We start from the raw sequence: 55899 nt of genomic DNA on the forward strand, positions 1-55899 counted from the left end.
CGAAAAGCTGTGATTGTGGCCGTGCAGGACGAGATCGGCGCCCTTGCGCTTCAGCATCGCCTCGAAGGCGGCGGCATCGACCAGTTCGCGGCCACGCTTGGCGCCGCCGACATAGGGCGGGTGATGGATCAGCACGACGCGGATGAGGTCTTCGTCGCGGGCGCGGTCCAGAAGCGCTGCGGTGCGGGCGATCTGCTCGCTGCCGACGCGGCCGGTCGCCATCAGCGGCAGGGTCGGAACGCCGCTGTTGACGCCGATCAGGGCGATCGGGCCGCGGCGGCGATACCAGGGATAGCCGGCCTTGCCCTCGTCATCGGCGATCCAGGGCGCGAGCAGGCCGGCCAAGGGCTTCAACGATGAGCGGGCATAGGCGTCGTGATTACCGGGCACGAAGCTGACCGTCTCGCGCGGGCCGAGCGTGTCGAGGAAGGCGATGGCCGTCTTGAATTCGTCGGGCAGGCCGATATGGGCGACATCGCCGGTGCAGGCGATGTGATCGGGCACATGCGCGTGGATATCGGCGACGATCCGCGTCAGGATATCCATGTCATGGGCATGCCGGCGCTTGCGACGCCAGTTGACGTAGCCGGTCGCGCGCTTGCCGAAGAGCTGATGCAGCGAAAACCCGGCGAGCGGGCCGAGATGCGGGTCGGACAGATGCGCGAGCTTGAACACGCTCAAGCGCTTGCCCCCGCAGGAGGCCATCAGTCAAGCGCGCCGACGGCGCGCCTGGACTGCGGAAGGGCCCGAAAGCCTCAGTTGGCGGCGCCGGTCAGTTCCGACACGATGCGGGAATCGGTCAGCGTGATGGCGGGCTTCCAGACATAGGCCGGCTTGGCCTTGAGGCGGGCGATGATGAAAGAGAGAAGCATGATTTCGGTGTCCTGATGTTGCAGTGCGATATCTGCCTCATTTGGGGCGCGTTTGTGGCGGAACAACTGAGCTGGTTGACGGTCCGTCATGCAGTTTTTGCATAGACAATTAACTCAGCCTTGAGAATCGATCGGATGCAATCAGAGACGCCCCAGCCCGCCGCCGATCCGGACAGGCCGCGAACACTCGCGCAGCGCCTGCTGACCCGCCTGCTGCATGTCTATTTCCGCTTCGCGCGCGGCGTGACCTTCGGCGTGCGCGGCGTCGTGCTGAACGATCGTGGCGAGGTCTTCCTGATCCGCCACACCTATGTGCCCGGCTGGCATTTCCCGGGCGGCGGGGTCGAGGTCGGCGAGACGGCGGAATTGTCGCTGGAGCGCGAATTGTCGGAGGAGGCAGGCATCGCCCCGACCGAGCGGCCGGTCCTGCACGGGTTGTTCTTCAACCGCAGGATCTCGCGGCGCGACCATGTCGCCGTCTATGTGCTCCGCCGGTTCCGGGTCGAGCGCGTCAAGAAGCCTGATCGCGAGATCGCGGAAGCCGGCTTCTTCCCGCTGGACCGGCTGCCGAACGGTACGACGCCGGCAACGCGGCGGCGGCTGGCGGAGATCATCTCCGGGCAGCCGCCTGCGATCGAATGGTGAGCCTGGCTGCCCGACCGTTCAGTTCGCGCTTTTCGCCAGCGTGCCGAAATCGGCGTCGAGCTTGGCCAGGCCCGCTGCGATCTTCGCGCGCCGATCCTTGATCCAGGTATCCTGCCTGTCGATGCGTTGCTTCGCCTCGGCGAGCATCCGGTCCATCTCGGCCGGCTGCGGGCCGCCCGATGTGGCGCGGTTCCTGATGATCGCGACGGGGTCGAGCGTCGCGCGGAACTCGGCCTCGCTCATCGGCAATTCGGCTGCGGCGAGCCCCATCTCGGTCGCCGCCTTGCGGTAGATCGCCTGCGCCTGGGCATAGGGAAACTCGGTCGGTTTGATGTTGTTGAGTTTGGCGTAGTCCACGACCTCCGATGCGAAATGATGTCCGGCGCGGAAGGGCAGCTTGTATTTCCGCATCAGCACATCGGCGAGTTCCTGGGAGGCGGTCCAGTCGCTGTTGAGCTCTTCGAGCGCGCGTTCCGGGTCGATGGCGAGCGCCTTCAGGATGCGGTCGAGCCCCTGCAGGGCCTTGGTCGCGCTGTCGGTCATGGCGCTGTTGGCCTTGGCGCCCTTGGCGTCAGGCATGCCGGGCGGGATGTTATGTGCCTTGAAAACCGGCCCCACCGCCAATGACAGAGCGGTCGAAGCGTCCTCGCGGGTGCCGTTCAGCAGGCCCGGATTGCGCTTCTGCGGCATGGCACTGGAGACATAGGTGTTGCCGCCGCCGGTCGTGCCGCCGCCCTCGCGCAGCAGGATCCAGGGCCGTGCCTGGGCATATTGCGTCATTACGTCCTCGATGAACCCGCCGACATGCAGCGCAATGCCGGTGACGATGCCGCCGACCTCCACGGGCAGGTCGGCAGCCGCGATCTGCGAGGCGTCATAGGCGTTCTCGACGAGGCCGGCGAAGCCGAGATAGTCAGCCATGCGCTGGCGATCGAGCGGCCAGCTCGTGCCGTTGAGCACGGTCGTACCCATCGGCGAAAGGTCGACGCGCGCATAGGTTTCGCGGATGCGCTGTGCGTCGCGGTCGAGGCCGGCGGCGAGGCCCAGAAGATAATGGCCATAGCTGTTGGGCTGGGCGGCGACGCCGTTGGTGTAGTTGGGCACGACGGTGTCGCGATGCGTCGCCGCGAGATCGACCATCGTCCGTGTCGCCCGGTTGAGCTGGTCGGCCAGCAACAAGAGCCGGTCGCGCATGATCGCGGCGCGGTAGGTCGCATGCATGTCCTGACTGGAACGCCCGGCATGGATCAGCGTGACCTCGACCCCGGCTTCCTTGATCATCAAGGGCTCGAAGGTGATGACGGTCGAGGGGCGCTTGGCGCCGGGCTGGCCGCCGGCTTCGATCACTTTGGCGATGCCTTTCGCCAGCTTCGGCGCCAGCGACCGATCGAGCAGGCCCTGCTCCGAATTGATGACCGTGCTCGCCTTGTTGATCTCGCCGAGCCAGAAGAACTCGTCCCGGACGGGCTCCTTCGGTGGTGCCGTCTGCTGGGCGTGGGCGGGCAAGGAGATCGCCGTCAGAAGGAGGGCGGCGGCGAGCGGTTTCAATCCGGACATCGATTCCTCCGTTCCGAAAGGCGATAGCGCTCTCGGTGTCTGTGGCCCTGTTCCCCCACCTGAAACTGGAGTTGAGACCAAAGCGGCGGGGCCGGCAAGCCATCGCAGGACCGGCGCAAAGCGGGGGCCGTCTGGCCGCGCATCAGATTCTTCCGAAAAGTGGATTCCCCTTTTCGGCCCGATGCTGTAGAGGCGCTTTCATGATGATCCGGCTGAGCCTGCGAGACCTGCGACGACCGGCGCGCTGAATGCGCCCTCCCGGTCATGCGCCCGCACGCGCCTGCCTTCGCTCTGCCGATCCGCCTCTCGCGCTACACGTCGATCATCATGACATCCTTGCCTCTGACCATCCGCCACGAACTCCCCGTGGACGCCGCCGCGATCGAGCGCCTGCATGAGCGCGCCTTCGGCCCCGGCCGTTTCGCCCGCACCGCCTTCCGCCTGCGCGAGGGCGTGCCGCCCGAGCCGGCCCTGTCCTTCGCCAGCCATGTCGGCACCTTCCTCGTCGGTTCGGTCAAGGTGACGGCGGTCCTCGCCGGCGGCCACAAGGCGCTGATGCTCGGGCCGCTGACCGTCGATCCGGCCTTCGAGGGCCGGGGGATCGGTGCAGCCTTGATGAACCGCTCGATCGAGGCCGCGCGCGAGGCCGGTCACGACCTGATCCTGCTGATCGGGGACGCACCCTATTACGCCCGCTTCGGCTTCAAGGTCCTGCCGCCCGGCCAGTTCGTACTGCCGGGGCCGGCCGATCCGGCGCGCTTCCTGGCCCTGGAGCTGGTCGAGGGTGTGCTGAAGCAGCGCAGCGGGGCGGTGGCGTCGATGCGCTTCAGCTCTGACGCCTGAGGCGCCTGCCGCTCTCGCCAAGCCAGCCGGCGACGAGGGCGCCGAACAGCACCGCCAGTCCGAGCAGGCCGATGAACAGCGGCGAAATGCGCACACCGCGCACGATGCCGGAATCGCTGATCCTGAGGCCGATCCAGTCATTGCCGGCGAACTGGCTGCCGGAGCGCACCGGCACGATGCGCGGCAGGTTGACGGCCGCGCCGCTCTCGCGGCCGATGCGGCGCGAGGAGCCGCCGGTCGCCTGCGCCAATTGCTGGAGCGCGGCGGGGTCGCTGACCACTTCCATCAATTCGCGCGGGTTCTCGGGGCCGACGCTGGCGAAAGCGGTGAGATTGTCGGCTGTCAGCCGGTAGAGCCCGAGATCGCTGGTCGGGATGCGGGCGGTGAACAGGCCGGGGCGGCCGGGCTCCAGCGTCACCGTGCGCGACTGGCCGTCGGGGCCGGTGATGGTGACGGGCGAGGGGTTGTCGCGCAGCGTTTGGCGCTCGACCTCGACGGTGGCGCCGCGCACCGTGGCGCGCAAGGCCTCCTCCTCCAGCTCCGGCTCCTTCATCAGCCAGTGGCTGAGGCGGCGCAGCAGGTCGAGATAGGGGCCGCCATCGCGGAAGCCCCGCGCCCAGAGCCAGGCATGGTCGGAGAGGAAGAGCGCGACGCGGCCCTTCTGCTCGCGTGCCAGCATCAGCAGCGGCCGCTCGCCCGGGCCGGTCATGACGGGGGCGGTGCCGGCCCGTGCCTGGGCGCCGACCATGCGCAGCCATTCGCCCCAGCGCGGCGGCGAGACCTCGGAACCGGGCAGGTCGCGCGTGACAGGGTGGCGCTTGCCGGGTTCGCTGACCTCTGCGCGATAGGCCTCGTCGATGACGCTGCCATCGGGCAGAGCCGGCAGGATCTGGCCGAGCGGCGTGCGGGCCAGCGTCTGCGAGCCTGCATATTCGGGGCCTGCCGCGACGAGCAGCGCGCCACCGTCGCGGACATAGCGCACGATGTTCTCGAAATAGAGCAGCGGCAGGATCGACTGGTTGGCGTAGCGGTCGAAGATGATCAGGTCGAATTCCTTGATCTTGACCTGGAACAGCTCGCGTGTCGGGAAGGCGATCAGCGAGAGCTCGTTGATCGGCGTGCCGTCCTGCTTCTCCGGCGGGCGCAGGATGGTGAAATGGACGAGGTCGACATTGGCGTCGGCCTTGAGGAGGTTGCGCCAGGTGCGTTCGCCCGGATGCGGCTCGCCCGAGACCAAGAGCACGCGCAGCTTGTCGCGGACACCTTCAATGGTGATGACCGCGCGGTTGTTCGCCAGCGTCAGCTCGTTGTCAATGGCCTGCGCCTCGATCTCGACGACGTTCGGGCCGCCGCGATCGATGCGGACGGGGACCTGCACGGTCTGGCCGGTCGCGACCTCGCGGCGGGCGATGATCTCGCCGTCGCGGCGGATGGTGAGGCCGGCGCGGCCGGGGCCACCCTTGTCGACGACGCGCAGCCGGATGATCTGGTCCTTGCCGACAATGCCGAAGCGCGGCGAATCGACCAGCACGATGCGGCGGTCGATCTCGGCATTGCGGCCGGTGGTCAGGACATGCAGCGGCGCGCGCAGGCCGAGCACCTCGGCATTGGGCGGGGCATCGTGGGCGAGGCCGTCGGTGATCGCGATCGCGCCGGCGACGCGCTCCGAGGGCACATCGGCAAGGCTCGTCGACAAAGCCTCGAACAGGCGGGTGCCGTCATTCGTGCCTTGCGCGTCGCGCAGCTCGACGATCCGCGGCTCGACATTGGGAACGCCGCGCAATTGCCGCTCGATCTCGGCTACGGCGGCATCGGTCTGGGCCGCGCGGTCGGCAAGACGGTTGGAGGCGGAACGGTCGACCACGACGGCGACGACGTCCTTGACCGGCTCGCGATCCTCGAAGACCAGCGAGGGGTCGGCCAGCGCCGCCGTCAGCACGACAAGGGCGAGCGCCCGCAGGATGGCGCTGCGGCCGGCCAGCACGATGGCTGCGCCGGCGGCCAAAGCCGCGAGCACGGCGAGGCCGATCAAGAGCGGCAGGGGCACCATCGGGGCGAGGGAGACGCTCCACATGGCTATTGCCCCAGCCTTTCCAGCAGGGCCGGGACATGGACCTGGTCAGCCTTGTAGTTGCCGGTGAGCGCGTACATGACGAGGTTGATGCCGCCGCGCAGTGCCATCTCGCGCTGGCGCGGATCACCGCCGGAGAGCGGCACCAGCCCTTCACCGCGCCGGTCGATCGCCCAGGCGGCGGCGAGGTCGTTGGCGGTGATGACGATCGGCGAGACATTGTCGCCGGCGCGCGCCGGACGGCGCCCGTCGCTATCAGCGGGCGGCAGGGTCTCGACCCAGGTCGTGCCGGTGTCGTAGCGGCCGACGAGTTCGTCGAGGATGTAGAAGGTCTTGGTCAGGACGTGGTCGCGCGGCAGCGGCTCCAGCTCGGGGATGTCGAGCGTCTGCAGCATGCGCTTGAGCTGGTCGCCCTCGGGCGTGGTGCCGCCGCCGGGGCGGGCGCTCATGGCGTCGCGGGTGTCGAAGATCACGAGGCCGCCGCCTTTCATATAGGCTTCGAGCTTGCGCAAGGTCTCGGCCGTGGGGAGCGGGCGGCCAGCGACGATCGGCCAGTAGAGCACCGGGAAGAAGGCGAGTTCGTCGCGTTCGACGCTGACGCCGACGGGATCGCCCGGCTCCAGCGCCGTACGGGCGCCGAGCACGGTGTTGAGCCCGGTCAGGCCAGCCTTCGACATGTCGTCGACGGGTTTGTCGCCGGTGACGACATAGGCGAGCCGCGTCTGTGCGCCATTGGCAAGCAGGGCACGCGGGATCGGCGGGCGGGTATCGGCCTGCGCATTCGGTGCGGGTTGCTGGGCTCGTGCGGAATCGGGCGCAAGCGCGAAGGAGGCCGCGAGCGCGATCAGGATCGCGGCGGGCGCGGCGGCCCTGCGCAGGCGAGCGACGTTGAGACGGCCGCCGAGCCAGAGCGTCGCCAGCGTGTCGATGACGAGCAGCAGCAGCGCGAGGACCAGCATCGGCGGGCGGATGTCGCGAGCGACCGGCTCGTCGATCGGCAGCACGGATACACCCAGGCTGGCGAGGTCCAGCGCCGCGAGCGTGTCGGTCGGCGTCAGCGCATTGACTGCGAGCGAGCCGTCGGTCGGGCCGTAGAGGCCGGGCGGATGGGCGAGCGTGGCGCGGCCGGCATAGTTGCGCGCCACCGGCTGGGCGGTCGCCGGTGCCGCGCGGAACTGGCCGATGCCGTCGAGCACGCGGGTCGGGGACAGGGTCTCGACCTTGGTCTCGTCGCCTTGCGTTTCGACGGTGGGGCCGTTGCCGGCGAGGTTGACGATCTTGCGGAGCATGTCGACGAAGAGGCCCGAGAGCGGAAGGTTCGACCAGGTGGTGTCGGCGGTGACATGAACCATGGCGATCAGGCCGTCGCCACGCCGCTCGGCGGTGACGACCGGCGTGCCATCCTCCAGCGCGGCCCAGGTCTTGCGCGACAGGTTCGGTTCCGGCTCGGCCAGGATCTGGCGGCTGACGCGGATGTCGTCGCTGATCGTCAGGCCGAAGAACGGGCTTTCGCGGGTGAAGGGTGCGAGCTTGCGCGGGCTTTCCCAGGACAGGCCGCCGCCAAGCGTGCGTCCGCCGCGGCGCAGCCGCACCGGCGTCAATTCGTCGGAAGCGGCGGCGAGGCGCGCGCCGGCGAAGCGCAGCAGCACGCCGCCGCGCTCGACGAAGCTCGTCACCTTCTCGGCCGTCTCGCGATCGAGCGCGCCGATATCGGCGAGGACCAGCACCGAGAGATTCTGGGCCAGCATTTCGCCGATCGGATCGGTCGAGCCCTGCCGGGGTTCGCGGATCTCGGCGAAGGGCTGGAGCGCGCGGGAGAGATAATAGGTCGGAGACAGCAAGGGCTGCGCCGTGTCGGCGGTCGCGCCGGAGACGAGGCCGATGCGGCGGCGCTTGGCGCGGTCGTCCAGCAGTGCAACCGCGCCGGCACTGCGCTCGCCGATGATCTCCAGCCGCGAAACGGCGTTGCGCACCTCGATCGGCAAGGTGAGCCGGGCGGTCGTCTCCAGATTGCTGCCTTCGAAGATGAAGGGCGCGTTGCCGAGCGGCAGGCCCTTGAGATCGAGCGCGCGAACCTGGCCCGTCGCGGGGGCGCTGGCGACGGGGCGCAATACCTTGACGGTCAGGGCACCCGCGAGGTTCTCGGGGGCGGCGAGGGCAAGCTGCGCGGGCGGAGCGGCGTGGATCGCGAGGCGGCGTGCTTCGGCATCCTGCTTCAGCCGTGCGAGGAAGCTGCCGTCGTCGGAGACGCCGAGGCCGTCGGCAACCCAGACGATCTCGGCGGTGGGCGAGCTCTGCAAGAAGGCCTCGATGCGCGGGAGATATGCGGTGCGGTCCGGAGCGTGCGGCTGGAGCGGGAGGGCCCGCAAACGGTCGAGCGCGATGCGGGGCTCGGCCAGCGCGATGGCGGCAGGAGCTTCGGCGAGACCGACGACGGCGACCGGGCGGCCTTCGCGGGTCGCGGCGGCGATGCGCGATTCGGCGACGGATACGCGCTCGGACCAGTCGGTCGCGGCGCCGAAACCGTTATCGATCAGGAGCAGGACGGGGCCGCGCGAAGGCGCGGCATCGCGCACCGGATTCCAGACCGGGCCGGCGACGGCGAGAATGGCGAGCGCGGCGACCGCCATGCGCAGCGCCAGCAGCCACCAGGGCGTATGGGCCGGCGTCTCACGCTTGGCGATCAGGTCCGCCATGATCTTCAGCGGCGGGAAATCGATGCGGCGCGGTCGCGGCGGCGTGACGCGCAGGATCAGCCAGAGCGCCGGCAGCAAAGCGAGCGCCGCAAGAGCGAGCGGGGCGGAGAAGCTGAAGGGCAGGGCGCTGAGCATTGGCGATCCCCTCAGAAGCCCGAGGCGCTGCGCGAGGCGGCAATGAGGCTCGCGATGCGCAGCACGGCTTCGCTGGCCGGACGGTCGGTGCGATGCAGCGTCAGGGTCCAGCCGGCCTTGCGGCAGGCCTCGGTGATCGCCTCGCGATGGGCGGCGAGACGCTGGCGGTACTCGTCGCCCCAGGCCCCGGCGTCGCCGACGCGCAGGGTCAGCCCGTCCTCCAGATCGAAGAGTTCGGCCTGGCCGCTGAAGGGGAAGGTTTCCTCGATCGGATCGGCGATCAGCAGGACATGGCCGCGCGCGCCCGACGAAGCCAGCGTGGCGATGCGCTGGGCCAGCGCCGAGGCTGGCGAGAGCCCGTCGGTGATGATGATCGCGTCGGCCAATCGCGGCAGCGGCGCCTCAGGCGGCAGGTCCGAGGGGGTGTTGCGCTCGTCGGCAATGACGGCCTGGGCCAGCAGCTCGACGATACGACGGGAGGCCAGCGCCCGCGTCAATCCGATATGGCCGACGCGTTCGCCGCCCTCGACCATCGTTTCGGCCAGCGCGAAGCCTGCGACCAGTGCGCGGTCGAGCTTCGAGGCCATGGCGAGCGAGGAGGCGAAGCCCATCGAGGGGGAGCGGTCGATCCAGAGCCAGATCGAGTGCGAGGCTTCCCATTCGCGTTCGCGGACGAAGAGGTGGCCGTCGCGGGCGGAGCGGCGCCAGTCGATGCGCGAGGCCGATTCGCCGGCGACCAGCGGGCGGTACTGCCAGAAGGTCTCGCCCGGACCGGCGCGGCGCCTTCCATGGATGCCATGGATGCTGGCCGAGACGCGGCGCGCCTCCAGGATCAGGCGCGGCAGGCGCGCGGCGAGGTCGAGCGCATCCGTGAGGACCGGCCGTGTCGGCCGCCTTTCGCTCGGACCCAGGACGCGCGTGCGCAGCATCGGCTTATCCCAGCCGTTCTACGAGCTTGCCGATCAAGCCCTCGACGGTCTCGCCATCGGCGCGGGCGGCGAAGGTCAGCGCGACGCGGTGCTTCAGCACGGGGATGGCGAGCGCCGCGACATCGTCGACCGAGGGGGCAAGCCGGCCTTCAACGAGGGCGCGTGCGCGCACGGCGAGCGTCAGCGACTGGCTGGCGCGGGGGCCGGGGCCCCAGGAGAGCTTGTCGGTGACTGAAGCTTCGCCCTCGCCGGGGCGGGCGGAGCGGACGAGATCGAGGATCGCATCGACGATCGCCTCGCCGACGGGCAGGCGGCGGACGAGGCGCTGGATCGACATCAGCGTCTCCGCCGTCATCGCCGCGGCGGGCTTGTATTCGGCGGCGCCGGTCGTTTCCAGCAGGATCCGCCGCTCGGCTTCGCGGTCGGGATAGCCGACATCGATCTCGAGCAGGAAGCGGTCGAGCTGGGCTTCGGGCAGCGGATAGGTGCCCTCCTGCTCGATCGGGTTCTGCGTCGCCAACACATGGAAGGGGGCGGGGAGGTCGTAGCGCTCGCCGGCGACCGTGACATGGTGCTCCTGCATCGCCTGGAGCAGGGCGGACTGGGTGCGCGGCGAGGCGCGGTTGATCTCGTCCGCCATCAGGAGCTGGGCGAAGACCGGGCCCTTGATGAAGCGGAAATGGCGCTTGCCGTCGCTCGATTCGTCGAGCACCTCGGAGCCGAGGATGTCGGACGGCATCAGGTCCGGCGTGAACTGGACGCGCCGGGCTGCGAGGCCGAGCACGGTTCCCATCGCCTCGACGAGCTTGGTCTTGGCGAGGCCGGGAACGCCGACGAGCAGGCCGTGCCCGCCCGAAAGCAGCGTCACCAGCGAGAGATCGACGACCTTCTGCTGGCCGAAGATGACCTGGCCGATCTCCTTGCGCGCTGCGCCGATGGCGCCGAGTGCCGCTTCCGCCGCCTCGACGATGCCTGTGTCGAGGTCGATCGGCGAGGTGCTCTCGTTTGCCCGGGCTTGCGCCGCCATGTCGGTCTCCTTCACCTTCGTCGCGAGGGCGCAGGCGCCCGGCGTCATCATCCAGGGAGTGTGGACGGGCCATCCTGCCGGCTCAAGCGCCGAATGGAACGGTACACATCATCCGGCTTCACGATTATGTGGAGTTCAAGGCGGAAACGCGATGCAGCCACGATGCCGCAGCCGGGGAGCAGAGAGGTCGAGATGACGGGACCGGGCCAGGCGATGGAGCGGTTGATGGCCTCGCTCGGTGGCGGCAAGGCGCGCGGCCTGCCGCCGGTGGAGCGCTGGGACCCGCCTTTCTGCGGCGATCTCGACATGCGCATCGCAGCCGACGGCACCTGGTTCTACATGGGCACGCCGATCGGCCGGCCGGCGCTGGTGAAGCTGTTCTCCTCGGTGTTGAAGCGCGAGGGTGACGATTACTTTCTCGTGACCCCGGTCGAGAAGGTCGGGATCACGGTCGATGACGCGCCGTTCCAGGCTGTCGAGATGCAGGTCGATGGCGAGGGCGATGGCCGGACGATCGCGTTCCGCACGCAGGTCGACGATCTCGTCGGCGTGGGGCCGGACCACGCCTTGCGTTTCGCGCGGGCTGCGCAGGACGGGTTGAAGCCTTATGTCCATGTCCGGCGGGGCCTCTGGGCCCGGCTGACGCGGGCGCTGACCTATGACCTGCTGGCGCTCGGCGAGATCAGGGAGGTCGAGGGCACGGCGATGTTCGGGATCGCCGCCGCGGGTCAGTTTTATCCGGCACTGCCGGCGAGCGAGATCGAGGGTATCGGGTGCTGAAGACAATCGAGTCTGCCCTCAACCTCAGTGCCGAGGGCTTCGCGACCTTGGCGCGCGAACGGCTGAGGGCCGAGCCGCCAGCGTTGGGGGATGTGATCAGCCGGCCGCGCGGCGACCATGAGAATCAACCCTCGCCGGTGCCGACCCCCGACGAGAAGCGGGCCGTGCCGGCTGCCGTACTGATCGGCATCGTGCCGCGCCCCGAGGGGCCGACCGTGTTGCTGACGCAGCGTGCCGCGGCGCTCCGCAACCATTCGGCGCAGGTCGCCTTTCCCGGCGGGCGCGTCGATGCCGTCGATGGCTCGCCGATCGTCACGGCCCTGCGCGAGACCGAGGAGGAGATCGGCCTGTCGCGCTCGCATATCCGCACGCTCGGCTTCCTCGACGCCTATCTGACAGGCACCGGCTACCGGATCGTGCCGGTGGTCGCGCTGGTCGAGCCGCCCTTCTCGCTGACGATCAACCATAACGAGGTCGACGAGGCCTTCGAGACGCCACTCTCCTTCCTGCTCGACCCTGCTAACCACAAGCGCGAGGGCCGGGAATGGAAGGGGCATTTCCGCACCTACTATGCGATGCCGTTCCAGGATCGCTATATCTGGGGGGCGACCGCCGGCATGATCCGCAACCTCTATGAGCGGCTGGCCGGATAAGACTGGACTGCGCGGAGGACGCGCCGAGGAAACGACGAAGCCGATGCTGCGCGCGATCATCGAAGAGGTTCTGCTCTTCGTCCTGCCTTTCTGCATCTTCGCAGGCTATCTCGTCATCAACAGGCGCAATCCCTTCGATGTCGAGCACTGGAGCCCGCATGTCTTTCGCCTGGCGGTCGTGGGCTTCGTGCTGGCGATCGCCGTGCTGATCTACGGCGGCTTCATCGCGCCGCGCAGCGAGGGCGCCTACGAGCCGCCGCATATGGAGAACGGGGTTCTGGTGCCCGGCCGCTTCAAATGAGCGGGGATCGCGCCGGCGGGATCGCGCGCTTCCTGATGCAGCCGGCGCTGGCGCGGTTGCTGCTGGCGCTCGATGGAGACGGCGAGGAGACGCGCGTCGTTGGCGGTGCGGTGCGCAACCTCCTCATCGGCGAACCGGCAAGCGATATCGATCTCGCGACGACCGCCTTGCCGGAAGACACGATACGGCGTGGACGAGCGGCAGGCTTCAAGGCGGTGCCGACCGGCATCGAGCACGGCACGGTGACGCTCGTCGCGGATGGCGCGAGCTTCGAGGTGACGACGCTCAGACGCGACGTCGAGACGGATGGGCGCCGCGCCAAGGTCGTGTTCGGCCGTGATTTCGCAGCCGATGCCTTGCGACGCGATTTCACCATCAATGCGCTCGGGCTTGGCCGGGACGGCCGGTTGCATGATTATTGCGGCGGGCTCGACGATCTCGCCGGGCGTCGCGTGCGCTTCATCGGAGAGGCGGATGCCCGCATCCGCGAGGATTACCTGCGCATCCTGCGCTTCTTCCGCTTCCATGCCCGCTATGGAGCGGGAGAGCCCGATGCGGAGGGGCTGCGTGCCTGCATCGCCGGCCGCGAGGGGCTTGCGGGATTGTCGCGCGAGCGGGTTCGGGCTGAGCTGCTGAAGCTCCTCGTTGCGCCTGGCGTCGTCGCGACCATCCGGGCGATGGCCGGCGCCGGGCTGCTGATGCCGGTGATCGGTGGCGTGCCACATCTCTCGCGCTTCGCCGCAGTCGCGGAGGATGACGGCGCCGACGTCTATCCGGCGTTTCGGCTGGCGGCACTGTCGGTTGCAGTGGGCGAGGATGCGTTGCGCCTGCGCGATCGGTTGCGGCTTTCGAACGAGGAGTTCGACCGGATCGAGCGCCTTGCGCGCGCGCTGGAAGGCTTGGGTGGCCAATCAGGCCTGCCCGCCATTGCGACGCTGCGCCATGTCGCCCATGGCTCCGGGAGCGATGCTGCGGCTGCGGCGCTGGTCCTGCTCAACGCTTCGGCGAGAGGCGGCCAGGGCAGGGACGGGGTTCAACGCCTCATCGGCGAACTCGGCCGGACACCGCGCTTCGAACCGACGGGCAAGGATGTCGTCCAACTCGGCATCCCGCCCGGGCCTCGCGTGGGACAAACGCTCGAGGCCGCCCGGCAGGGTTGGATCGAGGCCGGCTGCCCGGCCGGGATAGCCAAGCAGATGGAGTTCGTCAGCGCCGTTCTGGCTGCCGCCCGCTAGTGCGGGCTGCGTCGGGAAGCTCTGGCCTCAGGGCCAGCGAACGGTCGGCGGCATCGAGGACAGGATGGAATCGACGTTGCCGCCGGTCTTCAGCCCGAAGATCGTGCCGCGGTCATAGAGCAGATTGAACTCGACATAGCGGCCGCGCCGGACCTGCTGCTCGTGGCGCTCGGCCTCGCTCCAGGGCTTGCCGATATTGCGGCGCAGGATGTTCGGGTAGCTGTCGAGGAAAGCCTCGCCGACGGCCCGTGTGAAGGCGAAATCGGCTTCCACGTCGCCGGTCCAGATGTAGTCGTAGAAGATGCCGCCGATGCCGCGCGGCTCGTTGCGGTGCTTCAGGAAGAAATACTCGTCGCACCAGCTCTTGAAGCGCGGATAGTCCGCCACGGCCGGAAACTCCTCGCAGGGTGCACGCATCGCGGCGTGGAAGGCCTGCGTATCCGGATCGTCCTGGTTGCGGCGCGCCTCCAGCACCGGCGTCAGGTCGGCGCCGCCGCCGAACCAGGGTTTCGTGGTGACGACGAGCCGCGTGTTCATGTGCACGGTCGGCGCATGCGGGTTCCAGGGATGGGCGATCAGCGAGATCCCCGTCGCATGGAAGCGCGGATCTTCCGCCGCGCCGGGGATCTGGCCGGCAAAATCCGGGTGGAAGGTGCCGTGGACCGTCGAGACGTGGACGCCGACCTTCTCGAAGACGCGGCCCTTCATGATCGACATGACGCCGCCGCCTCCGGGCGCGCCGTCATGGTTGGTGCGCTGCCACGGCGTGCGGACGAAGCGCCCGGGCGCATCCGCCTCGGGCGGGAAGGGGCCGGCGGCTTCGTCCTCGACCGCCTCGAAGGCGGCGCAGATGCGATCGCGCAGGGTCTCGAACCAGGCTGCGGCGCGCGGCTTGAGCGCTTCGACCACGGCGGGATCGACGGGGAGGGATTCAGCGGGCTTCGGGGTGGTCATCATCTGTTCCATCGCGGCCCGGGAAGCCGCCAGTCTGTCGCAAGGCCTCGCCCATTACCATTGCCGCCGCCAGTGCGACATTGAGCGAGCGCAATCCCGACCGCATCGGAATGTGCAGGCTGGCCTCGGCGGCGGCATGCACTTCGGCCGTCACGCCGGCCGATTCGCGCCCGACCAGGACGATGTCATCGGCGCGGAAGGCGAAATCGGGCAGGGCGGTCTCGCCGTCGGTCTCGGCCAGGACGAGGCGATGGCCTTGCGCCCGGCGCCAGTTCTCGAAGGCAGAGAAGGAATCATGGCGCCGGACGGCGGCGCGCTCGAGATAATCCATGCCGGAGCGGCGGAAATGCCGGTCCGAGACGTCGAAGGCTGTCGGCTCGACGATGTCGACGGCGATGCCGAGGCAGGCGGCCATGCGGATCATCGTGCCGGCGTTCTGCGGGATGTCCGGCTGGAAGAGTGCGAGGCGAAGCATGCGCCGGTGATGACGCGCGATGTCGCAAAGCGTCAAGCCTGGTCGACAAAAGCGCTTCGCCGGGCATGCCCGGCCGGGCTGAACCGGGAGAGGCTTTCGGCTTGAAGCCGACGGGCCTTCCCGGTTCTCGCGGCGCTGCGGGCTCAGTTGATGCCGACACCAACGCCGACGCCACCCGAGCCGCTGCCAACGCCGGCACCCACGCCGACGCCATCGCCGCCGATGCCGACGCCGGCTGCTGCGCCGAGCCCGCCGGCAGCATTGCCAAGTCCGGCGCCCAGGCCGGCACCCAGACCGTCGTTTCCGATGCCGGCTCCAGCTGCCGCGCCGACTCCGCCGGAGGAACTGCCGATTCCGGCGCCCAATCCGGCTCCGATGCCGCCATTGCCGGCGCCGACGCCTGCGGCAGCTCCCAGACCGCTATTGCCCGAGCCGGCATTCGCCCCTGCACCGATGCCCAAACCGCCATTGCCCACCGCCGCGCCTGCTCCGACATTGGCGCCGAGGCTGCCGGCATTGGCGCCGACGCCAACTCCGGCGCCGAGCCCCCCGCCGGCCCCCGTTCCGGGTGAGCCCGGGCTGCCTGGATTGTTCGGATTGCCCGGCGTTCCGGGGTTACCTGGAGTGCTGGGGTTGCCGGGATTTCCCGGATTGTTTCCGACGACGCCCGGTCGGGAACCCATCGAAAATCCGCGCGAGCTTACGACAGGGCTTTGCAGCGCAGCCAGCCTGATGCATTTGCTTTTTGCGGCACCGCGGAGGCCGTCGCATCCATCGAACGAGGTATATTCGGCAGTGCTGTTGCAAGCAGCGAGGAGTGTGCAAGCGCTGATGGCGCTGAGTATTCGCAATCGCATAGCTCTCTCCTTGGCGAGTTAATCTATGCGGTCGAGAACATATCTCATTGATTATAGGTTCCTTCGTCGTGATCTGAAGGGTATTGAAATATATACGTTTAAGTCGTCGATTTTATGTTTATTAGAGATTTATTTTCTGCTTTTCCTGCCAAGGCAGCGCGGTCGTCCTGCCCTAATGCCGCCACCCGGTGGGTCTAGCGGGGTTCCGGCGTCGCCTGTCCGCACCGCTCCTGACAAGGGGTGGCGCAGGAAGAACCGGTATCCCGAATTGTCGTTTGTTCCACCCCCTCATTCCCGGTAGCGAAGCAGACATGTTCGCTCCGCTCTTCCGCTGGCTCGAAAGCCGAATCGACGTCTTTGCCCGCTTTGACGAGCAGGAGACGCCGCCGCGCGGCGTCTGGCCCTTCATGTGGCACCACATCAAGGGCGTGAAGGGCTGGATGGCCCTGATCATGCTGACGGGCCTGGGCTTCAGCGGCATCGAGGCGGCGATGTATCTGATGGTCGGCTGGTTCGTCGACCTGCTCTCGACGCAGTCGCCGGAGACGATCTTCCGCGACCATGGCTGGCTCTTGGCCGGCGCGGCCTTCCTGCTCGTCGTCGTCAGGCCGCTGATCTATTTTGCCAACCACGCCATCGTCGACCAGGTCGTGGTGCCGCAGATCACCAACCAGATCCGCTGGCGCAACCATGTCTACACGCTCGGCCACGCGCTGGGCTACTTCCAGAACGATTTCGCCGGGCGCCTCTCCGCGCGTGTCATCCAGGCCGGGCAAGCGATCCGGGGTGCGACGATCGAGGTCATCGACGATCTCTGGTATGCGCTGGTCTTCGCCACGGTCGCGATCGGCTTCTTCGGCAAGACCAGCCCGTGGCTGGCGCTGCCGGTGATCCTGTGGCTTGCGGCCTATGTCGTGCTGCTGATCTATTTCGTGCCGCGCGCCAAGCGGCGCTCGGAGGCGAACTCGCTGGGGCGCTCGACCACGACGGGGCGCATCGTCGACTCCTATACGAACATCCTGACGGTGAAGCTGTTCGCCCGGGCCGATGCCGAGCGCTCGGCGGTGCGCGACTCGTTGTCGCGCTGGAACGCTTCCTTCCTCAATCTGTCGCGCCTGATCACCGGCGTCAGCGTCATCCTGCAGACGATGAACAGCCTCCTCGTGGTGGCCACGGCCTGGCTTGCGCTGCTGCTCTGGAGCCAGGGCGAGATGACGCCGGGCGCGGTCGCGGCCGCCATCGGGCTCGTGCTCCGGCTGGTGCAGATGTCGGGCTGGCTGATCCATCTGGTGCGCGGCATCTTCGAGAATATCGGCTCGGTGCAGGAGAGCATGGAGACGATCGCCAAGCCGCACGATCTGCCGGATGCGCCGGGCGCGGTGCCGCTGGTCGTCGACAAGGGCGCGATCAGCTTCGAGAAGATCCGCTTCAACTATGGCCGGGGGCAGGGGCTGTTCGACGGGCTCGATCTCCAGATCAGGCCGGGCGAGCGGATCGGGCTGGTCGGCCCGTCGGGTGCCGGCAAGTCGACCTTGGTGAACCTGCTGCTCCGGCTCTACCCGCTCGAAGGCGGGCGCATCCTGATCGACGGGCAGGACATCGCCCATGTCACGCAGGATAGCCTGCGAGCCCAGATCGGCATGGTGACGCAGGATAATTCGCTGCTGCACCGCTCGATCGGCGACAATATTGCCTATGGCCGCATCGGCGCGAGCGAGGCCGAAATCGCGCTCGCGGCGCAGCAGGCGGAGGCGCATGGCTTCATCCTGGGCCTGGGCGACCAGGACGGGCGCCAGGGCTTCGATTCGCGTGTCGGCGAGCGCGGCGTGAAGCTTTCGGGCGGACAGCGCCAGCGCATCGCGATCGCCCGCGTGCTGCTCAAGGATGGGCCGATCCTGATTCTCGACGAGGCGACCTCGGCGCTCGATTCCGAGGTCGAGGCGGCGATCCAGCAGCAGCTCGCTGCCCTGATGCAGGGCAAGACCGTGATCGCGATCGCGCACCGGCTGTCGACCATCGCCGCGCTCGACCGGCTGATCGTACTCGATGGTGGGCGGATCGCCGATATCGGCAGCCACAACGAGTTGATCGCGCGCGGCGGCCTCTATGCCCGGCTCTGGGCACGCCAATCGGGCGGCTTCCTGGCTGCGGCCGATCCGGAAAAGCTCGCCGTCTGAACGCCTTCGCCGGCGGACTGTGCGCCATGCATGGCCGAGGCGTTCGCGACAGTAGACTTCGTCCAATCTGCATGTCAAAGAGCCGAAGGTGACGCACCGCCGCATTGCGGCGGCAGCGACGCGCCCCTATGAGGGCGAGAGGCGACAATTTCGAGCTGTTACAGCTCGCAAGACGTGTAAGAGGTTTGGATCGTGGCGCACGCGACCGATACATCGACCGGAACAACCCGCCGCGATTTCCTGATGCTTGCCACCGGCGCCGCCGGCGCGGTCGGCATCGGGGCGCTCGTCGTCCCCCTGGTCAGCCAGATGGCGCCCGATGCGCAGACCGTGGCCGCCGGCGCGCCGGTCGATGTCGACCTGGCCCCCATCGCCGAAGGCCAGGCGATCAAGCTGTTCTGGCGCGGCAAGCCGATCTTCGTGCGCCATCGCACCAAGAAGGAAATCGACGAGGCGCTGGCCGTCGACGTCGCGACCCTGCGCGATCCGCAGACCGACCAGCAGCGCACCAAGGCCGGCCACGAGCAGTATCTGGTCGTCTTCGGCAACTGCACCCATCTCGGCTGCATTCCGCTGGGCACCGCGCCCGGCGAATCGAAGGGCGATTTCGACGGCTGGTTCTGCCCCTGCCACGGTTCGCACTACGATTCCTCCGGCCGCATCCGCAAGGGGCCGGCGCCGCTCAACCTGCCGGTGCCGCCTTACGCTTTCACGGCGGACACCAAGATCAAGATCGGCTGAGCGATGCGCTCGACGCTTTCCTGCCAAGATGAGACAGCCTTGAGGCATTCTTCATGAGTGGTCACAGTTCCTACGTCCCGAAGACCGGCATCGAACGCTGGCTCGATGTGCGCCTGCCGATCATCCGGCTCGCCCATGATTCCGCGGTTTCCTATCCGGTGCCGCGCAACCTGAACTATCTGTGGACCTTCGGCGGCATCCTCGCTTTCATGCTGGTGGCGCAGATCGTCACCGGCATCGTCCTGGCGATGCACTACACGGCCAATTCGATGCTCGCCTTCAATTCGGTCGAGCACATCATGCGCGACGTGAATTACGGCTGGCTCCTGCGCTACCTGCACTCCAACGGCGCCTCGATGTTCTTCATCGCCGTCTATGTGCACATCTTCCGCGGGCTTTATTATGGCTCGTACAAGGCGCCGCGCGAGCTGCTCTGGATTCTCGGCGTGGTCATCTTCCTGCTGATGATGGCGACGGCGTTCATGGGCTACGTGCTGCCCTGGGGCCAGATGTCCTTCTGGGGCGCGACCGTCATCACCAACCTGTTCTCGGCCCTGCCGGTGGTCGGCGAGACGATCGTCACCTTCCTGTGGGGCGGTTACTCGGTCGACAACCCGACGCTGAACCGCTTCTTCTCGCTGCACTACCTGCTGCCGTTCATGATCTTCGGCGTCGTCGGGCTGCATATCTGGGCGCTGCACGTCGTCGGCCAGAACAACCCGACCGGCGTCGAGGTGAAGAACGTCCAGAAGGATACCGTGCCGTTCACGCCCTACGCGACCGTCAAGGACATCTTCGGCATGGTCGTGTTCATGATCCTGTTCGCCTGGTTCGTGTTCTACCAGCCGAACTTCATGGGCCATGCCGACAACTACATCCCGGCGAACCCGGCCTCGACCCCGGCGCATATCGTCCCGGAATGGTACTTCCTGCCGTTCTACGCGATCCTGCGCGCCATTCCCGACAAGCTCGGCGGCGTCATGGCGATGGGCGGGGCGATCGTGGTGCTCGCCTTCCTGCCCTGGATCGACACCTCCAAGGTCAAGTCGATGAGCTATCGGCCGATCGGGCGCCAGCTGTTCTGGGCCTTCGTCGTGGTCTGCATCGGCCTCGGCTATCTCGGCGCGATGCCGGCGGAAGGCGGCTACGTCATCGCCTCGCAGATCTTCACCGTGCTGTATTTCGGCTTCTTCGTCGCGCTCTTCGTCGTCGGCCTGTTCGAGCGGCCGAAGGCGCTGCCGACCTCGATCGCCGACTCGGTGCTCGCTTCCAAGGGTGGATCGGCGGCGCGCGTCGCGACCGCCACCGCTGCCGAACCGAACGTCAAGGGCTGACGGAACCATGAGCAGAACATCGTTTCGTCTCGCCCTGACCGGGCTCACTGCTGCCCTCTCGCTGGCGCTGTTCCAGCCGGCCGCGCAGGCGGCCGAGGCCGGCCCGAAGCCGCCGGCGCTGAGCTGGTCGTTCTCGGGACCGTTCGGCAAGTTCGACCGGGCCCAGCTGCAGCGCGGCTTCAAGGTCTTCAAGGAAGTCTGCGCGAGCTGCCATGGCGCGAGCCTCGTCGCCTTCCGCAACCTGTCGCAGCCCGGCGGCCCTGAATTCACGCCCGGGCAGGTCGCAGCGCTCGCCGCGACCTACCAGGTCAAGGACGGCCCGAACGACCAGGGCGAGATGTTCGATCGCCCCGGCCGTGCGGCCGACCGCTTCCCGTCGCCGTTCCCGAACGAACAGGCGGCCCGCGCGGCCCAGGGCGGCGCCTATCCGCCGGACTTCTCGGTTCTGGCCAAGGCACGCACCTATACCCGCGGCTTCCCGACCTTCGTCTTCGACATCTTCACGCAGTATCAGGAGCAGGGGCCGGACTACATCCATGCCCTGATGGTGGGCTACAAGGAGCCGCCGGCCGGCTTCCCCGCGCTGCTGCCCGGGCAGAACTATAACGAGTACATGCCCGGCCATCTGATCGCGATGCCCAAGCCGCTGAGCGATGGACAGGTCGAGTATCCGAAGGGCGCGGACGGCAAGTCGCCGGTGCCGGAGACGGTCGACCAGTATGCCCGCGACGTCGCCGCCTTCATGGTCTGGATGGCGGAGCCGCATCTGGAGGCGCGCAAGCGCCTGGGCATGCAGGTGATGGCGTTCCTGACCATCTTCGCCTTCCTGCTCTACTACACCAAGAAGAAGGTGTGGTCGCGCATGCCGGACGGCTCGCCGGCTCACTGAGGCAGGCTGGATATCGTTTCAGAAAAGGCCCCCGTCTGACTTATACCCTACACTGACATAGTTCGTGCGTTGGCGGGTAAATGGCCAATTGCGACAGCGGGTTACGAAAGATTGACATACGATGTATGAGCGCATTGTATTACATCGTTTGAGAGGATGGCTGCGGCTTTGTTCGCAGCCATCCTTGTGTCTCATAATTTTTCTGCGTCGATAATTTTGCGGATAGCCGTAGCAAATCCAGGGTCGAAAATCGTTCGCCCTCTGTCATTAACAATTTCGCCGAGCGCGATTTCCTGCAGATCCCCCACTTGGGATGCCGCATCCGGGACTATTTTATCAAAATATTTCGCGAGACTCAGTGCTCGCTTCGTGCCGAGACGCGCCAATAGTTGCCGTTCAAGGCGCGCTCAAAAGCCGACGTTGCGAAGGAGATTGGCAAAGGCCCGCCTCCGCCCAGGGCGGACGCTCTCGCTCTGAGGGTGTTTGCGTCCCGGGTGATTTCTTCGGATTGATCAGTCCTCAGCGACATTTCGCATCGGGTGCTGTCGTCTTGCACTGGTTCGCGTCACTCTTGGGGCGCGACAGCGCCGCCCACAACCAGACGATCAGGAGCCACCCGGGCACGGACGTTCGGTCGAGGACAGCGACACTGGCGAGGTGGCGCCCCCGCCAGTCCGCGTCGGGATATCCAGTAAGACACGCCACCTCCGTCGTTGACTCCCTCTTCCAGCCGATAGGCGAACTTGTTGCCTGTCAGCCTGTAATCTCGTGGCGCACGCGCCCGAGACTGACGAGCGCGGAGAGGCTTGCGAAGGCTGCGGCCAGCACCAGGGCAATCTCCGGCGCCACAGGAGGCGGAGCGACCTCGAAGATCGCGGCCATCGCGACGGACCCGAGAGTCTGACCGGTCAGCCGCGCCGTGCCCTGCATCGCCCCCGCAGCGCCACTGCGGGCTTTGGGTGCGGAGAGAAGCAGGACGCGGTTGTTCGGAGTCTGGAAAAGGCCGAAGCCGAGGCCGGCCATGACCGTGCTTACGATGAAGGTCGCTCCGTGCGGGCCGGCCGGTAACAGGCCGACACCGGCAAGTCCGAGTGCCAGCAGAAAGCCGCCTGCGGCGCAGAGCCAGGCCGTCTTCACGCGATGGGCCAGCCATCCGGATATCGGCGCGATCAACGCGACCGCCGCGGGCCAGGCCATCATATAAAGGCCTGCCTGGGTCGCCATCATATCGAGCCCGTGCTGGAGATAGAATGGCAAGGCGAGCAAGCCCAGCATCTGGCCGGTAAAGCAGCAGACCGATGCGATGACGGAGAAACGGAAGGCCGGGGCGGCGAAAAGATCGGTGGGCACGAGCGGCGCGGCGCTCCTGCGTTCGATCCGCCGCAGCAGGGCGAAGCAGGCGACCGACGCAACGATCAGGAGGCCGCCCGTTATCGGAGACTGCGCGACGCGGTCGGCACCGAGGAAAAACAGGACGAACATCAGGCTGTTGACTGCTATCGCCCTGCCGTCGAGCCGCCGCGCCACGCGCGTCGTGCGAACTAGAACGGCCCCCGCTGCCAGCACGACGATGCCGAGCGGGACGTTGACGGCGAAGAGCCGGGGCCAGTTCGCCACGGCGAGGATAGCGCCGGCAATGCCGGGCCCCGCGGCCGAGGCGATGGCAATGGTCATCGCATTGATCCCGATGATCGTGCCGAGGAGGCGGTGCGGCACGCAAAGCCGCAAATTCGTCACGCCAAGGGCCATCACCGCGCCGCCGCCGAGACCCTGCACGAACCGCGCCGCCATCAGCATCGGCAGGGTGCTAGAGACGGCGCAGGCCGCCGAGGCCAGGGTGAAGAGCGCGACGCCCGCGAGGAAGACCCGCCGGGGCCCAACCATCTCGCCGATGGCGCCGCAGGGCAGCAGCGCGACCAGGACAGCGAGCTGATAGCTCGAAACGACCCAGACGGCATCGCCTGGGCTGGCGTGCAGCGAAGCGGCGATCGAGGGGAGAGCGATGTTGGCAATGGCGCCGTCGAGCACGACGAGCACTAGGGAGAGGAGGAGGACGGCTATCGCGAAATAGCGGCGTGGTGCGGGCAGGCCGTCGGCATGGGGATCGAGAGCAGGTTGCAGCATAGGGGTGTTCCGTGTTGGCTCCCATTCTGGTAAGCCGCAGTCGGAATTTGCGCCAGGCGCAAGAATCTCAACTGATGTTTGCACTGGGCGCCATGTCTCACATCGATCTGAACTTGTTGAACGCCCTCGATGTCCTGCTTGAAGAACGCAGCGTGACCCGGGCTGCGCTCAGGCTTGGTCTAAGCACCTCCGCAATGAGCCGGACCCTGTCACGGCTCAGGGAGGCGCTCGGCGATCCGATCTTGGCGCCGGCCGGCCGTGCGCTGGTGCCGACACCCCATGCCGAGGCCATCGCCGAACAGGTTCGCACGCTGCGCCTGGGCGCGCAGACCGTGTTGCGGCCGCCGAAGCCGATCGACCCGGAGAGCATGGAGCGCGAGTTCACCATCCGCGCAAACGACGCCTTCACGCAGCTCTATGCGGCAAAGCTAAGCGCGGCGGTGTCCGCCCTGGCACCCGGTGTGCGGCTGCGCTTCGTGGCGAAGCCCGACAAGGATATCGGGCCGCTACGCGACGGCGCGGTCGATCTCGAAATCGGTGTGATCTCCGAGAACGGCGGCGAGCTGCGTGCCCAAACCCTCTATCGCGATACCTATGTCGGCGTAGCGCGCCCCGGCCATCCGATCCTCGATGCGCCCGTCACGCCGGAACGCCTGTGCGCCTGGGGCCATGTGGTGTTCGCGCGGCGGCGGGGCCGGTCCGGCCCCGCGGACGAGGCGCTGGCACTCCACGGGCTTTCTCGACGGGTGGTCGTCATCGTTCCGGGCTTTCCGGCGGTGATCGCAGCGGTCTCGGCCTCAGATCTCCTGGGTCTCGCCCCCCGCTCGGCTTGCCTGGCCTTGGCGGGATACGACATGGTGCTGTTCGATCTGCCAATCCCGATGCCGGAGATCGTTGTGTCGCAGATCTGGCATCCGCGGATGGATGCCGATGCCGGCCATCGCTGGCTCCGTGGGCTGGTATTCGAGGCGTTCCGCGATGGCCCATGACCGCCCGCGAAGTTGGCAACCGCGGCAAGATGATCTTATGCCCGACGATCAGCGTCCGCGCTTCTTGTAATTCTCTCAGGACGGCTAGCGCCACGACCAGACGTTGGCGGTCAGGCCGAAAGCGGACACTCAAATTGATAGCTGCGATCCGAGATTAGTGGCGTAGCACCAGCCTGAGAGGCTGATGCCGAACACATTCGGATCGGAAGGAATTTTGCCCGCATCTGATCGCCAGCGTCTATTGTGGTGCAAGCTTCCTTGGTCAGGCCGCGAATTGCATCCCGGCCAGTTCCTCGGCGCGATGGCAGCGCACTTCTCGGCCGGCGATTTGGCGCAAGGCTGGCATCTCGCTCATGCAGCGCTCCTGTGCGAACGGGCAGCGGGTATGGAAGCGGCATCCGGAGGGCGGATCGAGCGGGCTCGGCACCTCGCCTTCGAGCGGCTTGGCGCGCGCGGTGTTGCGGCTGCGGCCGATTTCGGGAGAGGCACCGAAGAGGGCTTGGCTATAGGGATGGACAAGGCCTTGCCCGAGAATGGCCGCGTCGCCGATCTCCACGATCTGGCCGAGATACATCACGGCGATCCGGTCGGAGATATGCCGCACGAGCGCGAGGTTGTGCGAGATGAAGACATAGGCGACCCCGGATTGCTCCTGAAGATCGTTCAGCAGGTTGATGATCTGGGCCTGGACCGAGACGTCCAGAGCGGAAACGGGCTCGTCGCAGACGATGAGCCGCGGCGAAACGGCGAGCGCGCGGGCAATGGCGACGCGCTGGCGCTGGCCGCCTGACAATTCGTGCGGATAACGGTCGAGATAGTCGTCCGATAACCCGACGCGGCTCAGCAGTTCGCCGACACGGGCACGGCGTTGGCTGCGGGCGCAGAGACGGTGCAGTCTCAGGCCGTCGCCGATCGACTGGCCGATCGTGCGGCGCGGGTTGAGGCTGGCATAGGGATCCTGGAAGACGATCTGCACGGCGCGTCGGAACCGCCCCGCATCGCTGTTCAGCATCGCCCCGGCGTCTGCTCCGTCGAGCAGGACATGGCCGGAGGTTGGGTCGCGCAGGCCTGTCAGGCAGCGGGCGAGGGTCGACTTGCCACAACCGGATTCGCCGACCACGGCCAGCGTCTCGCCCGGGTTGACTGCGAGGTCGACGCCGCTCAGCGCGTGGACCGTCCGTCCACCGCCGAAGGCCGACCCGACCCGGTATTCCTTGACGAGATTGCGCGCTTCGAGGACGGCGCCACTGCTGTTGCCCTGCTCGGTCATGCGGCCACGGGCTCCGGATGATGGCAGGCGACCTGGCGCGCGCCGCCGGTCAGGCCGGGAGGCGCCAGAGCGCAATCGGCCATGGCGCGATGGCAGCGCGGGGCGAAGCTGCACCCCTTCGGCATCCGGAGAGGCGAGGGAACGGCGCCGCCGATCTCCGGCAGCCGCCCGGAAGCGTCGTCCTGCCAGCGGGCGGCCCTGAGGAGGCCTTGCGAATAGGGATGCGCCGGAGCCTGGAACAGCTCGGTCACGGGCGCCTCCTCGACCTTCCTGCCGGCATACATGACCGCGACACGGTCAGCGACCTCCCAGACAACGCCAAGATCGTGGGTGATCAGCAGCACCGCCATGCCGAGCTCGGTCTTGAGCCGTTCGATCAGCTTCAGGACCTGCGCCTGGATGGTGACGTCGAGAGCCGTCGTCGGCTCGTCCGCGATCAGCACCTTCGGCTCGCAGGCGAGGGCGATGGCGATCATGACACGCTGTCGCATCCCGCCTGAGAGGTTATGCGGGTACTGATCATAGCGCTCGGCAGGAGACGGTATCCCGACGAGATCCAGCAATTCGATCGCCCGCCGGCGCGCGGCGCCGGCGGAGAGGCCGCGATGCAGCCGCAGCGATTCGGCGATCTGCCAGCCGATCGTGAAGACCGGGTTGAGCGCCATCATCGGGTCCTGGAAGATCATGCCGATGCCGCCGCCGCGCACCCCCCGCATCGCCTGCGCCGACAGGGACATCAGGTCCTGCCCCTCGAGCAGGACGCGGCCGCTCACATGGCAGCGGCTGCGCATGGCGAGGAGGCCGATGATCGACATCGCGGCCGTGCTCTTGCCGCAGCCCGATTCCCCGACGATCGCCAGGGTCTCGCCGGCCGACAGTGTGAAGGACAGGCCGGAGACGGCCTTCACCGCACCGTGGCTCGTCGGAAACGTCACGCTGAGGTCCTCGACCGCGAGGACGGGGCGGGCGGCGGAATGCGTCATCGTTGCCGGAGCCTCGGATTGAGGGCGTCGTTGAGACCTTCCCCGACGAGGTTGATGCACAGCACGGTGATCAGGATCGCGAGGCCGGGAATCGCCGGCATCCACCAGGCTGTGCGCAGCACGGTGCGGCCGACGCCGATCATGTAGCCCCAGGAGATCAGGTCGGGATCGGCAAGGCCGAGGAAGGAAAGGCCCGATTCCGTCAGGATCGCCGTCGCGACGAGGAGACTGGACACGACGATGACCGGGGGAAGCGCGTTCGGCATGATCTGGCGGGTTGCGATTTCAAGGCCCGACATGCCCAGGGCCCTGCAGGCCTGAACATATTCGCGGTCGCGTTGTGCCATGAATTCGGCGCGTGCGAGGCGGGCCACCGGCGGCCATGAGACGACGGCGATCGCGGCGGTGACGGTGACGATCGACGGGCCGAAGATGGCGATGATCACGACCGCGAGCACGAAGGACGGAATGGTCAGGAAGAAATCGGTCAGCCGCATCAGCACCGCATCGGTCCAGCCGCCGCGATAGCCCGCGAGCGCTCCGACGGTGACGCCGAGCACCGTCGCTCCGAAGCTCGCGACAAGGCCGATCAGCAGCGAGACGCGGGCTCCTCCGATCAGCCCGGCCAGAATGTCCCGACCCGAGACGTCCGTGCCGAGAGGGAAGCGGGCCGAGGGAGGCTGCGAGGGCCGGCCGATCATGTCGTAGGGGTCGACAGGGTAGAGCGCCGGGCCGAAGATCGCTGCTGCCACGATCAGCAGGAGGAAGACAAGGCCGACCACGGCGGCCGCATTGAGGCTGAAGCGCCGCCAGAACTCCGCGAGAGCGCTCATTTCGCCATCCTCGGGTCGAGCACGCCATAGAGAAGATCGACGACGAGGTTCGCGGCGACGACCAGGATCGACGAGATGAACAGGATGCCGAGCAGCAGGTTCAAGTCGCGCTGCTGGAGCGCATCGAAGAGGAGACGCCCAAGCCCGGGCCAGCCGAACACCGTCTCGACCAGGATCGAGCCGCCGAGCATGTGCCCGATCTGCACGCCCGCCATGGTGACGACGGGCAGAAGCGCGTTGGCGGCGGCGTGGACGAAGCCGACCCGCGTTTCCGCCACGCCCTTGGCGCGGGCGGTGGTGACGAAGTCGTAGGTGTAAACCTCCAGCATCGAGGCCCGCATCAGGCGGGTGTATAGCGCGACGTAGAAGAGTCCGAGCGTCACCGCCGGCAGGACGAGGTGGCGGGCGATGTCGAGCACACGCAGCGGCCAGGAGATATCCTGTCCGATCGTCATCATGCCGCCCGAGGGAAGGATGCCCAGCGTCACCGAGAAGAACACGATCAGCATGAGGCCGAGCCAGAATTGCGGCGTCGCATAGGCCAGCAGCGCCAGCACCGAGATGATGCTGTCCAGCCATTTCCGGTGCCGCATCGCGGCGATGGTTCCAAAGAGCATGCCGAGCAGCGTCGCGACGAGGATCGCTGTCATCATCAGCAGGACGGTCGCCGGGGCGCGCTCTGCGATCAGCGAGAGGACCGGTCGCTGCTGCACATGCGACACGCCCAGGTCGAAGGTGAGGAGCTTGCCGAGATAGATGAAGAACTGCTGCCAGAGCGGTCGGTCGAGCCCGAAGGAACGGCGCAGCTCCTCGACGAATTCGGTCGTCGCTCCGCCCGATTGCGCGGCGATGATGTCCGCCGCATCGCCGGGCGCCATGTGCAGCAGGGCGAAGTTGAGAACGGCGATGCCCAGCACGCTCGGAATAACGACGGCGGCGCGCCTGCCGATGAACAACAGGGATTTCATCGCGCTCTCCCGCCCCGCCTCACCGTCATTCCTTCCAGACGGCGTCCCAGGGCGAGTACATCGAAATGCCGTTGGTGATCAGGCCGTGGACCTTCTTGTTCCAGACATGGGTGTAGGCGGGTTCCATCAGGAAGATCACCGGCAGCTCGTCGTGCAGGATCTTCTGGAGCGCGTCGAACTGCTTGCGCCGGGCGGCCGGGTCGGTCTCGTGCGCCGACTTCGCGAAAAGCTCGTCGACCTTCGGGTTGCTGTAGCCCATCGAGTTGGTGAAGGTCGCGCCCTTCTTGATGAAGCCCGACCCGAAGGTACGCTCGACGCCGATCGAGGGGTCCGAATAGTTGTGCGAGAAGGTGCTGGTGAGGTTGAAGTTCCAGTCCGTGTAGATCGTCTTCAGCCAGCCGCCGAGATCGGCGCTTCGCGTTTCGACCTGGATGCCGATCTTGCCCAGTTCCTGGCGGATATATTCGGCGAGGCGGACATAGTTCTCGCCATAGGGCAGGAAATTCTGGCTCAGCTTGAAACGGACATTGCCGGCGCCCTTCGGATAGCCCGCCTCATCGAGCAGCTTGCCGGCCTTTGCCGGATTGTACTCGTATTGGGGCAGTGACTTGTTGAAGAAGGCGCCCGCGCTGACGATCGGGCCTCGGGCCGGCTTACCCTGGCCGTACCAGATCACGTCGGCGATACGCTCGCGATTGAGCGCCATGCTGATCGCCTGGCGGACCTTGAGGTCCTGCAGCGGCTTCTCGCGCAGATTCAGTTCGAGCCACAGGTTGGGGCCGAGCGCCTCGCTGCCAGCCTGCGAGGCTTCGAGCTTCGGAGAGGCCGAGAGGCGCTGTACCTCCGCCTCCGGCAGGCCGCTCATCGGGGCGAGATCGACCTCGCCGGTCTCGACGGCGATGGCGCGGGCGGCGCCGTCCGGGATCATGCGCACGATGATGCCGTCGAGGCAGGGAAAGCCGGAGCGCCAGTAGTCCTTGTTGCGTTCGAGCGCGATATGGCTGCCCTTCTGCCACTCCTTGAAGCGGAAGGGGCCCGTGCCGATCGGCTTCTGCATCACCTCCGCGCCGCGGACGGCGGCGGCCGTGCCCATATCGATGCCGGCGAAGGCATGCGCCGGCAGGATCGGTGTCTCACCGGCCTGGAACACGTTCATGAAGAAGGGGACCGGGCGCTTCAGCGTGAAGACGACGGTGAGCGAGTCCGGCGTGGCGACGCCTTCGAGATCGCCGAAATAGACATGGCCGCGCGAATGATAGGGCTTGACGATCTTTTCGACCGAGAATTTCACGTCCTCGGCCGTGAAGGGCTTGCCGTCATGCCATTTCACGTTGGGGCGGAGCTTGAAGGTATAGGTCTTCTTGTCCTCGGAGACCGTCCATGACTCCGCCAGGCCGGGCTTCGGTTCGAGCGAGGGTCCCTCATAGTTGAGCAACCCCTCGAACATCTTCGTCGCCACCAGCGCGACGGGGACCGCCGAGGTCGCGATCGTGGACAGCGCGCTCGGCTCCAGGCTGTAGGCGTAGGTCAGCGTACCTCCCGCTTTCGGGCAGCTTTGCGCCTGGGCGGCGGTTGCAAACAGCGCCATGGCCGGAGCCGCCAGAAGCATGGCCCTGAGGGTCTTGAGGGTCTTGGAGTTCATGCTCGGAGCCTCTCGTCTGGCGGTGCTGGCCGGCTGCAGGGTCTCAGGCGATGCCACACCATTCTGCAATGAAAACAATGAGGTGCTCGATCGCGGCTTCGTAGTCCGCAATCGGGATGTATTCGTCGGGCTTGTGCGCCTGGGCGATGCTGCCCGGCCCGAAGACGATGCTGGGGATGCCGCCCTGGTTCACCAGATGGCGCATGTCGCAGCAGAAATGACCCTGATAGGGGCTGCCGTCGCCGCCACGGCCGGCCAGGACCGCGCCCATCACCCGGGCGATCTCGATATCGCTGGCTTGAGCGGTGGCATCGTCATGATGCAGGAATTCGAGCCTGGCGGGATGGCGCAGGAGGCGCGGATCGCTGCGATTGGCCTGCGCGATCGCTTCGCGGAATGCGGCCATCACCTCCGTCACGCTGCCGAGCGAGGGGGCGAAATAGGCGCCGCCCTTGAGCTGGGCTTCCGCGGCTGTCGCGGTTTCGTAATGACCGCCCGAGACCCGCCCGATCGTCAGGGCGAAGGGGGCCTTCTGGCCCTGGGGCGTGCCGGTATTGTAGCGCGCCTCCAGCGCAAGCAGCGCCTCGATGACGGGAGGGAGCGCATCGATGGCGCCGAGGCCTTCGAGCTCTGTGCCGTTCCAGCGCGCGCCCGGAGAGCGCGGCACGCCGGTCAGCGAGACCTGCCAGTAGAGACCGCCCGGATGCGAAATCGCGATCGTGTTGCTGGTCGGCTCCAGGATCACGGCTGCATCGGCCTGGAAGCCGCGCCGGACGAGGTCGAGCGTCCCGTTGCCGGCATGCTCCTCGTTGACGACGCATTGCAGGCTGACGTCGCCGCGCAGACGGATGCCGGCCTCGCGCAGATAGGTGATGGCCATCAGCGCCGCCATGACGCCGCCCTTCATGTCCGAGGCGCCGCGGCCATACATCAGGCCATCCGCGATCTCGGCACCGAAGGGATCCCGCGTCCAGCCGGCGCGCGGCTCGATCGTCACCGTGTCGACATGTCCGTTCAGGATCAGCGAGCGGCCGCGGCCCTCCCCACGCCAGGTGCCGACGAGATTGGGCCGTCCGTCGTAATTCAGGACCGTTTCGAGGCCGCTCGCCTGGAGAGCCTCGAAGGTCGGCAGTTCGGCATAGGGCAGGATGAGGTCGTGCTGCCAATGGGTGGGGTACTGTGCGACGTCTGGATGTGCGGCGAACATGGCCGCCACGTCGGGCTCCGCGTCGTGGATGTCCGCCCCCGCCTGCCGCAGCAATTCGCGCATGTAGTCCTGGCCCGGCCCCTCTTCCCCTGTCAACGACGGGGTCGAGACGAAATCCGCCAGGTGTCGGACGCTACGGTCGCGTTGCGCCCGCGCTGCGGCAAGCGCTTTGTCGAGCTGGGAGTGAAGCTGGGCGAGGTCTGAAGCGAGCATGTCGAGAAGATGTTGACATTGCTGCTATAAGCCAAATTAGAAATGCTGAGAGCTATTCAAGAAAATCTAATATCCGAGACGAGCACATGATCTACACGCAGATCCGGGCATTCGATGCGGTGGCGCGCGAGGGCAGCTTTTCGCGGGCCGCGGATGTCCTGAACCTGACGCAGCCCGCGCTGACGCTGCAGGTGAAGGCCCTCGAAGCCCGCCACGGCCTGAAGCTGCTGCATCGCGACGGGCGCGGCGTGAAGCTGACGGAGGCCGGCGAACGGCTGTTCACCCTGTCCCGGCAGCTCGCGAGCCTTGAAGAGCTGATCGACGATACGCTGACGACATCGAGCGAAGTCCAGCGGGGCGAGCTCCGGCTGGCCGTCGATGGCCCCCATATCGTGATGGGCCTCTTTGCCCAGTTCCTGGCGCGGCACCCTCAGGTGCGGCTCTCCGTCTCGATGGGAAACACGCAGGTCGTGCGGCAGCGCCTGCTCGACCGACATGTCGATGTCGGCATCCTGCCGCTGATCGCCGACCATCCGCGCGTGCATGCGGTGCCGCTCTGGATCCATCGCGGCCTTCTAATCACGTCGCATGAGCACAGGCTGGCTGGCCGGAAGGTCGTTTCGCTGACGGAGCTGGAGGGCGAGGCGATGATCGGGCGCGAGGACGGCTCGACCACGCAGGCGCTCGTTGATGCCGCTCTTGCCCGGCACGGCGTCAAGGCCCGCAAGGTGCTGGAGCTGGGCAGCCGCGAAGCGCTCGTCGAAGCTGTGGCGGTGGGGCTCGGCTGCGGGATCGTCTGGGAGCTGGAAGCCCTGGCCTCCAGCCGCGTCCGCGCCATCCCGATCGAAAACGACGAACTCACAACAACCGACTATATCGCCTGCCTGAAGAGCGAGCGTGAGCGCGCCATCGTCAAAGCCATCTTTGCCGAGGCGGCGCGAATGCCGGGCGACCGGCACGACATCGCCGCCCTGGGGCGAGGTTGACGCTGCGGTCGGGCCTCGCATCAAAAATCGAGTTTGACGTAAAATTCGAAGCCTCCCCACGGCTGACGGTCGTTGCTGTGAGAATCCTCCCGGTTGCTCGGCGCCACCTCCAGACATTGGTCCGCCAGCCTGATGCGGACATCCAAACGAGCGTGCCTTGAGAGTGGTCAAGACTGGGTGTTAGAATTCGTGGAGCAATTTCTTGACGGAAAAGCGCGGGATCGAATGGAGCTGCACATCAGCATTTCCGGACGGGTCCAGGGAGTTGGCTACCGGCAATGGTTCCGCGGCCGCGCGCTCACAGCAGGCGTAAGCGGTTGGGTGCGGAACTGCTTAGACGGCACCGTGGAAGCAGCGCTTTACGGTCCAGCCGAAAGTGTCGAGCGATTAGTTCTTGAGGCGCGGCAAGGTCCCCGCGGCGCAGATGTCGAGGACGTTCGTCGCCTAGAAGCAGCACCGCCGCGGTTGGATGGAGGCGGCCAGACCTTCTTCATTGCCGCGACCGATAGCTGTCCACGACAAGGGCGCGATACTCTTCATTCGCCGTAGCCAGACGTCCTTGAAGTCCGGAGAGTTCGAGGAATTCGCCGGCCCTGCAGGGCAGGGCCTCAATGCGCCACTTCCGGACATTGGGTCACCGCCGGAAAGCGGACGTTGGCCCTCTGCTCAGGCAACGTCTGTTAGCGACCCAACCCGGACCTTGAGCTGATCCGCTGTCGGGCTATCCGGCTTGCGTCACGAGCCGCGAGACTGCCTCAACCCCAATCCCATTCTGACTGAGCCAAGCGGGCCCGTAGGGAACGTAGCCAAACGGCGAACCCGTTGGTGACGAAATTATCTCTGATCAGGTCGCGGTCTTGTGGTGAAGCATCGAAGTCAGCGAACCACTCAATAAAAGATTTGTTTCCATCTACAATGGGAGTGACCCGCAACGTCGCGATATAGTTCTCCGCATTCGCGGGCATTCCACTTAAGAGTCCGTAGCTGTAGGAGTGCTCACGATCCGAATGGGTCAGCAAAATCTGACGCATCGTACGGTCAGTCATTTCAATCCGTCGAACTGCTCCAACTTGATCACCGGGGCGGCCATCTTCAATCTTGGTGACGCTCGGGACGACAGTCCAATCATAATCACCAAAGGAGCGGATCGCCTGCCAAACCTTATCGGCAGATTCCGCGAAAACGGTACTATAGTATGCCTTTGCCATGAGGCTGGCCTCGCTGGATGTCCACAAGGCCGTAAGATGGAATAGCATGCAGAACGGAGCGAGCCGATTTCTGCCCGCGTGGCTGGCAGGTCGTTGACCTTCAGGTCAGCACCCCACCCAAGCCGGTCATTCTCAGAGCGGCGGATGTTGGAGGCCGCTGTGCGCCAACAGCCAAAGTTGGCTCCCTGCCCGGGAGCGGACATTCAAGAAGGCAACCGATCCGCGGCCGCGCGGCGGCTATTGGCTTGCCCGCACAGACTGAGATGGCTCGTCCGGCAGCATTGCTAGATCGAGCCGTGCAAGGCGTTCTGGATCCGCCAGCGCTCGTATCTCGACGATCTTTCCATGCTTGAACGAGAGATGAAAAACGGCACGCGTCCGCTCGTCGGGCGCTATGATAAAACCAAAGCCTCCACCCACGAGCGCTGGCATCGCGGCCACTGCGCGACCTTTGAAGGCTTCCGCCACCGCATTGGCACCCTGAATTTCAGGAACAGAACCGAGCCGTATGGTTTCCTTGTCGGCCCGGAAAACGACATCTGGATCGAGCACTGAGAGAAGCGCGTCGAAGTCGCCGCCCCGCGCCGCCTCGAGAAAGGCTTCAACCAGTTTCCGCTGCTTGGCTCGAACGGTATTTTCAAAGATGGGCGGACCTTGCACGCGGCGGCGCGCGCGACTTGCGAGTTGGCGCGTTGCCTCGACGGAGCGGCCAACGACGGGAGCGATCCCCTCATAGGATACGGCAAAGACGTCGTGCAAAACGAACGCCAGCCGCTCAGCCGGAGCCAGTTTCTCAATCACGACAAACAGAGCAAGGCCGATCGAATCCGTTGCTGCGATTTGATCCTCTGGGCTTCGGGCTTCTTCGTGGATGACGACGGAGCTGAATTCGACCCCGTCGAGCGGCTCTTCAAGGCGCGCCTTGCGCGATCTCAGCATGTCGAGACAGATCCGGCCGATGGTGGTGGTCAACCAGCCACCCAAATTGGCAATCTTTCCCACTTCCACCTTGGAAAGGCGCAGCCAGGTTTCCTGGACCGCGTCCTCTGCATCGCTCAGCGAGCCGAGTATCCGGCAGGCTACCGCACGCAGATGGGGGCGATTGACCTCGAACTGCTCCAGCGAAAATTTTTTCGCTTCCATCCGTCACATCTCCTCCACCCGTTCCGTCATGGGCATGACGAACGAAACCTCGCGGATGTGACAAAGATTGATTCCGGAGGTGGCGTCGTCGGATTCAAGGCCGGTGCCAGCACCGGGGTCAGAAGGGATTGAAGATGTTCAGCAAAGTGATGTTTGCCACCTTGTTTGTGTCAGACCAGGACAAGGCGCTCGACTACTACACCACCAACTTCGGCTTCGAGAAGATGGCCGACAATCCGGGGCCAGAGGGTCGGTTCCTGTTGATGAGCTACAAAGGTCAGGGATGGCCGATCCTGTTGTGGCCTGGTGTGGGAGGCCGCACGGAGTCCGAGACGGATACGACGGGCACGGTCTTTCTGCAATCGGACGACCTCCGGAAGGATTTCGCCGAGCTCAAGGCGCGTGGCGTTGCGTTCGTCGAGCCGGAGCCCGAGGACTATACTTGGGGCGTGCGGGTTACCGCCTTGGATCCCGACGGCAATCGCATTGCTCTCCGGCAGCAAGGAAGCGCACGGCAGCTGAGGAAATAGCGAGCCGCAGAACGGTGCGGCCGGCAAAGATGATCTTGCCGGCTGCGCCGAAGAGCTAAACGCATTTGGTTGGTAGCGAGGCTCTCTCCGACCGCGAGGTCGTTTAGCGCCAGAAGCAGACGTTCAAACACTGCCCACAAGCGGACCGCGCACCGGAGCAATTTTGCTACCGTCACTAGTTGGTGCGGAGTGGCGACGATTTTGAAAGGTTCGCTCGTTCACCGCTTCCGGATGCTGCGTTGAGAAACTCGAGCGATCAATATACGAGGTATATCGGGCTTCAATTCATACGCTTCTGAATACGCAGGAGCATGCTTATCCAGCCCCTAGATTGGAGACATGCATGTTGAATGCGCGCGAGGGGCAACCGCTGCACGAAGCGGTTCGTGAAGAACTCCAGCGCCGTATCGAAGCCAAGCGTTACCAGGCAGGCGATGGACTTCCATCCGCTGTGGCGCTTGCCAGCGAATTTGGCGTCAGCCTCATTACCGTCAAGCGATCCCTGAAGGACCTGAGAACGCTCGGTCTGCTGAGGACGGTGCCGGGTCTCGGCGTTTTCGTGAGGCAGAACAAGCGCTTCATCCGTGAGATCGACGTCTCCATGACCTCCCTGGAGCAGGCCATGGATTCGAAGCTGCCCCTGTCCATCACTCTCGTCTCACTGAGCTGGGAAGCGATCGGCGACCGCTCCTTCGATCTTTTCTCGCCTCCTCGCGGCCCGATGTCCTGCGTGCGAAGGGTTATCTCGATCGATAATGAGCCCATCATGTTCGACACGACCTATGTGCCCGTTCCGCTCGATCACGAGATCATGCAGGAGGTCTCGCGCAAGTTCGTCATCGACATTCTCAAGCCGACCCAGACTCCGGTCATCAACAAGCGGCTGGTGATCGATGCTGCACCGGCTTCAACTGAGGCCCAGTCCGCGTTCTCGATACCCGTGGGTTATCCCACGCTAAGGCGGCTCTACCACCTGACCACGAGGGATCCTGAATTTGCTGTGTTCGGCAGCGTAGAAGCTCCCTTCGACAAGCTTGCCTGCAATATCGAGATCCCGATCGACGATCCCACCTCGTGAGTGCCGAAGCCGGAACTACGGATCCAATACGCCCATGACAGCCAGCCGCCATTCCGAGCCGATCGTTCCGGCTGCGATTGAGCTCCCAGCCCCTCCCTCCGGTGCCACTCCGAATGCCGAACTCGAGAGTCGCCTGAAGCGTCTCAGGGCGGAACTCGCCGAGGCGGAGATCGACGCGCTCGTCGTCACCGAGCGCAACAATTTCGAGTATCTCACCGGCCATCGGACGATGACCTGGTCATACAACGCTAGGCCGGTGCAGGCTCTTGTCACGCCGAGCGTCGTTGTCGTAATCGGCAGCACGATCGAGCAGCGCACCATCGCGGCCTCGCCGCAGAGGTTTCAGAGCCGCTTTTATTATGGCTACGCGGAAGAAGGCGCTCGCGAGACCGTCAAGGCCGTCGCCGCTGCGGTCGGCTCCAGAGGGGCTCGGATCGCGATCGACTACGGCCAGGATATGCTTGGTCGCGGCTCGCTGACGCTCGTCGACGGCATCCGCGCCCGAGGGTTCGAGCTCGTCAGCGGCGAGGCCGCGCTGTGGCGGGTGCGGATGATCAAGTCGCGTCATGAGGTCGCGCTGAAGCGGATCTCGCTGGCGATCGTCGACGACGCCTTCGATGCTGTCGTCGCACAGGCGCGGCCGGGCATGACAGAGGCCGATTTCACGCGGCAGCTCCAGGCGCGCATCGCCCTGAACGGCGCCGAGCGGCTGGACCCGATTTCCGCGCTCTTCATGAGTGGCGCGTACGACTATGCGAGGCCGTCGGGACTGCGCGCCCTGAAGGAGCATGACTATATCTGGACCGATTTCCGCTCCTGCTACGGCGGCTATTCGGCGGACCGCAACCGCATCGCCCGGGTGGGCGAGCCGAGCGAGCGGGAACGTCACCTCTACGGAGCGGTTCGCGGCCTGACGATCGAACTCGCCAGGAGCATTCGCGCCGGCGAGACCTGCGCCGACGTGCACGCGCGCTTCACGCGGGCCTGGGCCGAGACGGGGCTGCCCGCGAGCTACGGCGCCGTTTCGCGCATTGGCCATGGCGGCGGGCGCGAGGTCACCGAGCCGCCCTCGATCAGCCGCGACGACGACACGGTCATCCGGCCGGGCATGGTGCTGCACCTCGAGCCTAAGCTCGAGGAAGCCGGCGGGGTCTTCCAGTTCGAGGAATGCGTCTTCATCGGCGACGACGGGCCAGAATTCGTCGGCGCGCTCTCGCCCGAGACCATGCCGGTCATCCCCGTCTGACCATCACCGGGTGATCACGACCGGAGGTCGATCCCGCTATTCGCCTTCACGTGCTCGGCGACGCGCGCGAAGCTGGGCTCTACCACGGGCAGGATCTCGGCTTCGATCGGGTCCTTGAACCCGCCCGACGTGCCGATGAGAACGATCGGGCCCGAGAGCCCCGAGGCGAGGACCTGGGGCAGCGCGGCGAGCGCGGCGCAGGACGAAAGCTCCTGCCAGATGCCTTCGCGGCCGAGAACCGCCTGGGCCGCGCTGACCGAGGCGTCGTCGACGGTCAAAGCGCTGCCGCGGCCGGCCTCAAGTGCCAGGACGCCGCGGTACCCGCTGGCGGTGCAAGCGATGGAATACTGGCGCGTCTCGCCGGCTTCCACCATCGCCATCGGCTCGTTGGTCTGGACGGCGCGGTGAAGTGGGCCGCGCGCTGATGGTTCGACCGAGAAGAGGCGTGGCATATCCGGCGCGAGGCCGAGCGTGACGAGTTCCCGGAAGCCTTTCGCGATTCCGAAGAGTTGCTCGCCATATCCTGTCGGAACCACGACCGCCCCCGGCACCACACGGCCTAGCTGCAGGAAGATCTCATAGGCGATCGTCTTGTAACCCTCCGGTCCGAACGGATGACCGGTGTGAAATGGGGTCAGGTTGCTGGTCGGATGATAGCCGGCCTGTTCGCAGATCGCTCGGACCATAGGCCACCGATGCGCCGTCTCAACCGGTACCGGGCAGGCTCCATAGGCTTTCAGCATCGCAAGGAATGTCTTGCTGATCTCGGACGGCGTCAGCACCACACAGGGCAGATTGGCCCGCGCCGCGTAGGCAGCCGTCGAAATGCCATGGTTGCCTGACGATGCGACGACGACTCCTTTCGCTCCGCTTCGGACGGCCGTGCTGACAGTGCACAGGTTGAGCCGGTCCTTGTGGCTCCAGGTCGGGTTGCGCGACTCGTCCTTGAGGAACACCGGGAGCTCGGTCGAGGTTGCAGCTGTTGAAAGTGGGATCAGTGGTGTCCCGCCTTCGCCAAAGCTCAGCATTGGGTCGAGCGGCGGCAAGAGCGGCGCCCAGCGTGCAAGGCCCGCCAAGGGCGCCTGGTCGAAAAGGCTGGTGTCGACCGCAGCATAGTCGAAGGCGATGTCGAGCGGGTAGTTCCAATGCTGCTCGCCGGAGATCGGCGCGCCGCTGATCAGAACCGGCAGCAGCGGATGCAAGGTCGCATCAGGCGCCAGGGAGCGCTGCCCCAACGCAAGCGAGTGCGTATCCCCGGCGAATGTCACGGTCTTCGTCATGTTTCCAGTGCCTGAGAGACGCGCTTCAGCAGCGTGCTGCGTGGCCGCAATTGGTATTGACATACCGGGTATATCTGGTGCCAATGAGGCGGTCAACCAAACGGGGAACGGCGTCAATGCCATCTTGGACTTTGCTCACCGGGCGCCTTGCGCTCGGTGCTTCGCTCGCGCTCGCGACTTCCGTTCTTGCCTCGACGGCCTTTGCCCAGGCGACATCAGAAACGATGCTGAAGGATCGCAAGATCACGATCGGTTTCGCCAACCAGGCGCCCTGGGGCTTCAAGGGCGAGGACGGCGAGGCGACCGGCTTCCACCCCGATCTGGTTCGTGCCGCTTTCAAGCCGCTCGGTGTCGAGAAGATCGAGCTCGTCATCGCGGAATTCGGCGCGTTGATCCCGGCCCTGGCCGCGAAGCGCGTCGACATCGTCGCATCCGGCCTCGCGATCAATCCGCAGCGCTGCAAGCAGGTCATCTTCAGCGAGCCGGACCTGGCGGTCGGCGACGGTGTGCTGGTCGCAAAGGGGAACCCCCTGAATATCCACAGCTATGCCGACGTCGTCGCGAACTCCCAGATCCGCATGGGCGGCGGGCGTGGCAGCTCGAACACGCAGAACGCGCTCGACGCGGGGATTCCGTCCTCCCAGATGACGCTATTCCAGGATGTCGGCGCCTCGGTGTCAGCGCTGACGGCGAAGCGGGTGGATGCGGTGACGATGTCGATCGGCTCGCTGATCGCCGTGATGCAGAGCCCGAACCTGAAGGACGTCGAGCGTGCGATGCCATTCAAGCCGTTCATCAAGCCGAACGGGCAGCCTGCGCTGAACTATGCCGCGCTCGCATTCCGTCCCGCGGACACCGAATTGCGCGATCTCTACAACAAGCGTCTGGCCGAAATGCGAAATGACGGCACGCTGGCCAAGATCATGGAGAAATACGGCTTCTCACCGACGGCCGAGATGGCGCCGCCGGCGATCAAGGCCGCGGAGCTCTGCCAAGGCTGAAACGGCCCTGACGAGCCATGACGGGCGGGACGAGGCACGCGTTCCGCCGAACTTCGCGCGCGCCGATGCGCCGCGCTGGCGGATGAACGATGATCGGCACGATGCTTTCCATCCTTCAGGGCCTGTCCGTGACCTTGCAGGTCACCTGCCTGGGCCTGCTCTTCGCCTTGCCATTCATGTTCATCTGCGGTGTCGCCCAGTACCTCGCGACGGGTTTCGCACGCTTGGCTGTTACGGCGCTGATCGAGTTCTGGCGCTCGTCGCCGGTCATCGTGCTGCTCTTTGTGTTCTACTATTCGCTTCCGGCGTTCGGGATCACGCTTCCAGCCGTGCTCGTTGGCTCGATGGTGCTTGGCCTGAATGCCGGCGGCTACGCCAGCCAGGCCGTGCGTGCTGCGTTGCAGGGGCTCGCGCCGGGCCAGGTCGAGGCAGGCCGCTCGCTGGGATTCCGGCGCCTGCCGATCCTCCTGCTGATCGAGCTGCCGCAGGCGCTGCCGATCATGATGCCGAGCTTCATCAACCAGTTCATCCAGCTCCTGAAGGGCACCTCGCTGGTCTCGCTGATCATGCTGACGGACATGACCTTCAGGGCAAAGGAGATCGCTCAGGTCACATACGATCCCGCCGGCGTCTATAGCGGCCTGCTGTTGTCCTACCTGATCGTCTGCTACCCGATCACCCGGCTGGGACGCTGGGTCGAGGGCAGGGTCGCGCGCTCGCAGGGGGCCGCCCATGCAATTTGATCCCGCCTTCGCGATCGAGATCCTGCCGCGGCTCCTGGCGGCGATCTGGACCACCATCTGGGTCTCGATCGCTGCGTCCCTGCTCGCCGCTCTGATGGGCCTAGGCTGGGAGCTGTTGCGCCGTTCCGGCGGCGTGATCGGCGCCTGCGTCCAGTTCCTGATCGACGCGATCCGCTCTATCCCGATCCTGGCGCAGCTCTACTTCCTGTTCTTCGTCCTGCCGACCTATGGGGTGACACTGTCGGCCTACACCGTCGGCATCTTCAGCCTGGCGCTCTATTATTCTAGTTACCTCGCCGAGGTGTTCCGCGCGGGCATCGATTCTGTTGGCAAAGGCCAGTTCGAGGCGGCGAAGTCGCTGGGACTGAGCCGCGTGATCACGCTGACCCATGTCGTCCTGCCCCAGGTGTTCCGGCAGATCGCCGCGCCGATGGGCAACTACTTCGTCTCCCTGCTCAAGTCGACGCCCTATCTCGGCGTCCTTGCTGTCCCAGAGATGCTGGGCGCGGCGCTCGAGATCGCCTCCGATACGTTCCGCTATGCCGAGCCGATGATCATGCTCGGCATCCTCTTCCTCGCACTGGCCCTCAGCATCGCCTGGCTGGTCCGCCGTCTCGAACTGCGGATGCAGCGCCTTTACGAGCGCTGATCTTCGCTGGTCCTCCGTTTCCGGGAAGCTCCCATGAAAAGCCGTGTCACGAGCGCGATCGACTTCAACGCCCTGGGCATGCAGAGCGACTATGCTCGGGTGCCCTATTCTTCGGATGTATCGGCCTATGGCTGGATCCCGGTGCCGATGGTCTGCTTCAACGGCGGCAACGGCCCCACCGCCGTGCTGACGGCCGGCACGCATGGCGACGAATATGAAGGCCAGGTCGCTCTGCGCAAGCTGGTGCAGGTGCTGTCCCGGACACAGGTCGAGGGGCGGGTCATCATCCTTCCGGCCTTGAACCAGCCCGCCGTGGCTGCGGGACGCCGCAATTCTCCGCTGGACGGCGGCAATCTCAACCGCGCCTTCCCCGGCACTGCCGATGGTGGGCCGACTGCGATGATCGCGCATTATGTCGCCACCGAGCTGTTCCCGATGGCGGATCTCGTTATCGATCTCCATTCCGGCGGCAGCTCGCTGGATTATTTCACCGTGACGCTCGCTCATCCGGGGCGCGATGACGGCGAAGCGCAGGCCGTGCGACGCCTGCTGGATGTCTTCGCTGCACCCTACAGCATCATCACCGACGGGTCGGGCGGCGGCGCCAAATCAACCCTGTACGCAGCTGCCGAGCAGTGCGGCGTTCCAGCTATCTCCACCGAACTCGGCAGCGGAGCGACGTTGTCACGCCATGGGTTGGCCATCGCGCAAGATGGTCTTGCCCGAGTTCTCCGTCAGTATGGCATTGCGCCCGACCTTGAGGTCCCGCAGCCAGAGCGCACGCAGTTCGTGAAATTCATCCGCGAGGGAGCAATCTACGCACCCTGCCCGGGGCTCTTCGAGCCCTTCGTGGCCACGGGAGAGCAGGTCGAGGCGGGTCAGGTGGCCGGCCTCGTCCACCGCTTGGAAGATGTCGGCTCCGACCCGGTCGAGCTACGCTTCAAGGCGAATGGAACCGTTGCCTACCGGCGGTTCCCGACGCTGACGGCAACCGGGGATGCACTCTTCGGACTGATGGTTGTCCAGTGAACCCGCACGGATAGGCTTCGCCACTTCCGGACATTGGGTCACCGCCCGAAAGCGGACGTTGGCCCTCGGCTCAGGCAACGTCTGTTAGCGACCCAACTCGGACCTTGAGCTGATCCGCTGTCGGGCTATCCGGCTTGCGTCACGAGCCGCGAGACTGCCTCAATCCCAATCCCATTCTGACTGAGCCAAGCGGGCCCGTAGGGAACGTAGCCAAACGGCGAACCCGTTGGTGACGAAATTATCTCTGATCAGATCGCGGTCTTGTGGTGAAGCATCGAAGTCAGCGAACCTTGTCGGCCCGGAAAACGACATCTGGATCGAGCACTGAGAGAAGCGCGTCGAAGTCGCCGCCCCGCGCCGCCTCGAGAAAGGCTTCAACCAGTTTCCGCTGCTTGGCTCGAACGGTATTTTCAAAGATGGGCGGACCTTGCACGCGGCGGCGCGCGCGACTTGCGAGTTGGCGCGTTGCCTCGACGGAGCGGCCAACGACGGGAGCGATCCCCTCATAGGATAGCGCAGCCTGACCTGCGAAGCCGAAGCTGGATCCGCTGCTGCCGGTTATCGAGGCGATCCTGGATGGGGATCGGGCGTCTCCGGTGAACTTCTGGACGACGTCCGGATCTTCGACGCGTTTGAGGGCGCCCGAAATAACGGGCTCGCCCTTTGCGGGCTCTGCAGGCTCGATGCGATCTTCAGGCGGTTAGGACCTTGCCTCCCTGCATGACGAGGCGAACGTCGCGCAGAGCGGCGAGATGGCTCAGCGGATCGGCTCCGACAACAAGGACGTCGGCCGCCAGACCGGGAGTGAGACTGCCGGTCTGAGTCTCGATGTCGATGACTTTTGCAGCGTAGCCGGTGGCGGAGACGATGGTTTCCATCGCCGTCATCCCGCCTTCCTGCATCAGCTCCATTTCCAGCGGCAGATCGTCGAAGCGCGTGAAGCGCCAGCCGGCGTCAGTGCCCGCGACGAAGCTCACGCCGGCCTCGCGCAACTGGCGGAACTGGTAGAGGTTCTGGGCTGCAGATTTCTCCCAGCGGACCAGGAAGGCCGCCTCGGTCTCGGTGAGCGACGGTCTTCCGCGCAGTTCGCGAAGCACGGCGCCACCGACCGCGAGCGTGCCCGTCACGGGGATGCCCGACTTCGCCAGCTTCTCGGCGACGGCCGGCTCATAGACCTGCCGGCCGGTGCGGTCGGAGATGAAGCCGGCATGCTCGAGCTGATCGAAGCCAGCCTCGATCGCCATCTCGATCGAGCGGGCGCAGAGGCAATGCGCGGTCGCCTTGCGATCGAAGCGATGAGCCTCGTCGACCATGGCATTGAGCTCTTCCTGCGAGAAGGCCGGGTTCCAGGATTGCGTGCCGACAGTGCCACCGCCGCTCGCCATCACCTTGATGAAGTCGGCCCCGAGCTTGATCATCTCGCGGACTTTCTTGCGGACGCCGTCGACGCCATCGGCCTCGCCGCCGAGATACCAGACATGGCCGCCGGTGATCGTGATCGCCTGGCCGCAGGCGACGACGCGGGCGCCCTCGCCATGGCCGAGCTGCAGGGCGCGGCGGACGTCGATGGCCGTGCGCCCCTTGGCGCCGAGATCGCGCAGCGTCGTGATACCGGCCTTCAGCGCTTTGACCGTCGCCAGCGCCGAGGTCGCGACCAAGACGCCTTCCGTCTCGCGCACGGCGTCTTCGAGAATGGTGCCATCACCGGGCAGATTGAGATGGACATGCGTGTCGATCAGGCCCGGAAGGATCGTCGCGCCGGGATAGTCGTGGGTCTCGGTGCCCGACAATTCGGCCGGGACAGGGCCGGACAGGACCGCCTCTACCTTGCCGCCGGAGACCACGAGGACCGGATCCTGCACCGGAGCGGCACCAGTTCCGTCGATGAGTTGGGCGGCCTTGATCAGCGTCTTCACGGCATTCGCTCCCGGAGCGTCTTATCTTGATCGGATAGAAAAATGGCGGAGCCGCTCGCGAGCAGCTCCGCCGTCAGGCTCAGTCGGCCAGCGAAGCCGCGCCGAGATATTCGAAGCCGCCGCCCGAATAGGTCACTCCGGTCAGCTTCTTCGAGGTCATCACCAGATCGACGTTCTGGCGGATCGGCAGCATCACCGCCTCGTCCATCAGGAGCTTCTGGAGCTCCTGATAGATCGCGACGCGCTTGGTGGAGTCACCCTCTTCGCGGCCCTGTTTGAAGAGCGCGTCGAGCTTCGGGTTCGAATAGTGGCTCCAGTTGAAGTACTGGCCGGCGGTGAACCAGCCCGAGAGGGCATCCGGATCGACGCCGATGTACTGAAGCGGCGTCAGCGACATGTCGCCGTTGATGTTGGCCGCGAGCCAGGCCGGCGAGGCGAGCAGCTGGACATTGGCCTCCATGCCGACTTTCTGGAGGTAGTTCTGGATGGCCTGAGCCAGCAGCGGATAGGACGTCGAGGTGGAGATGGCGGTCAGCGTCAGGGAAAGGCGCTTGCCGTCCTTCTCCCAGAAACCGTCCTTTTTGGTCCAGCCGCCCTCCTTGAGGGTGGCCTCGGCCTTGGCCGGGTCATAGGGGTACATCGTCTCAAGCGACTTGTCGTAGCCGAACATCGAGGGCTGCAGCGGGGTCAGCGAAGGCTGAATCGCGCCGGCCTCGGCGAGCTGGACGACGCCCTTCTTGTCGATGGCGTACTGGATGGCGCGGCGCACGGCGACGTCGTCGGTCGGGAACTTCTTGGCATTGACGGGGGCGAAGATGCCCAGCCCCGTGATCGGGACCGGGATCGCGGTGAAGCGATCCATCTTCTGCATCGCGTTCCAGTGCACGCCCGGCGTCTGCTGCATCATCTGCGACTGGCCGGCCTGGAACTGGCTCACGCGGGCCTGCGGATTGGTGACGATCTGGAATTTCACCTCCGCGATGTTCGGCGGTCCCTTGTGGCCGACGGAGGGCGGGTTCCAGTTGTAGGCCTCGTTGCGCTTGACCACGAGGCTCTGGTTCGGCTCGTAGCTGACAAAGGAATAGGGGCCGGTGCCGACAGGGTTCAGGCCGAGGTCCTTGCCGTATTTGACGATGGCGGCCGGAGACTGCATGCCGAGATAGGGCACGCCCAGCTGCCGCAGCAGCGGCGCGTAAGGCGTCGCGCACTTGATGTCGACGGTGAACTTGCCAGTGGCGACCGCTTCCTTGCAGGGCCCGAGCAGCGCGATCGAGACCTTGGCGGCGGTGTCTTTGTTGGTGATGTACTTGATGTTTTCGACGACGGATTCAGCATCGAAGGCCGTGCCGTCATGGAACTTCACATCCTCGCGCAGGGTGAAGCTGTAGGTCAGCCCGTCGGCCGAGACCGACCACTTGGTCGCCAGCAACGGCTCGACCTTGAAGTCCGGCGTCAGCCAGACCAGTGTGTCGAAGATGTTGACCAGCAACGGGCCCTGGTTGCGGGCACCGGTAGTGGCCGGGTTGAGCGTGTCGATTGGCTCGGCCCAGCCGACCGTGATCTTGGCGTTCTTGTTGGGTGCCTGTGCCTGCGCGCCCGATATGGCGAGTGTCGAGAGGCCTACCAGCAGCAGCCCCGAAATCCCTGTCTTCATCGCCATATCCCCTTTTTTGGGCGGCTTCAGCCGCGATTGAGCGTCGGGTCGAGTTCATCCCGCAGACCATCGCCGACCAGGTTCACGCCGACGACGAAGAGTGAGAGGAAGAGTCCTGGGAACACCGTGATCCACCAGGCGAGCGTGATGTAGTTCTGGCCGTCGTTCAGGATCGCGCCGAGCTCCGGCGTCGGCGGCTGAACGCCGAGGCCGATGAAGCCGAGCGCCGTGACCCAGAGCGCGGCGATGCCGAGCCAGGTCGTGGTCAGCACGATGATGCCTGACATCACATTGGGCAGGATGTAGCGCAGGATGATCCGCGCCTGGGAGGCGCCGGCGCAGCGCGCCGCCTCGACGTAAGGCAACCCGCGAACCTCGACCGTCGCCCCCTCGACGAGCCGTGCGAAGACCGGCACGAGGATCACCGCGATGGCGAGGACGCCGTTGACGAGACCTGGTCCGAGGATCGCCGTCACGGTGAGCGCCAGCAGGATGCCGGGGAAGGCAAGGAGTAGGTCGATGAGGCGCATGATGCCGAAGCCCACCGCCCCGCCAACATAGCCCGCGACGATCCCGACCGTGGTGCCGGCGAGTGCCCCGAGCAGGACCACGGAGAGGCTGGCGATCATCGTGGTGCGCGCGCCGATCAGAACCCGCGCAAGCAGGTCACGGCCAAATGCATCAGTGCCCATGAGGTGGACCGCGGTGGGCGGCGAGAAGGTCGCCATCGGATCCTGCGCGACTGGATCGACCGTGATGAACAGCGGCAGGACGAAGGCGAGGAACGCCAGCATCGTGCAGATGACGAGACCGAGCGAAAGACTGCGGTGACGAAGCGCGCGCAGCACGGCGCGGCGGCGCGACCAGCGACGGGTAGCGAGCACGGCCGGATTGGGCTCGACTGCGAAGACGGCGGGAATTTGAGCGCTATCCGTCATCGTGCGATCCGCGGATCGAGCACGGGGTAGAGGATATCGACGATGAAGTTCGACAGTGCGTAGATGAGCGCGATCATCATGATCAGCGCCTGCACCGTCATGTAGTCCTTGGCCAGAATCGCCTGGATCAGGAGGCGTCCGATGCCCGGCCGCGAGAATACAGTCTCGACGATGACCGAGCCGGAGAGGAGTTGGCCGATCTGCAGGCCGACGATGGTGAGGATCGGCAGCAGCGCATTGCGCATGACATGCCAAGCGAACAACCTGACCTCCGGCACACCCTTGGCGCGGGCGGTGGTGACGTGCTGCTGTGCCAGCGCAGTGATGACGCTGGAGCGAATGAAGCGGGCATTGAAGCCCATCGTGCCGAGAGCCAGTGTCACCGCCGGCAACACGAGGCCCTTTAGTCCGGTCCCGCCGACGACATCGAAGATCGGCCATACAACGGCGAACATCAGGATCAGCAGCAGGCCGAGCCAGAAGCTCGGGATCGACATGCAGATCAGCGCGAAGCCCATGCCGGCGGTGTCGGCTGCGCGATTGCGTCTCACTGCCGCGACGATGCCGATCGCCGAACCGAAGATCAGCGAGATCGTCAATGCCGCCAGCGTCAACTGGGCAGTCGCAGGAAAGCTGGAGGCGATCAGCGATGAGACCGTTTGCTGGTTCGCATAGGAATAGCCGAAATCACCGCGGAGCACCTGGCCGATCCAGACGAAGTACTGCTCGTGCAGCGGTCGGGTCAGGCCCAGCTGCTCACGCAGTCTCGAGATCATCTCTTTGTCGCCCGCGCCGGTGCCCAGCATGGCGATGACGGGGTCGCCAGGAATCAGGCGGATGATGAGGAAGGCTACGACAGTGATGCCGAAGGTCAGGGCTATGATCGCGACGAGGCGCTTGAGGACATAGCCGGCCATCGATCAGCCCATCCCGCCCGCTGTGGAGGACGTGGGTGCGGAGAAGGTCGGCCCTGATGCGTCGCTTCCGAACTGTACCATGATACTATAACACTCTCACGTGCGTCAGCGGCCGTCAATAAGTTCCATGTGGGACGAAATTCCTCGGATAGGCAAATGAGTGACTCGCAGCAAACGCGCCGCAGCACGTGTTGGGAAGGCAACGCATGGATTTCACGATCGACAGGTCCTTGCCGATTTCGATCCGGCAGCAGCTCAAGGGCTTGATCGAATATGCGATCGCTTGTGGCGATGCGGCACCGGGTGAGCCGTTACCCTCGGTCAGGGACTTGGCTTCTGCACTCGGCGTGGCACCGATGACCGTGAGCCAAGCTTACTCCGATCTAAAGGGGCTCGGGCTGATAGAGACCCGCGCAGGTTCGGGCACCTTCATTGCCGAAAGCGGCGGCGAGCCGTTGCACGCGCAGGAGGGCTTTGCCGCGCTGCATGGTCAGATCGACGCGTTGATCGATAAGGGTTTGTCGCTCGGGTTGCGCACCTCGGATGTTGCATCGCTGATCCATGCACGACTGGCGTCGCGGGCCCGTCTCGGCCGCCGCAAGAGCATTGCAGTGGTCGGCCTCTTCGGGCCGACAACGGCGCGCTACGCCCGTCTGATCGCGGAGCAGATCGGCCCGACAGCAACCGTCGAACCGGCGACGATGAATCAGATTCAGCAGGATTCCGCATCCCGGTCGAGGATCGCTTCGTCCGATCTCGTCGTGACCTTCGTCAACCGAAGACGCGAAGTTGCCAGCCTTTTGCCCGGCGCCCGAGTCGTTGGGATACGCTTTGTTCCTGCCGAGGAGACGCGTCGCGCGCTTGCGGCCATCGAGTCGGGGGCTCGCCTGCTGCTGGTTGCTCGCGTTCCGGAGTTCCTGCCGATCATGAAGTCGGGGGTTACCCGCTTTGCAACCTCTCTCGGGCTTCTGAATTTGACAGCAGGGAGCGCCGCCGACATCGCGTCGCTGGCGGCACAGGTGGATGCACTCGTTTATGCGTCGGGGACCGAAGACGTCTTAGCAACCATTCCGCAAATGCTGCCGACGATCGAGTATCGCCACATTCCAGACCCCGTTGATGTTCAGCGTCGGATCGCTTCACTTTTGGACCATGAAGGCTAGTTGGCCGGTGTCCGCGGCGCGACTGGCTGGCCCACCTTCGATCGGCTCATGAGTGCGTCCTCAACCGGACAATGCCTACGCCCGTAATCGGGTCAGGATTGGCCGCAAAATCGCCTCGCAAACTGGGTTGCCGGAAAGCGGATGTTCCGCGTGTCCGTCAAGGGCCACAAACGCCGGTCGCTCGTCCGGGCGTATTGCGTCACTTCCCCAGTCGACGGGAGGGCGTGATCTGCTCCCGAAGTCCATGGGCCGGGAAGCCATGCAGGCGGCCGGCGTTCGCTGAACAACAAAAAGGCCCGGCCGTCAAACGCCGGGCCCCACTCATTTTGCGGAAGCCAATCGTCTACGTGCCGACATGAGCGGGGCGGGGCGGACCGGCGTCGGCGCGGCTGCGCAATCCGGACCAGCTGCGCCGCGCCGCCACCTACTGCGAATGTTTGTGCTCGCGAAAGTGACCTAAGCCAGCTGTGCCATCCGATGTATAAATATGGGCAAGTTTCGTACTTCGCATTGCACAAGAAGCCCCTCATTGAGGGGCTCCAAGAACGTTAAGGGCCTGCTTTGCACCAAACGATGTACAGGAGGCTGGGTGGAATAAGGCGACGGGGCCTTTTTTTATTGTCCGAGGATAGCCGCGAACGATCGGGTCTCCGGTGTCATGCTCGCCCTTGTGGCGAGCATCCACGTCTTCAACACGGTTCTTTGGCAAGCGAAGACGTGGCTGGTCGGGACAAGCCCGACCATGACCGAATGCGCGCCCCTGTGATCGACGAACCGTATTGCGACCGTCATCGAAAGGTGGTCCTTTCCGCGCCCGTATTTGTTGTCGCATCGAATCCTTCCGAAAAATGGCTTCCACTTTTCGGGTCGATGCTCGAGGAAATCGACCATGAGCGAAGCCGTTCTCGGAATCATCGGCGGATCGGGCATCTACGATCTGCCGGGCCTGACCGACCTGCGCGAGGAGCGCATCGAAAGCCCGTGGGGCGAACCTTCGGATATCTTGCGGATCGGCCGGATCGGCCAGACGAAGATCGTCTTCCTTCCTCGTCACGGGCGCGGCCACGCGATCCCGCCCTCCGAGATCAACTACCGGGCCAATATCGACGTGCTGAAGCGGGCGGGGGTGACCGATCTCGTCTCGCTCTCCGCCTGCGGCTCCTACAAGGCCGAGCTCTATCCCGGCCTGTTCGTGCTGGTCGACCAGTTCGTCGACCGGACGAGCCGGCGCGAGAATTCCTTCTTCGGCCGGGGCTGCGTCGCCCATGTCTCCGTCGCCCATCCGGTCGGGCCCGCCCTGCAGGCGCGGATCGCGGCGGCGGCGCAGGCCGAGGCGCTGCCCTTCGTCCGCGGCGGGACGCTGGTCACGATGGAAGGTCCGCAATTCTCGACCTATGCGGAATCGATGACCTATCGCGGGCTCGGCTATGACCTGATCGGCATGACGGCGATGCCCGAGGCCAAGCTCGCCCGCGAAGCCGAGATCACCTATGCCACGGTCGCGATGGTGACCGATTACGACTGCTGGCACGAGTTGCACGGCGCCGTCGATGTGGCCTCGGTCATCGCGGTGCTGCACGACAATGCCGACAAGGCGCGGCGCCTCGTGGCGCGGCTCGCCGCCGATTTCCCGGGGCAGCGCGAGCCGTGCCCGGCCGGCTCCCATAACGCGCTCGACAACGCCATCGTGACGGCGCCGGCCTTCCGCGATCCGGCGCTGCTGGCGAAGCTCGACGCCGTCGCCGGGCGCGTGCTCGAGGCGGCGTGATGACGGCGCCCTTGACGAAGCCGGCCCGGCGTCGGACCAAGGCCTCCGTCAGTTCTTCCGAGACGGTGTCCATGAACCTTGCCGACAGCATCCGCGCGATCCCCGATTATCCTCGGCCCGGCATCGTCTTTCGCGACATCACCACGCTGCTCGGTGACGCGCGGGCCTTCCGCCGGGCGGTCGACGAACTGGTGCAGCCCTTCGCGGGCCTGAAGATCGCCAAGATCGCCGGGATCGAGGCGCGCGGCTTCATCCTGGGCGGGGCCGTGGCGCATCAGCTCTCGGCCGGCTTCGTGCCCGTTCGCAAGAAGGGCAAGCTGCCGCTGGAGACGCTGCGCGCGACCTATGCGCTCGAATACGGCACGGACGAGATCGAGATCCATCGCGATGCGGTGCAGCCGGGCGAGCGCGTCCTGCTGGTCGACGACCTGATCGCTACGGGCGGCACCGCGGAGGCGGCGGTCAACCTGCTCGCGGGGTTAGGCGCGGAGGTCGTGGCGGCCTGCTTCATCGTCGACCTTCCGGAACTCGGCGGCGCCGACAAGATCCGGCGGCTCGGCGTGCCCGTGCGGACCCTGGTCTCGTTCGGCGGGCATTGAGCGGGGATGAAGATCAACGGCCAGCACTACCGGACGATCTGGCTCGCGCAGGATGGCTGGCGCGTCGTCGTGATCGACCAGACGCGCTTGCCGTTCCGCTTCGAGACGGTGGCACTGGGCTCCGCCGAGCAGGCGGCCGATGCGATCCGCAGCATGGTGGTGCGCGGGGCGCCGTTGATCGGTGCGACCGCGGCGTATGGCGTGGCGCTGGCGATGCGGGCGGACGCCTCCGACGCAGCGCTGGAGGCTGCGCTCGCCCTGCTCGGCGCGACGCGACCGACCGCCGTCAATCTGCGCTGGGCGCTGGCGCGGATGCGTGGCGCCCTCGCAAGCCTGCCCGCGACGGCGCGTGTCGGGGCGGCCTATGCGGAAGCCGCGGCGATCTGCGACGAGGACGTCGCCTTGTGCCGCGCGATCGGCGAGCACGGCCTGCCATTGATCGCGGAGATCGCGGCGCGAAAGCCCGTCGGCGAGCCGGTCAACATCCTCACCCATTGCAATGCCGGCTGGCTTGCCACGGTGGACTGGGGCACGGCGCTGGCGCCGATCTATCTCGCCCATGATGCCGGCATTCCCATCCATGTCTGGGTCGACGAGACCCGGCCCCGCAACCAGGGCGCGGCGCTGACGGCCTACGAACTCGGCTCCCATGGCGTGCCGAATACGGTGATCGTGGACAATGCCGGTGGCCACCTGATGCAGCACGGGCAGGTCGATCTGGTGATCGTCGGCACCGACCGCACCACGGCGGCGGGCGATGTCGCCAACAAGATCGGGACCTATCTCAAGGCACTCGCGGCGCATGACAACGGCGTGCCCTTCTATGTCGCGCTGCCTTCGCCGACGATCGACTGGAGCATCAGCGACGGCCTCGCCGATATCCCGATCGAGGAGCGCGCGGCCCGCGAGGTCACCCATCTCTCCGGGCTCGCCGATGACGGTGAGGTCAGGTCCGTCCGCGTCGTCGCGCCCGGCAGTGGTGCGGCCAACCCGGCCTTCGACGTGACGCCGGCGCGGCTCGTCACCAAGCTTATCACCGAGCGCGGCGTCTGCGCGGCCAGCGTTGAGGGCCTCGCACAACTCTTTCCCGACCTGGCGAGCAGGGGCACGGTGGTATGACCGAAACGGAATTGCGGCAGGAGATCGTCTCGGTCGCGCAGGCGATCGACCGGGCGGGATTCTGCCCGTCGAAATCGGGCAATGTCTCGGCTCGTTTTGGCGATGGCCTGCTGATCACGCCGTCGGGCCTGCCCTATGCCCGGACGCGCCCTGAGGACCTGATCCATCTCAGCCTCGACGGCACGATCCTGAGTGGCAGCCGCAAGCCGTCCTCCGAATGGCCTTTCCATGTCGCGATCTACCGGGCGCGGCCCGATGAGCAGGCGATCGTGCACACCCATTCGCCGCGCGCCACAGCTCTGTCCTGCACGCGGCGCGGCATCCCGGCCTTCCATTACATGATCGCGCTTTGCGGCGGTGCCGATGTGCGCTGTGCCGAGTACGCGACCTTCGGCACGCCCGAATTGGCCGAGAATGCCGTGAAGGCGCTGGAGGGCCGCAAGGCCGTGCTGCTCGCCAATCACGGCGTGATCGCGCTCGGCCAGACCCTGGCGGGCGCGCATACCATCGTCGCCGAGGTCGAGAACCTCGCCGGGCAGTATCTCGACATCCTCGCGGCAGGGATCGAGCCGGTCATCCTCGATGCCGCGGAAATGGAGCGCGTCGGCGCCAAATTCGCGGGCTACGGCAAGGTCGGCTGAGCCGCGTCAGAGCGCCCGATCGGGCAGGCAGGCCGCCGGCCGGGCAAATGCGGCCGACCGGTTTAAGTTTTCGGCAATGGCAACACCGGCATAACGGTTGCCGCCTTCCCCGCCTGGCAAGAGACCTTCGTGTCGCTCGACTATCAGTCCCTCCTGACGGCCTTCACCCTTTCGGGATGCGGATTGGCCGCAGCCTTCCTCGTCAGCTGGCTCGTTTCCAGGAAGGAAGGCTTCCTGATGGCCTGGACGATCGGCGTCGCGCTGATGGCCGCTGGCGTGCTGATCTATGGCGGCTATGTCAGGACGATGTCGCCGATCGTGGGGGCAGCCGGGTACACGGTTCTTCTGACGGGCCTCGCCTTCGTCTTCGGTGCCGGCCGCGAATTTCGCACGCGGGTTCTGCCCTGGCGCAGCATGGCCATCATGGCAATCGCGTCGTCGGCAGCCATGGCTGTGCCCATGCTGGCCGGCTATAACGGCATCGCGATCATCGGGCTCAATGTCGCGGCCGCGGCCATTCTGCTCGCAACAGCCTGGGACTATTGGCTCGGCCGGGCCGAAGCCAGGCTGGCGATCATGCTGTTGACCGGCCTGTATGTCCTGACCGGGCTATCCTTCGTTCCTTGCGCCGTTCTGCTGCTGCTGGATGGCCGCTGGGCTCTGCCGGGCATCCCGTCGAACTGGGCGGAAGACCTCAATATCGTCGTCTGCCTGACCACGCTCGCCGGCATCGGCGCGCTGTCCCTGGCCTTGAACCAGGCGCGGCTGGCGCGCGGCCACAAGCGCGACGCGGAAACCGACCCGCTGACCGGCCTGCTCAACCGGCGCGCGCTGCTCGACCGCATCGCGACCGAGATCGAAGGGCCCGCCGCCCTGATCATCTTCGACATCGATCACTTCAAGCGGATCAACGACATCCACGGCCACCTGGCGGGAGACGAGGTGTTGCGGGCGTTCGGGGAGATCCTGCTGTCATGCCGGTCGCAAGGACTGGCCGCACGGCTCGGCGGCGAGGAATTCGCACTGCTGCTGCCGGGCGATTCTCTTGTCGCGGCGGCCATCGCGGCCGAAAACGTGCGGGGGCGCCTCGTCAAACGTCGTTTCGCAGCGAGCGGTGCGGCGTTCGGGTGCACGCTCAGCGCAGGCGTCGCTCATGCGAAGGACAGCGTCATCGATTTCGATGCCTTGCTTCACGAGGCGGACAAGGGGCTCTACGCAGCCAAGCGGAGCGGGCGCGACCGGGTCGTGGTCGCATCGGACGATGAAGCGTTCCTCGCCCAGATGCGGTCTTCCTCCGAGGTGCCGCGCGGGCCTGTCGATCTCGTCAGGCTCAAGACCGGCTGAGGTCCGTCTTCGCGGTCAATCCGGCTTGCGCTCGACGAAGACGCAACCGTCGAAGCTGAAGACCTCTTCGCCGTGCTGGTTGATGCCGGTGTTGCGGTGGAAGAACAGTCCCCATTGCGGGCGCGAGGCGCTCTCGCGCTTGTCGATCACCTGCGAATGGTAGGTGATCCGGTCCCCGGCAAAGACAGGTTTCGTCCAGCGCAGGTTCCTGAAGCCTGGAGAAGAGCCGAGGCGCGCGGGGCGATCCGACGCCACCGCGAGCTGGCGCTTGCGATGCAGGACCATGCAGGCCATCCAGACTGCGGCCGTGTGCCAGCCGGAAGCGGCGAGCCTGCCGAAGGAGCTCCGGCGCGCCGCCGCTTCGTCCATGTGGAAGGGCTGGGGATCGAAACTGCGGGCGAAGGCGACGATCTCCTCGGGCGTGAAGACGAAGCTGCCGAGTTGGCTGCTCTCGCCGACCGAAAGCTCCTCGAAGAAGCGCGGCGGCTCGGGCGGCTCGGAGGAGGATTCCAGCGGGCTCTCGATGGCGGGACGCTCATAGACGGGTGCATGATCCAGCCAGGGACCGGCCGGATGCCGGCCGATGGCGGAGCCTTGGCGGCCGAACATGATCCAGTTGGTCTGCTCCAGCACCGGCTCGTCGCGCTGGTTCAGCAGCTCGAGCCGGAAGCGCACGAGGCCCATCTCGGGGCGCGAGCGCGAGGCCTTGCTTTCCAGCACGGTGCGCCGGGCGCTGACGCTGTCGCCGGGGAGGAGGGGACGCAGCCACTTCACCTCGTCGATGCCCGGCGCGCCCATGCTGGCGGCATCGAGCAGGAAATCCTCCGCCATGAGTCGCATCAGCAGCGCGCAGCTATGCCAGCCGGAGCCGATCAGGCGGCCGACGAAGCTCGCCTTGGCGGCCTCGGGATCGACATGGAAATCCTGCGCGTCATAGCGCGAGGCGAAGGCGACGATGTCGTCCTGCGAGACGTCGAGGCTGCGCGATCGGGCGCTCTCACCCGGGACGAAATCCTCGAAATACGACATCGCCGGCAGGGCCCTCAGTTCGCGAAGCGGAAATGCAGTACGTCGCCATCGGCGACGACGTATTCCTTGCCTTCGAGGCGGAACTTGCCGGCCTCGCGCGCACCGGATTCGCCCTTGTTGGCGATGTAGTCGTCGAAGGCGATGGTTTCGGCGCGGATATAGCCCTTCTCGAAATCGGTATGGATCACGCCGGCGGCCTGCGGCCCCTTGGTGCCCTTCTCGATCGTCCAGGCGCGCGCTTCCTTCGGGCCGACGGTGAAATAGGTGACGAGATGGAGCAGGCTGTAGCCGGCGCGGATCACGCGGTTCAGGCCGGGTTCGTCGAGGCCAACGGCCTCCAGGTAGTCCTTCTGGTCTGCGACCGGGAGCACGGCGATTTCGCTCTCGATCTTGGCGGAGACGACGACGGCGACTGCGTTCTCCTCGGCGGCGCGAGCCTTCACCTGTTCGGAGAAGGCGTTGCCCTTGTCGGCGCTGGCTTCCTCGACATTACAGACATAGAGCACGGGCTTGGACGA

The 55899-nt window shown here is 66.0% G+C and carries 51 protein-coding genes (2 of these 51 cut by a window edge); 26 read left to right on the top strand and 25 right to left on the bottom strand.

Annotation, left to right across the window (positions count from 1 at the left end; all coding sequences use genetic code 11):
* Positions 1-675, bottom strand: partial view of a metallophosphoesterase family protein gene (locus BLQ70_RS05855; protein WP_244511949.1) — the 5' portion only. It extends 216 nt beyond the left edge of the window; 675 of the gene's 891 nt are visible here — the first part of the coding sequence; it begins with the start codon at positions 673-675; its stop codon lies beyond the left edge, outside the window.
* Between the two features lie 332 nt (positions 676-1007).
* Between BLQ70_RS05855 and BLQ70_RS05865 the strand changes: the two genes are divergently transcribed.
* The gene (locus BLQ70_RS05865; protein WP_091856233.1) at positions 1008-1517 is read left to right on the top strand and encodes an NUDIX domain-containing protein; all 510 of its coding nucleotides are present in this window, start codon (positions 1008-1010) and stop codon (positions 1515-1517) included.
* Between the two features lie 18 nt (positions 1518-1535).
* Here the strand turns inward: BLQ70_RS05865 and BLQ70_RS05870 are convergent, their stop codons facing one another.
* Positions 1536-3074 (bottom strand): lyase family protein, encoded by a 1539-nt coding sequence (locus BLQ70_RS05870; RefSeq protein ID WP_091856234.1) that lies wholly within the window; start codon positions 3072-3074, stop codon positions 1536-1538.
* A gap of 327 nt (positions 3075-3401) precedes the next feature.
* Between BLQ70_RS05870 and BLQ70_RS05875 the strand changes: the two genes are divergently transcribed.
* Entirely contained in the window at positions 3402-3917 is a 516-nt protein-coding gene (locus BLQ70_RS05875; RefSeq protein WP_091856645.1) for a GNAT family N-acetyltransferase, read from the top strand.
* Here the strand turns inward: BLQ70_RS05875 and BLQ70_RS05880 are convergent.
* Genes BLQ70_RS05880 through BLQ70_RS05895 form a run of 4 tightly spaced genes read right to left on the bottom strand, consistent with a single transcriptional unit; the run spans position 3901 to position 10775 of the window.
* Positions 3901-5991: a hypothetical protein gene (locus BLQ70_RS05880; protein WP_091856235.1), complete on the bottom strand. Its 2091-nt coding sequence runs from the start codon at positions 5989-5991 to the stop codon at positions 3901-3903. The two genes, BLQ70_RS05875 and BLQ70_RS05880, sit on opposite strands and share 17 nt — an antisense overlap.
* Positions 5992-5993: 2 nt before the next feature.
* Positions 5994-8819 (bottom strand): DUF4159 domain-containing protein, encoded by a 2826-nt coding sequence (locus BLQ70_RS05885; protein ID WP_091856236.1) that lies wholly within the window; start codon positions 8817-8819, stop codon positions 5994-5996.
* 11 nt (positions 8820-8830) lie between these two features.
* Positions 8831-9748, bottom strand: a complete 918-nt coding sequence (locus BLQ70_RS05890; RefSeq protein ID WP_091856237.1) for a DUF58 domain-containing protein — start codon at positions 9746-9748, stop codon at positions 8831-8833.
* 4 nt (positions 9749-9752) lie between these two features.
* Positions 9753-10775: an AAA family ATPase gene (locus tag BLQ70_RS05895; RefSeq protein ID WP_244511926.1), complete on the bottom strand. Its 1023-nt coding sequence runs from the start codon at positions 10773-10775 to the stop codon at positions 9753-9755.
* A 192-nt stretch (positions 10776-10967) separates the two neighbouring features.
* Here BLQ70_RS05895 and BLQ70_RS05900 point away from each other — a divergent pair, with 192 nt between their 5' ends.
* Genes BLQ70_RS05900 through BLQ70_RS05915 form a run of 4 tightly spaced genes read left to right on the top strand, consistent with a single transcriptional unit; the run spans position 10968 to position 13744 of the window.
* A complete protein-coding gene (locus tag BLQ70_RS05900) occupies positions 10968-11555 on the top strand; it encodes a DUF1285 domain-containing protein (RefSeq protein WP_091856238.1) in 588 nt (195 codons plus the stop codon).
* A complete protein-coding gene (locus BLQ70_RS05905) occupies positions 11549-12208 on the top strand; it encodes a CoA pyrophosphatase (RefSeq protein WP_342028477.1) in 660 nt (219 codons plus the stop codon). Before BLQ70_RS05900 ends, BLQ70_RS05905 begins: the two co-directional genes overlap by 7 nt.
* Positions 12209-12251: 43 nt before the next feature.
* Positions 12252-12509 carry a DUF6111 family protein gene (locus BLQ70_RS05910; protein ID WP_091856648.1) on the top strand — a complete coding sequence of 86 codons (258 nt, stop codon included), beginning with the start codon at positions 12252-12254 and terminating at the stop codon, positions 12507-12509.
* Positions 12506-13744, top strand: a complete 1239-nt coding sequence (locus BLQ70_RS05915) for a CCA tRNA nucleotidyltransferase (protein ID WP_091856239.1) — start codon at positions 12506-12508, stop codon at positions 13742-13744. Before BLQ70_RS05910 ends, BLQ70_RS05915 begins: the two co-directional genes overlap by 4 nt.
* Positions 13745-13771: 27 nt before the next feature.
* On the opposite strand, the gene hemF is transcribed toward BLQ70_RS05915, so the two are convergent.
* The 3 genes from hemF to BLQ70_RS25250 all read right to left on the bottom strand — a co-directional run bounded on the left by hemF (position 13772) and on the right by BLQ70_RS25250 (position 15856).
* Positions 13772-14698, bottom strand: coding sequence for an oxygen-dependent coproporphyrinogen oxidase (gene hemF / locus BLQ70_RS05920; RefSeq protein ID WP_091856240.1), 927 nt, complete (start codon positions 14696-14698; stop codon positions 13772-13774).
* The gene (locus BLQ70_RS05925) at positions 14676-15173 is read right to left on the bottom strand and encodes a tRNA (cytidine(34)-2'-O)-methyltransferase (RefSeq protein WP_091856241.1); all 498 of its coding nucleotides are present in this window, start codon (positions 15171-15173) and stop codon (positions 14676-14678) included. The genes hemF and BLQ70_RS05925 overlap by 23 nt, the downstream gene beginning before the upstream one ends.
* 143 nt (positions 15174-15316) lie before the next feature.
* Positions 15317-15856, bottom strand: a complete 540-nt coding sequence (locus tag BLQ70_RS25250; protein WP_139163495.1) for a hypothetical protein — start codon at positions 15854-15856, stop codon at positions 15317-15319.
* Between the two features lie 485 nt (positions 15857-16341).
* On the opposite strand from BLQ70_RS25250, the gene BLQ70_RS05935 reads away from it, so the two are divergent.
* The 4 genes from BLQ70_RS05935 (at position 16342) to BLQ70_RS05950 (ending at position 21171) form a co-directional block, all read left to right on the top strand.
* Entirely contained in the window at positions 16342-18207 is a 1866-nt protein-coding gene (locus tag BLQ70_RS05935) for an ABC transporter ATP-binding protein (RefSeq protein WP_091856243.1), read from the top strand.
* Positions 18208-18399: 192 nt separating this feature from the next.
* Positions 18400-18948, top strand: coding sequence for a ubiquinol-cytochrome c reductase iron-sulfur subunit (gene petA, locus BLQ70_RS05940; RefSeq protein WP_280140790.1), 549 nt, complete (start codon positions 18400-18402; stop codon positions 18946-18948).
* 53 nt (positions 18949-19001) lie between these two features.
* The gene (locus tag BLQ70_RS05945) at positions 19002-20282 is read left to right on the top strand and encodes a cytochrome b (protein WP_061969516.1); all 1281 of its coding nucleotides are present in this window, start codon (positions 19002-19004) and stop codon (positions 20280-20282) included.
* A gap of 7 nt (positions 20283-20289) precedes the next feature.
* Positions 20290-21171 carry a cytochrome c1 gene (locus BLQ70_RS05950; protein WP_091856245.1) on the top strand — a complete coding sequence of 294 codons (882 nt, stop codon included), beginning with the start codon at positions 20290-20292 and terminating at the stop codon, positions 21169-21171.
* A 753-nt stretch (positions 21172-21924) separates the two neighbouring features.
* Here BLQ70_RS05950 and BLQ70_RS05955 read toward each other — a convergent pair.
* A complete protein-coding gene (locus BLQ70_RS05955; RefSeq protein ID WP_091856246.1) occupies positions 21925-23295 on the bottom strand; it encodes an MFS transporter in 1371 nt (456 codons plus the stop codon).
* Positions 23296-23387: 92 nt separating this feature from the next.
* Between BLQ70_RS05955 and BLQ70_RS05960 the strand changes: the two genes are divergently transcribed.
* A complete protein-coding gene (locus BLQ70_RS05960; protein WP_091856649.1) occupies positions 23388-24284 on the top strand; it encodes a LysR family transcriptional regulator in 897 nt (298 codons plus the stop codon).
* Between the two features lie 262 nt (positions 24285-24546).
* On the opposite strand, the gene BLQ70_RS05965 is transcribed toward BLQ70_RS05960, so the two are convergent.
* From BLQ70_RS05965 to BLQ70_RS05990, 6 genes are read right to left on the bottom strand one after another with little or no spacing between them, the layout of a single operon-like run.
* Positions 24547-25554 carry an ABC transporter ATP-binding protein gene (locus BLQ70_RS05965; protein ID WP_091856247.1) on the bottom strand — a complete coding sequence of 336 codons (1008 nt, stop codon included), beginning with the start codon at positions 25552-25554 and terminating at the stop codon, positions 24547-24549.
* A complete protein-coding gene (locus BLQ70_RS05970) occupies positions 25551-26537 on the bottom strand; it encodes an ABC transporter ATP-binding protein (protein ID WP_091856248.1) in 987 nt (328 codons plus the stop codon). The genes BLQ70_RS05965 and BLQ70_RS05970 overlap by 4 nt, the downstream gene beginning before the upstream one ends.
* Positions 26534-27370, bottom strand: coding sequence for an ABC transporter permease (locus tag BLQ70_RS05975; protein WP_091856249.1), 837 nt, complete (start codon positions 27368-27370; stop codon positions 26534-26536). The genes BLQ70_RS05970 and BLQ70_RS05975 overlap by 4 nt, the downstream gene beginning before the upstream one ends.
* A complete protein-coding gene (locus BLQ70_RS05980; protein ID WP_091856250.1) occupies positions 27367-28338 on the bottom strand; it encodes an ABC transporter permease in 972 nt (323 codons plus the stop codon). Before BLQ70_RS05980 ends, BLQ70_RS05975 begins: the two co-directional genes overlap by 4 nt.
* Before the next feature lie 25 nt (positions 28339-28363).
* Complete coding sequence (locus BLQ70_RS05985; protein ID WP_091856251.1) at positions 28364-29980, bottom strand: ABC transporter substrate-binding protein; 1617 nt, start codon at positions 29978-29980, stop codon at positions 28364-28366.
* Positions 29981-30023: 43 nt separating this feature from the next.
* A complete protein-coding gene (locus tag BLQ70_RS05990) occupies positions 30024-31400 on the bottom strand; it encodes a M20/M25/M40 family metallo-hydrolase (protein WP_091856252.1) in 1377 nt (458 codons plus the stop codon).
* Between the two features lie 86 nt (positions 31401-31486).
* Between BLQ70_RS05990 and BLQ70_RS05995 the strand changes: the two genes are divergently transcribed.
* Entirely contained in the window at positions 31487-32386 is a 900-nt protein-coding gene (locus BLQ70_RS05995; protein WP_091856253.1) for a LysR family transcriptional regulator, read from the top strand.
* 225 nt (positions 32387-32611) lie between these two features.
* Positions 32612-32935, top strand: coding sequence for an acylphosphatase (locus BLQ70_RS06000; protein WP_091856254.1), 324 nt, complete (start codon positions 32612-32614; stop codon positions 32933-32935).
* Positions 32936-33141: 206 nt separating this feature from the next.
* Here BLQ70_RS06000 and BLQ70_RS06005 read toward each other — a convergent pair whose 3' ends face one another.
* On the bottom strand, positions 33142-33594 hold the full coding sequence (locus tag BLQ70_RS06005) for an SRPBCC family protein (RefSeq protein WP_170843332.1): 453 nt from the start codon (positions 33592-33594) through the stop codon (positions 33142-33144).
* A 237-nt stretch (positions 33595-33831) separates the two neighbouring features.
* Positions 33832-34737 (bottom strand): sigma-70 family RNA polymerase sigma factor, encoded by a 906-nt coding sequence (locus tag BLQ70_RS06010; RefSeq protein WP_091856256.1) that lies wholly within the window; start codon positions 34735-34737, stop codon positions 33832-33834.
* Between the two features lie 134 nt (positions 34738-34871).
* On the opposite strand from BLQ70_RS06010, the gene BLQ70_RS06015 reads away from it, so the two are divergent.
* The 3 genes from BLQ70_RS06015 to BLQ70_RS06025 all read left to right on the top strand — a co-directional run bounded on the left by BLQ70_RS06015 (position 34872) and on the right by BLQ70_RS06025 (position 37591).
* Positions 34872-35267, top strand: coding sequence for a VOC family protein (locus tag BLQ70_RS06015; protein ID WP_091856257.1), 396 nt, complete (start codon positions 34872-34874; stop codon positions 35265-35267).
* A 343-nt stretch (positions 35268-35610) separates the two neighbouring features.
* Positions 35611-36345, top strand: coding sequence for a GntR family transcriptional regulator (locus BLQ70_RS06020; protein ID WP_091856258.1), 735 nt, complete (start codon positions 35611-35613; stop codon positions 36343-36345).
* Positions 36346-36379: 34 nt separating this feature from the next.
* Positions 36380-37591, top strand: coding sequence for a M24 family metallopeptidase (locus BLQ70_RS06025; RefSeq protein ID WP_091856259.1), 1212 nt, complete (start codon positions 36380-36382; stop codon positions 37589-37591).
* 14 nt (positions 37592-37605) lie between these two features.
* Here BLQ70_RS06025 and BLQ70_RS06030 read toward each other — a convergent pair whose 3' ends face one another.
* Positions 37606-38793, bottom strand: coding sequence for a threonine synthase (locus tag BLQ70_RS06030; protein ID WP_210184248.1), 1188 nt, complete (start codon positions 38791-38793; stop codon positions 37606-37608).
* Between the two features lie 59 nt (positions 38794-38852).
* Here BLQ70_RS06030 and ehuB point away from each other — a divergent pair, with 59 nt between their 5' ends.
* From ehuB to BLQ70_RS06050, 4 genes are all read left to right on the top strand, one after another.
* On the top strand, positions 38853-39872 hold the full coding sequence (ehuB, locus tag BLQ70_RS06035; protein WP_210184249.1) for an ectoine/hydroxyectoine ABC transporter substrate-binding protein EhuB: 1020 nt from the start codon (positions 38853-38855) through the stop codon (positions 39870-39872).
* 101 nt (positions 39873-39973) lie between these two features.
* On the top strand, positions 39974-40615 hold the full coding sequence (locus BLQ70_RS06040; RefSeq protein WP_244511927.1) for an amino acid ABC transporter permease: 642 nt from the start codon (positions 39974-39976) through the stop codon (positions 40613-40615).
* Entirely contained in the window at positions 40605-41264 is a 660-nt protein-coding gene (locus BLQ70_RS06045; protein ID WP_091856263.1) for an amino acid ABC transporter permease, read from the top strand. The genes BLQ70_RS06040 and BLQ70_RS06045 overlap by 11 nt, the downstream gene beginning before the upstream one ends.
* A 33-nt stretch (positions 41265-41297) precedes the next feature.
* A complete protein-coding gene (locus BLQ70_RS06050; RefSeq protein WP_091856264.1) occupies positions 41298-42293 on the top strand; it encodes a succinylglutamate desuccinylase/aspartoacylase family protein in 996 nt (331 codons plus the stop codon).
* Positions 42294-42985: 692 nt separating this feature from the next.
* Here the strand turns inward: BLQ70_RS06050 and BLQ70_RS06060 are convergent.
* From BLQ70_RS06060 to BLQ70_RS06075, 4 genes are all read right to left on the bottom strand, one after another.
* Positions 42986-44209: an amidohydrolase family protein gene (locus tag BLQ70_RS06060; RefSeq protein WP_091856265.1), complete on the bottom strand. Its 1224-nt coding sequence runs from the start codon at positions 44207-44209 to the stop codon at positions 42986-42988.
* A gap of 79 nt (positions 44210-44288) precedes the next feature.
* On the bottom strand, positions 44289-45863 hold the full coding sequence (locus BLQ70_RS06065) for an ABC transporter substrate-binding protein (protein WP_170843333.1): 1575 nt from the start codon (positions 45861-45863) through the stop codon (positions 44289-44291).
* Positions 45864-45889: 26 nt separating this feature from the next.
* Complete coding sequence (locus BLQ70_RS06070) at positions 45890-46801, bottom strand: ABC transporter permease (protein WP_061971043.1); 912 nt, start codon at positions 46799-46801, stop codon at positions 45890-45892.
* Positions 46798-47718, bottom strand: coding sequence for an ABC transporter permease (locus BLQ70_RS06075; RefSeq protein ID WP_091856267.1), 921 nt, complete (start codon positions 47716-47718; stop codon positions 46798-46800). Before BLQ70_RS06075 ends, BLQ70_RS06070 begins: the two co-directional genes overlap by 4 nt.
* Before the next feature lie 206 nt (positions 47719-47924).
* On the opposite strand from BLQ70_RS06075, the gene BLQ70_RS06080 reads away from it, so the two are divergent.
* The 6 genes from BLQ70_RS06080 (at position 47925) to BLQ70_RS06110 (ending at position 54352) form a co-directional block, all read left to right on the top strand.
* Entirely contained in the window at positions 47925-48881 is a 957-nt protein-coding gene (locus BLQ70_RS06080; protein ID WP_091856268.1) for a GntR family transcriptional regulator, read from the top strand.
* An 889-nt stretch (positions 48882-49770) separates the two neighbouring features.
* On the top strand, positions 49771-50649 hold the full coding sequence (locus BLQ70_RS06090; RefSeq protein ID WP_091856270.1) for an S-methyl-5'-thioadenosine phosphorylase: 879 nt from the start codon (positions 49771-49773) through the stop codon (positions 50647-50649).
* Between the two features lie 71 nt (positions 50650-50720).
* Positions 50721-51248 (top strand): adenine phosphoribosyltransferase, encoded by a 528-nt coding sequence (locus BLQ70_RS06095; RefSeq protein WP_061970256.1) that lies wholly within the window; start codon positions 50721-50723, stop codon positions 51246-51248.
* A 6-nt stretch (positions 51249-51254) separates the two neighbouring features.
* Positions 51255-52367 carry an S-methyl-5-thioribose-1-phosphate isomerase gene (gene mtnA, locus BLQ70_RS06100; RefSeq protein ID WP_091856271.1) on the top strand — a complete coding sequence of 371 codons (1113 nt, stop codon included), beginning with the start codon at positions 51255-51257 and terminating at the stop codon, positions 52365-52367.
* Positions 52364-53008: a class II aldolase/adducin family protein gene (locus tag BLQ70_RS06105; RefSeq protein ID WP_091856272.1), complete on the top strand. Its 645-nt coding sequence runs from the start codon at positions 52364-52366 to the stop codon at positions 53006-53008. The genes mtnA and BLQ70_RS06105 overlap by 4 nt, the downstream gene beginning before the upstream one ends.
* A gap of 129 nt (positions 53009-53137) precedes the next feature.
* Positions 53138-54352 carry a GGDEF domain-containing protein gene (locus tag BLQ70_RS06110; protein ID WP_091856273.1) on the top strand — a complete coding sequence of 405 codons (1215 nt, stop codon included), beginning with the start codon at positions 53138-53140 and terminating at the stop codon, positions 54350-54352.
* Positions 54353-54367: 15 nt separating this feature from the next.
* Here the strand turns inward: BLQ70_RS06110 and BLQ70_RS06115 are convergent, their stop codons facing one another.
* Positions 54368-55381, bottom strand: coding sequence for a MaoC family dehydratase (locus BLQ70_RS06115; protein ID WP_091856274.1), 1014 nt, complete (start codon positions 55379-55381; stop codon positions 54368-54370).
* A gap of 14 nt (positions 55382-55395) precedes the next feature.
* Positions 55396-55899: the final stretch of a redox-regulated ATPase YchF gene (gene ychF, locus BLQ70_RS06120; RefSeq protein ID WP_091856275.1), read on the bottom strand. Its footprint extends 594 nt past the window's final position; the window shows 504 of its 1098 coding nt (coding positions 595-1098); the start codon falls outside the window, past its right edge; the stop codon is at positions 55396-55398.

The organism is Allobosea robiniae (genome assembly GCF_900102525.1).
Lineage (GTDB): Bacteria > Pseudomonadota > Alphaproteobacteria > Rhizobiales > Beijerinckiaceae > Allobosea > Allobosea robiniae.

Bases quoted from the DNA above. Each gene is read 5' to 3' on its own strand.
- BLQ70_RS06005 (WP_170843332.1), bottom strand. From the start codon at position 33,594: ATGGCAAAGGCATACTATAGTACCGTTTTCGCGGAATCTGCCGATAAG.
- BLQ70_RS05925 (WP_091856241.1), bottom strand. From the start codon at position 15,173: ATGCTTCGCCTCGCACTCTTCCAGCCGGACATCCCGCAGAACGCCGGC.
- BLQ70_RS05985 (WP_091856251.1), bottom strand. From the start codon at position 29,980: ATGAACTCCAAGACCCTCAAGACCCTCAGGGCCATGCTTCTGGCGGCT.
- BLQ70_RS06010 (WP_091856256.1), bottom strand. From the start codon at position 34,737: ATGGAAGCGAAAAAATTTTCGCTGGAGCAGTTCGAGGTCAATCGCCCC.
- BLQ70_RS06000 (WP_091856254.1), top strand. From the start codon at position 32,612: ATGGAGCTGCACATCAGCATTTCCGGACGGGTCCAGGGAGTTGGCTAC.
- BLQ70_RS05980 (WP_091856250.1), bottom strand. From the start codon at position 28,338: ATGAAATCCCTGTTGTTCATCGGCAGGCGCGCCGCCGTCGTTATTCCG.
- BLQ70_RS06050 (WP_091856264.1), top strand. From the start codon at position 41,298: ATGAAAAGCCGTGTCACGAGCGCGATCGACTTCAACGCCCTGGGCATG.
- BLQ70_RS05880 (WP_091856235.1), bottom strand. From the start codon at position 5,991: ATGTGGAGCGTCTCCCTCGCCCCGATGGTGCCCCTGCCGCTCTTGATC.
- BLQ70_RS05945 (WP_061969516.1), top strand. From the start codon at position 19,002: ATGAGTGGTCACAGTTCCTACGTCCCGAAGACCGGCATCGAACGCTGG.
- BLQ70_RS06025 (WP_091856259.1), top strand. From the start codon at position 36,380: ATGACAGCCAGCCGCCATTCCGAGCCGATCGTTCCGGCTGCGATTGAG.
- BLQ70_RS06070 (WP_061971043.1), bottom strand. From the start codon at position 46,801: ATGACGGATAGCGCTCAAATTCCCGCCGTCTTCGCAGTCGAGCCCAAT.
- BLQ70_RS05995 (WP_091856253.1), top strand. From the start codon at position 31,487: ATGATCTACACGCAGATCCGGGCATTCGATGCGGTGGCGCGCGAGGGC.
- BLQ70_RS05915 (WP_091856239.1), top strand. From the start codon at position 12,506: ATGAGCGGGGATCGCGCCGGCGGGATCGCGCGCTTCCTGATGCAGCCG.
- BLQ70_RS06020 (WP_091856258.1), top strand. From the start codon at position 35,611: ATGTTGAATGCGCGCGAGGGGCAACCGCTGCACGAAGCGGTTCGTGAA.
- BLQ70_RS05900 (WP_091856238.1), top strand. From the start codon at position 10,968: ATGACGGGACCGGGCCAGGCGATGGAGCGGTTGATGGCCTCGCTCGGT.
- BLQ70_RS06075 (WP_091856267.1), bottom strand. From the start codon at position 47,718: ATGGCCGGCTATGTCCTCAAGCGCCTCGTCGCGATCATAGCCCTGACC.
- BLQ70_RS05910 (WP_091856648.1), top strand. From the start codon at position 12,252: ATGCTGCGCGCGATCATCGAAGAGGTTCTGCTCTTCGTCCTGCCTTTC.
- BLQ70_RS06105 (WP_091856272.1), top strand. From the start codon at position 52,364: ATGACCGAAACGGAATTGCGGCAGGAGATCGTCTCGGTCGCGCAGGCG.
- BLQ70_RS06095 (WP_061970256.1), top strand. From the start codon at position 50,721: ATGAACCTTGCCGACAGCATCCGCGCGATCCCCGATTATCCTCGGCCC.
- BLQ70_RS05955 (WP_091856246.1), bottom strand. From the start codon at position 23,295: ATGCTGCAACCTGCTCTCGATCCCCATGCCGACGGCCTGCCCGCACCA.
- BLQ70_RS06090 (WP_091856270.1), top strand. From the start codon at position 49,771: ATGAGCGAAGCCGTTCTCGGAATCATCGGCGGATCGGGCATCTACGAT.
- BLQ70_RS05935 (WP_091856243.1), top strand. From the start codon at position 16,342: ATGTTCGCTCCGCTCTTCCGCTGGCTCGAAAGCCGAATCGACGTCTTT.
- BLQ70_RS05885 (WP_091856236.1), bottom strand. From the start codon at position 8,819: ATGCTCAGCGCCCTGCCCTTCAGCTTCTCCGCCCCGCTCGCTCTTGCG.
- BLQ70_RS05865 (WP_091856233.1), top strand. From the start codon at position 1,008: ATGCAATCAGAGACGCCCCAGCCCGCCGCCGATCCGGACAGGCCGCGA.
- BLQ70_RS05950 (WP_091856245.1), top strand. From the start codon at position 20,290: ATGAGCAGAACATCGTTTCGTCTCGCCCTGACCGGGCTCACTGCTGCC.
- BLQ70_RS06115 (WP_091856274.1), bottom strand. From the start codon at position 55,381: ATGTCGTATTTCGAGGATTTCGTCCCGGGTGAGAGCGCCCGATCGCGC.
- BLQ70_RS06015 (WP_091856257.1), top strand. From the start codon at position 34,872: ATGTTCAGCAAAGTGATGTTTGCCACCTTGTTTGTGTCAGACCAGGAC.
- BLQ70_RS05870 (WP_091856234.1), bottom strand. From the start codon at position 3,074: ATGTCCGGATTGAAACCGCTCGCCGCCGCCCTCCTTCTGACGGCGATC.
- hemF (WP_091856240.1), bottom strand. From the start codon at position 14,698: ATGACCACCCCGAAGCCCGCTGAATCCCTCCCCGTCGATCCCGCCGTG.
- BLQ70_RS05965 (WP_091856247.1), bottom strand. From the start codon at position 25,554: ATGACCGAGCAGGGCAACAGCAGTGGCGCCGTCCTCGAAGCGCGCAAT.
- BLQ70_RS05970 (WP_091856248.1), bottom strand. From the start codon at position 26,537: ATGACGCATTCCGCCGCCCGCCCCGTCCTCGCGGTCGAGGACCTCAGC.
- BLQ70_RS06040 (WP_244511927.1), top strand. From the start codon at position 39,974: ATGCTTTCCATCCTTCAGGGCCTGTCCGTGACCTTGCAGGTCACCTGC.
- BLQ70_RS05975 (WP_091856249.1), bottom strand. From the start codon at position 27,370: ATGAGCGCTCTCGCGGAGTTCTGGCGGCGCTTCAGCCTCAATGCGGCC.
- BLQ70_RS06065 (WP_170843333.1), bottom strand. From the start codon at position 45,863: ATGAAGACAGGGATTTCGGGGCTGCTGCTGGTAGGCCTCTCGACACTC.
- BLQ70_RS05990 (WP_091856252.1), bottom strand. From the start codon at position 31,400: ATGCTCGCTTCAGACCTCGCCCAGCTTCACTCCCAGCTCGACAAAGCG.
- BLQ70_RS05895 (WP_244511926.1), bottom strand. From the start codon at position 10,775: ATGGCGGCGCAAGCCCGGGCAAACGAGAGCACCTCGCCGATCGACCTC.
- ehuB (WP_210184249.1), top strand. From the start codon at position 38,853: ATGTCACGGTCTTCGTCATGTTTCCAGTGCCTGAGAGACGCGCTTCAG.
- mtnA (WP_091856271.1), top strand. From the start codon at position 51,255: ATGAAGATCAACGGCCAGCACTACCGGACGATCTGGCTCGCGCAGGAT.
- BLQ70_RS06080 (WP_091856268.1), top strand. From the start codon at position 47,925: ATGGATTTCACGATCGACAGGTCCTTGCCGATTTCGATCCGGCAGCAG.
- BLQ70_RS06045 (WP_091856263.1), top strand. From the start codon at position 40,605: ATGCAATTTGATCCCGCCTTCGCGATCGAGATCCTGCCGCGGCTCCTG.
- BLQ70_RS05890 (WP_091856237.1), bottom strand. From the start codon at position 9,748: ATGCTGCGCACGCGCGTCCTGGGTCCGAGCGAAAGGCGGCCGACACGG.
- BLQ70_RS25250 (WP_139163495.1), bottom strand. From the start codon at position 15,856: ATGGGTTCCCGACCGGGCGTCGTCGGAAACAATCCGGGAAATCCCGGC.
- BLQ70_RS05875 (WP_091856645.1), top strand. From the start codon at position 3,402: ATGACATCCTTGCCTCTGACCATCCGCCACGAACTCCCCGTGGACGCC.
- BLQ70_RS05960 (WP_091856649.1), top strand. From the start codon at position 23,388: ATGTCTCACATCGATCTGAACTTGTTGAACGCCCTCGATGTCCTGCTT.